45 protein-coding genes (1 of these 45 only partly in view) are annotated in these 47944 nt (G+C 57.3%); 24 read left to right on the top strand and 21 right to left on the bottom strand.

Features of this window, described 5'->3' with window-relative positions:
* The coding region (gene mltF / locus HZB23_08300) for a membrane-bound lytic murein transglycosylase MltF (GenBank protein MBI5844654.1) at positions 1-1339 on the top strand (1339 nt) is incomplete at its 5' end.
* 240 nt (positions 1340-1579) lie between these two features.
* On the opposite strand, the gene HZB23_08295 is transcribed toward mltF, so the two are convergent.
* From HZB23_08295 to HZB23_08275, 5 genes are all read right to left on the bottom strand, one after another.
* Positions 1580-2320 carry an amino acid ABC transporter ATP-binding protein gene (locus tag HZB23_08295; protein ID MBI5844653.1) on the bottom strand — a complete coding sequence of 247 codons (741 nt, stop codon included), beginning with the start codon at positions 2318-2320 and terminating at the stop codon, positions 1580-1582.
* Positions 2307-3095 (bottom strand): amino acid ABC transporter permease, encoded by a 789-nt coding sequence (locus HZB23_08290; protein ID MBI5844652.1) that lies wholly within the window; start codon positions 3093-3095, stop codon positions 2307-2309. The genes HZB23_08295 and HZB23_08290 overlap by 14 nt, the downstream gene beginning before the upstream one ends.
* Before the next feature lie 63 nt (positions 3096-3158).
* Positions 3159-3914, bottom strand: a complete 756-nt coding sequence (locus HZB23_08285) for a basic amino acid ABC transporter substrate-binding protein (protein ID MBI5844651.1) — start codon at positions 3912-3914, stop codon at positions 3159-3161.
* A 197-nt stretch (positions 3915-4111) separates the two neighbouring features.
* Complete coding sequence (locus tag HZB23_08280; protein ID MBI5844650.1) at positions 4112-5044, bottom strand: class I SAM-dependent methyltransferase; 933 nt, start codon at positions 5042-5044, stop codon at positions 4112-4114.
* Between the two features lie 116 nt (positions 5045-5160).
* Positions 5161-6843, bottom strand: coding sequence for an FAD-dependent oxidoreductase (locus tag HZB23_08275; protein ID MBI5844649.1), 1683 nt, complete (start codon positions 6841-6843; stop codon positions 5161-5163).
* 129 nt (positions 6844-6972) lie between these two features.
* Between HZB23_08275 and HZB23_08270 the strand changes: the two genes are divergently transcribed.
* From HZB23_08270 to HZB23_08205, 14 genes are all read left to right on the top strand, one after another.
* Positions 6973-8847, top strand: coding sequence for a phosphatidylserine/phosphatidylglycerophosphate/cardiolipin synthase family protein (locus HZB23_08270; GenBank protein ID MBI5844648.1), 1875 nt, complete (start codon positions 6973-6975; stop codon positions 8845-8847).
* 55 nt (positions 8848-8902) lie between these two features.
* Entirely contained in the window at positions 8903-9670 is a 768-nt protein-coding gene (locus tag HZB23_08265; protein ID MBI5844647.1) for an endonuclease/exonuclease/phosphatase family protein, read from the top strand.
* A 38-nt stretch (positions 9671-9708) separates the two neighbouring features.
* Positions 9709-10122: an archease gene (locus tag HZB23_08260; GenBank protein MBI5844646.1), complete on the top strand. Its 414-nt coding sequence runs from the start codon at positions 9709-9711 to the stop codon at positions 10120-10122.
* 24 nt (positions 10123-10146) lie between these two features.
* Positions 10147-11580, top strand: coding sequence for an RtcB family protein (locus HZB23_08255; GenBank protein ID MBI5844645.1), 1434 nt, complete (start codon positions 10147-10149; stop codon positions 11578-11580).
* 39 nt (positions 11581-11619) lie between these two features.
* Positions 11620-12969 (top strand): phosphomannomutase/phosphoglucomutase, encoded by a 1350-nt coding sequence (locus HZB23_08250; GenBank protein ID MBI5844644.1) that lies wholly within the window; start codon positions 11620-11622, stop codon positions 12967-12969.
* Between the two features lie 128 nt (positions 12970-13097).
* Positions 13098-13397 (top strand): hypothetical protein, encoded by a 300-nt coding sequence (locus HZB23_08245; protein ID MBI5844643.1) that lies wholly within the window; start codon positions 13098-13100, stop codon positions 13395-13397.
* Positions 13398-13518: 121 nt separating this feature from the next.
* Complete coding sequence (locus HZB23_08240) at positions 13519-14424, top strand: DMT family transporter (protein ID MBI5844642.1); 906 nt, start codon at positions 13519-13521, stop codon at positions 14422-14424.
* Between the two features lie 377 nt (positions 14425-14801).
* Positions 14802-16745, top strand: a complete 1944-nt coding sequence (locus HZB23_08235) for a DUF4388 domain-containing protein (GenBank protein ID MBI5844641.1) — start codon at positions 14802-14804, stop codon at positions 16743-16745.
* A 15-nt stretch (positions 16746-16760) separates the two neighbouring features.
* Entirely contained in the window at positions 16761-17474 is a 714-nt protein-coding gene (locus tag HZB23_08230; protein ID MBI5844640.1) for a TIGR02266 family protein, read from the top strand.
* Between the two features lie 434 nt (positions 17475-17908).
* Positions 17909-18790 (top strand): nucleotide exchange factor GrpE, encoded by an 882-nt coding sequence (gene grpE, locus HZB23_08225; protein ID MBI5844639.1) that lies wholly within the window; start codon positions 17909-17911, stop codon positions 18788-18790.
* A 27-nt stretch (positions 18791-18817) separates the two neighbouring features.
* A complete protein-coding gene (locus HZB23_08220; GenBank protein ID MBI5844638.1) occupies positions 18818-20473 on the top strand; it encodes an Hsp70 family protein in 1656 nt (551 codons plus the stop codon).
* A 359-nt stretch (positions 20474-20832) separates the two neighbouring features.
* Positions 20833-21717 (top strand): amidohydrolase family protein, encoded by an 885-nt coding sequence (locus HZB23_08215; protein ID MBI5844637.1) that lies wholly within the window; start codon positions 20833-20835, stop codon positions 21715-21717.
* Between the two features lie 127 nt (positions 21718-21844).
* Entirely contained in the window at positions 21845-23287 is a 1443-nt protein-coding gene (locus HZB23_08210) for a PLDc N-terminal domain-containing protein (protein MBI5844636.1), read from the top strand.
* A gap of 233 nt (positions 23288-23520) precedes the next feature.
* Positions 23521-24237: a metallophosphoesterase family protein gene (locus HZB23_08205; protein ID MBI5844635.1), complete on the top strand. Its 717-nt coding sequence runs from the start codon at positions 23521-23523 to the stop codon at positions 24235-24237.
* A gap of 109 nt (positions 24238-24346) precedes the next feature.
* On the opposite strand, the gene HZB23_08200 is transcribed toward HZB23_08205, so the two are convergent.
* Positions 24347-24871, bottom strand: a complete 525-nt coding sequence (locus HZB23_08200; protein MBI5844634.1) for a nitroreductase family protein — start codon at positions 24869-24871, stop codon at positions 24347-24349.
* Positions 24872-25011: 140 nt separating this feature from the next.
* On the opposite strand from HZB23_08200, the gene HZB23_08195 reads away from it, so the two are divergent.
* Positions 25012-25536 carry a hypothetical protein gene (locus HZB23_08195; GenBank protein ID MBI5844633.1) on the top strand — a complete coding sequence of 175 codons (525 nt, stop codon included), beginning with the start codon at positions 25012-25014 and terminating at the stop codon, positions 25534-25536.
* A gap of 22 nt (positions 25537-25558) precedes the next feature.
* Here HZB23_08195 and HZB23_08190 read toward each other — a convergent pair whose 3' ends face one another.
* The 3 genes from HZB23_08190 to HZB23_08180 are packed head-to-tail and all read right to left on the bottom strand — an operon-like array spanning position 25559 to position 28972.
* A complete protein-coding gene (locus tag HZB23_08190) occupies positions 25559-25903 on the bottom strand; it encodes an STAS domain-containing protein (GenBank protein MBI5844632.1) in 345 nt (114 codons plus the stop codon).
* 32 nt (positions 25904-25935) lie between these two features.
* On the bottom strand, positions 25936-28392 hold the full coding sequence (locus tag HZB23_08185) for a glycogen/starch/alpha-glucan phosphorylase (GenBank protein MBI5844631.1): 2457 nt from the start codon (positions 28390-28392) through the stop codon (positions 25936-25938).
* A 31-nt stretch (positions 28393-28423) separates the two neighbouring features.
* On the bottom strand, positions 28424-28972 hold the full coding sequence (locus HZB23_08180) for a gamma carbonic anhydrase family protein (GenBank protein MBI5844630.1): 549 nt from the start codon (positions 28970-28972) through the stop codon (positions 28424-28426).
* Between the two features lie 106 nt (positions 28973-29078).
* Here HZB23_08180 and dusB point away from each other — a divergent pair, with 106 nt between their 5' ends.
* Positions 29079-30071 (top strand): tRNA dihydrouridine synthase DusB, encoded by a 993-nt coding sequence (gene dusB / locus HZB23_08175; GenBank protein ID MBI5844629.1) that lies wholly within the window; start codon positions 29079-29081, stop codon positions 30069-30071.
* On the top strand, positions 30068-31042 hold the full coding sequence (locus HZB23_08170; protein MBI5844628.1) for a hypothetical protein: 975 nt from the start codon (positions 30068-30070) through the stop codon (positions 31040-31042). The genes dusB and HZB23_08170 overlap by 4 nt, the downstream gene beginning before the upstream one ends.
* Before the next feature lie 91 nt (positions 31043-31133).
* Here the strand turns inward: HZB23_08170 and HZB23_08165 are convergent, their stop codons facing one another.
* The 4 genes from HZB23_08165 to HZB23_08150 all read right to left on the bottom strand — a co-directional run bounded on the left by HZB23_08165 (position 31134) and on the right by HZB23_08150 (position 33854).
* Positions 31134-31775: an ABC transporter ATP-binding protein gene (locus HZB23_08165; protein ID MBI5844627.1), complete on the bottom strand. Its 642-nt coding sequence runs from the start codon at positions 31773-31775 to the stop codon at positions 31134-31136.
* 5 nt (positions 31776-31780) lie between these two features.
* Positions 31781-32506: an ABC transporter permease gene (locus HZB23_08160; GenBank protein ID MBI5844626.1), complete on the bottom strand. Its 726-nt coding sequence runs from the start codon at positions 32504-32506 to the stop codon at positions 31781-31783.
* A 14-nt stretch (positions 32507-32520) separates the two neighbouring features.
* Entirely contained in the window at positions 32521-33348 is an 828-nt protein-coding gene (locus HZB23_08155; protein ID MBI5844625.1) for a substrate-binding domain-containing protein, read from the bottom strand.
* A gap of 77 nt (positions 33349-33425) precedes the next feature.
* Positions 33426-33854: a LysR family transcriptional regulator gene (locus HZB23_08150; protein ID MBI5844624.1), complete on the bottom strand. Its 429-nt coding sequence runs from the start codon at positions 33852-33854 to the stop codon at positions 33426-33428.
* 419 nt (positions 33855-34273) lie between these two features.
* Between HZB23_08150 and HZB23_08145 the strand changes: the two genes are divergently transcribed.
* On the top strand, positions 34274-34468 hold the full coding sequence (locus tag HZB23_08145) for a hypothetical protein (protein MBI5844623.1): 195 nt from the start codon (positions 34274-34276) through the stop codon (positions 34466-34468).
* Between the two features lie 167 nt (positions 34469-34635).
* A complete protein-coding gene (locus HZB23_08140) occupies positions 34636-35370 on the top strand; it encodes a Smr/MutS family protein (GenBank protein ID MBI5844622.1) in 735 nt (244 codons plus the stop codon).
* A 14-nt stretch (positions 35371-35384) separates the two neighbouring features.
* On the opposite strand, the gene HZB23_08135 is transcribed toward HZB23_08140, so the two are convergent.
* Positions 35385-37235 carry a M48 family metalloprotease gene (locus tag HZB23_08135; protein MBI5844621.1) on the bottom strand — a complete coding sequence of 617 codons (1851 nt, stop codon included), beginning with the start codon at positions 37233-37235 and terminating at the stop codon, positions 35385-35387.
* A 434-nt stretch (positions 37236-37669) separates the two neighbouring features.
* Here HZB23_08135 and HZB23_08130 point away from each other — a divergent pair, with 434 nt between their 5' ends.
* The 4 genes from HZB23_08130 (at position 37670) to HZB23_08115 (ending at position 41537) form a co-directional block, all read left to right on the top strand.
* Positions 37670-38245 (top strand): flavodoxin family protein, encoded by a 576-nt coding sequence (locus tag HZB23_08130; GenBank protein MBI5844620.1) that lies wholly within the window; start codon positions 37670-37672, stop codon positions 38243-38245.
* Positions 38242-38922, top strand: coding sequence for an NAD(P)H-dependent oxidoreductase (locus HZB23_08125; GenBank protein ID MBI5844619.1), 681 nt, complete (start codon positions 38242-38244; stop codon positions 38920-38922). Before HZB23_08130 ends, HZB23_08125 begins: the two co-directional genes overlap by 4 nt.
* A gap of 36 nt (positions 38923-38958) precedes the next feature.
* Positions 38959-40146, top strand: a complete 1188-nt coding sequence (locus HZB23_08120) for a cyclic nucleotide-binding domain-containing protein (GenBank protein MBI5844618.1) — start codon at positions 38959-38961, stop codon at positions 40144-40146.
* 140 nt (positions 40147-40286) lie between these two features.
* Positions 40287-41537: a hypothetical protein gene (locus tag HZB23_08115; GenBank protein ID MBI5844617.1), complete on the top strand. Its 1251-nt coding sequence runs from the start codon at positions 40287-40289 to the stop codon at positions 41535-41537.
* Between the two features lie 173 nt (positions 41538-41710).
* Here HZB23_08115 and HZB23_08110 read toward each other — a convergent pair whose 3' ends face one another.
* The 7 genes from HZB23_08110 to HZB23_08080 form a co-directional block, all read right to left on the bottom strand.
* Positions 41711-42709, bottom strand: a complete 999-nt coding sequence (locus HZB23_08110) for a mitochondrial fission ELM1 family protein (protein ID MBI5844616.1) — start codon at positions 42707-42709, stop codon at positions 41711-41713.
* Between the two features lie 21 nt (positions 42710-42730).
* Complete coding sequence (gene lpxK, locus HZB23_08105) at positions 42731-43819, bottom strand: tetraacyldisaccharide 4'-kinase (protein MBI5844615.1); 1089 nt, start codon at positions 43817-43819, stop codon at positions 42731-42733.
* A 26-nt stretch (positions 43820-43845) separates the two neighbouring features.
* Positions 43846-45117, bottom strand: a complete 1272-nt coding sequence (locus tag HZB23_08100) for a 3-deoxy-D-manno-octulosonic acid transferase (GenBank protein ID MBI5844614.1) — start codon at positions 45115-45117, stop codon at positions 43846-43848.
* 91 nt (positions 45118-45208) lie between these two features.
* Positions 45209-45976: a tRNA pseudouridine(38-40) synthase TruA gene (gene truA, locus HZB23_08095; protein ID MBI5844613.1), complete on the bottom strand. Its 768-nt coding sequence runs from the start codon at positions 45974-45976 to the stop codon at positions 45209-45211.
* 225 nt (positions 45977-46201) lie between these two features.
* Positions 46202-46777, bottom strand: a complete 576-nt coding sequence (locus HZB23_08090) for a YqgE/AlgH family protein (GenBank protein ID MBI5844612.1) — start codon at positions 46775-46777, stop codon at positions 46202-46204.
* A 123-nt stretch (positions 46778-46900) separates the two neighbouring features.
* A complete protein-coding gene (locus tag HZB23_08085; protein ID MBI5844611.1) occupies positions 46901-47833 on the bottom strand; it encodes an acyltransferase family protein in 933 nt (310 codons plus the stop codon).
* Between the two features lie 45 nt (positions 47834-47878).
* Positions 47879-47944, bottom strand: the 3' portion of a protein-coding gene (locus HZB23_08080; protein MBI5844610.1) for a hypothetical protein. It continues 957 nt past the right edge of the window; 66 of the gene's 1023 nt are visible here — the last part of the coding sequence; its start codon lies beyond the right edge, outside the window; its stop codon occupies positions 47879-47881.

Here is a 47944-nt window from a genome sequence, read left to right as displayed (position 1 = left end):
TACACGCGAGTCGCCATCTACCTATCTTGAAAACTCGCGCGGGCCGACCGGGTTCGAGTATGACTTGGCCACGGCTTTCGCAAAATTTCTTGGTGTAAAGGCCGAATTCAAGGTTCTTGACACCGAAGAGGACGTTATCCGGGCAATGGAGGCGGGTGTCGGCCACATAGCTGCTGCCGGGCTTGCCCGCACGCCGGAAAGGGAGCGCAGGGTGCGCTTCGGGCCGGATTATTTCACCACGGAGCCCCAGGTCGTATGCAGGGCGGCTGGGCCTTCATGCAGAAGCGTCATAGGGCTTGTGAAACACAAGGTCGCAGTGGTGGAAGGCTCTTATCACGAGTACCTGCTGGAGGAATTCAGGGCGCATTATCCGAAGCTAACGTGGTTCACGGTTCCCGGCTCAAAGGCCGTGGACCTTCTAAGGATGGTCTCAGAGCGAAAGGCCGATTTCGCGGTTCTGGACTCCAACCTGGTCTCCATTGAACGCAGAACCTATCCGTCCGTGGTGGCGGCCTTTTCCCTGGCCCCGGAATATCCTCTCGCCTGGGCGGTCAGCAAGGGGCAGGACGATCTTCTGGCCAGGGTTTATCTTTTCATGGAGGAGAACAAGACCCGAAAGCTGATCCTTGGCCTGAAGGAGAAGTATTACGGGCACCCGAAGTCGCTTGGGCACAAGGATTCGTCGGCCTTTCACCAGAGGGTGAGAACACGTCTGCCCCAGTTGGAGTTGAAGTTTCAGAAGGCCGCGAGGGATCACGGAATCGCCTGGGAGGTGCTGGCCGCCGTGGCTTACCAGGAATCGCTATGGGACGAGGACGCCAGAAGCGCCCTGGGAGTCAAGGGCCTGATGATGATTACGGACAGGACCGCTGCGAGCCTGGGGATCACCGATCCGTATGATGCCGACCAGAGCATCAGGGGAGGAGCCCGCTATCTTGCCAGGCTCCTGCGTGAGGTGCCAAAGGGGGTGAAGGGCAACGAAAACCGCCTGCGCTACGCCCTGGTGGCCTACAACATCGGCCCCGGACATCTTGAGGACGCCCGGAAACTCGCCCGGCGCATGGGCAAGAACCCGAACAGCTGGCACGACATGAAGGACGTGCTGCCCCTCCTGTCCCTCAAGGCATATCACCGCAAACTTCCACTGGGCTACGCACGGGGGGCGGAATCCGTCCGCTACGTGGGCAAGGTTTTCAGTTACAAGGAAATACTGGAGCGCAAGGGCGCGCCAAGGCTTCCCAAGCTGAGGCTGAATCAGGCAAAGGCCGCAAAAAAAAGCCGCCGCCGACACCTTGCAACCCAACAGGAGGCGGCGGTCGAACTCCTTCCCACCTCCTGACTTCCCGCCAATATTCTCCCGCGCAACCGGCCTTCCTGCAAATGCCAATATTTTTTCAGCTCCCGATCGTCCCTAAAGACCGATCAAAAACGATGAAATGCAAGGCGTGCGAGCGAGTGGCGAGTGAGCGTACCCGCCCAAGAAATCGCAGAGTTCTTGGGCTAAATCAGGATGTTTGTACGTGACCGAGCCGCGAGGCGAAGCACAACGCAGCAGTTCGCGTTTTTGGACGGTCTTTTGTCAGAGGATTTGGGAGAGGAACTGCTTAAGCCTCGGATGATCCGGGTCCTTGAAAAAGCGGTCCGGCGGGGCTGACTCGATTATCCGGCCCTGTTCCATGAAAACCACCTGGTCGGCCACCTCGCGGGCGAAGCCCATCTCGTGGGTCACCACCACCATTGTCATGCCTTCCCGAGCAAGCCTTATCATGACCTCCAGGACCTCGCCGATCATTTCCGGGTCAAGGGCGCTCGTTGGCTCGTCGAAAAGCATTATCTTTGGATTCATGGCAAGGGCGCGGGCAATGGCCACTCTCTGCTGCTGTCCGCCCGAAAGCTGGGAAGGGTAATGATTGGCCTTTTCGGCGATTCCCACCTTTTCCAGAAGGCTCATGGCGTTTTTTTCCGCCTCCGCCTTGGGGGTCTTTCGGAGCTTCATGGGCGCCAGGGTCAGGTTGGCAAGCGCGGTCTTGTGGCGGAAGAGGTTGAAGCTCTGAAACACCATGCCCAGGTCCTGGCGCATCAAGTTGATGTTTACCGTTGGCGAGTAAATATCCCTGCCGAATACCTCTATGGTTCCGGCGTCTATGGTTTCCAGCCGATTTATGGAGCGCAAAAGGGTGCTCTTGCCGCTCCCGGACGGCCCGATTATGACCACCCTTTGGCCCGGATAAATGTCGAGGCTCACGTCGTTTAAGGCGTTCAAGGCTCCGTATCGCTTGTAAACGCTCTTGATGCTTATTATGGGCTTATCGCCGCTCATGCTGTCCAAGCCTTTCCTCCATGACGCCCACGATTTTGGAAAGAATGAGCGTAATCAGAAGATAAACCACCGCCACCAGGGTGTAGGTCTCGAAAACGTAAAAGCTGGTGGATGAAAATTCCCTGGCCCGGCGCAGAATGTCGGCGACCGCGATTATCGAGACAAGTGACGAGTCCTTGAGAAGCGCTATGAACTCGTTGCCCACGGGCGGCAGAATGGTGCGGAGCGCCTGGGGCAGGACCACGTAGATCATGGTTTCCGAGCGGTTCATGCCGAGCGACAGGCTCGCCTCGGTCTGGCCCTTGTCTATGGATTCGATTCCGGCCCTGAAGATTTCGCCCATGTACGCGCCGTAGCAGATGCTCATGGCGATGATGGCGGAGGGGAGCGGCGGGATTTTCACGAACTGGCCCAGGGCGTAATAGATGTAGAAAAGCTGGACAAGAAGAGGGATGCCCCGGATGACTTCCACGTAGGTGGAGGCGGCGAGCGCAATGACCCGGATTCTGGAAACCCGCCCAAGTCCCACGAAAAGCCCGATTATGAGGGCGCACAATATGGAGGCAAGGGTCACCTGGAAGGTGATCAAAACGCCGTCCGAAAGATACTTCAAGCCTTCCCAGTAGACTTCCGGGTTGAACGAGACAAGGCCGACCAGGGCGAAAAGCGCACCCACGAAGGCTATGCGCCATGCTGTGAAAAGGTCGCGGTCCTTGCGGGTGGGTATGGCTGCGCCATCGCCCACGTCAATTACGGTTTTTTGATTTTCTTTCATGGTTTTTTCGCAAAAAACCCGGCCCCAGGATGGTTCGGGGCCGGGTTTTTCATGCGGATTTCCTTACTTTTTTCCGCCCATCCATTTCTGCTGGAGCTTCTTGTCTATACCCTTTTTTTTAACCGCCGCGATGCCCTTGTTGACCAGGGCCAGGACCTCGGCGTTGTCCTTTTTCACCGCAATGCCGTAATATTCGGCGGTCTTGGACTGGATCACGAGGCCGATCACGAACTTGCCGGAGTATTTGGGGGTTCTTAAGGCGTACTGGCTGGCGACGACGTCGTCGCAGACAACAGCCGCGATGCGTCCGTTGTACAGGTCTTCAAAGGCGAGTCCCACATCGTCGTAGGTCTTGGATTTGACGCTCTTTTCCTCCTGCACCGCAAAGGTGCCGGTGGTGGATATCTGGCTTCCAACGTCTTTTCCAGCAAGGTCTTTCAGGGCCTTGATCTTTTTGCCCTTGGGCACCACAACGGCCTGCTTCACCTGGTAGTAGGGCTCGGAAAAAGCCATGGTCTTCTTGCGTTCCTCGGTGATGGAGACCGAGGAGCAAACTGCGTCGTACTGGCCGGCTTCCAGGCCGCCGAAGATGCCGTCCCATGCCGTGGCCTGGAATTTGGCGTCAAAGCCCGCTTCCTTGGCTGCAGCAGTCATGTAGTCAATGGAAAAGCCTGTGATCTGCTTTTTGGCGTCCATGAATTCCATGGGGGGCCAGGTGGCGTCGGTCGCAAAGGTGATGGTGCGTTTTTTGCCTGCGGCAAAGGCCGCTCCGCAGACCACTGCGACAATGAGAAGCGCCGCCAAAATCTTTTTTGCCATGTTCCGTCCTCCTTTTTTCATGCCCTTTTTATTGATGAACGCCGTTTGATCAAAGTTCCGTGACGCGTCTGCCCGCCTTTGCTTAAATCCGGTTTGGCGGCGGGCGAATATCCGGTTACATGTAGCATTATTGAATTTTGGTGTGCAACATCAAACTTGGCAGAATAACCCGGAAATCATTCTGATTTGGCTGCGTTTCATGCCGCTGGCCCGCACGGGGCGAGATCGTGGCGCACTATGAGGGCCGTGTGGGTCGGCGGAACCGAATGGATCGTCATGTTGGGCGAATCCGGGGCCGCCATGCGGGCGATGAGGGAAAGCTCGAAGTCGCTGTAGAGCTTGCGGGCCGAAATCAGGGCGTCGTGAACCATGTAGGCCCGAAGAGATAGGGACGTGAGCAGGGGCAGGCCCAGGAGCACCTGGATGCTTCGGAGCCCGTCGAAGCCGAAAAAGGCGTCGGCTCCCAAAAGGCGCGACTGGGCTATCATCATGGCTATCTGGCCGGGCGAAAAATGGTGGATGCTCTGGTTGATGAACATGAGATCGAATTCGCCCGGGGAAACGGCCTGCATGTCGAATGCGTTGACCTCCCGGAAGGAGACGGGAAGTTTCCGCCTGGCCGCGTTCCGGTTGCCCATTTCCACGTAGGCCGGTATGTAGTCGCTTCCCGTAAGGACCACCGGCAGGCCCTTTTTCTTGGCCAGCCGGGCCATCCCCAGGGTGAATTCGCCCGACCCGCAGGCGAGCTCCAGAAGCTCGACGGGCCGCCCTTTTTTTTCAGCAAGGTCCCTTATTAGGGGTTCAAGGAGCCAGAATATCCGGTGATAGGTAAAAAGCGAAAGGTTCAGCAGGTGGATGCCGGATACCATTTTCCATTTCTTGCTTGTGGGAAAATCCTCTTCATCCAGGTGTTCCAGCTCTTCTGTCCGCAAGGCCCGGTCAAAGGCGTCGGCCATGGATAGAAGGCGGCCCCGTTTTCGGGCTATAATCCTGCGCCGCTCCCTCACCCCCTTTATCCACCTGTCAGCCGTGGCGCAGAGTTCTTCCATGCTTTGCCACGATGGCGGAAAAGATTCCTCTGCGGCAAGTTCGCTGTGAGCGGTGAAGCCCGTCTCCCTCATTTGAAGCATGGAGTCCCCCCTTGATTTATGGGGGGGGCTCGGACAGCCGCCCCGCCCCGTGGCTGATTTCCTTCAAATTCCGGATTTGAAGCGTGACGCTTAAGTTATCGCTTTTGCAAGAGGCTTTAAGGAAGATCGTAAAACGGCTCATGGTGAATATAGGTGGTGAAGCCGCCGGTGACGTTTCTGGCGTCGTAGCCGTTTTCCCTAAGGAGCCTTACCGCGTAATGGGCGCGTTGTCCGATCTGGCAGTATACCCAGATTTGCCTGTCTTTGGGAAGCTCGGAAAAGGTTTTACGCAGGGTTTCAAGGGGAATGAGCAGTGCCCCGCCCGCATAACCCTGCCTGACCGTTTCGTCGGGGTCGCGCACGTCTATCAGTATGGTTTTCGGCGGAAGGGGATCGGTCCAGTGGACGATGGGCGAGTAGCCCCTTAGGGCGTTGGCCGCTATCATCCCCGCGATGTTCACGGGGTCCTTGGCCGATCCGAAGGGCGGCGCGTAACACAGCTCTGCGTCCTCAAGATCGTAAACCGTGCCGTTTTGGTCGATGTAGGAGGCTATGACGTCGATGCGCCGGGCGACCCCGCCGCCTCCAACCGCCTGGGCCCCGAGTATTTTTCCGTCCCCGATTCCGAAAATGAGCTTTAAGGCCATGCGTTCGGCGTTTGGGTAATAGGTGGAATGGTGGGGCGGATGGCAGGTTACCGTATCGTAGGGTATGGCCTTACCCTGGGCCGCGCACCGGGCAAGGGATTTTTCCGTGTGGCCGGTCATAGCCGCCGTCACCTCGAAAACACCGCACACCGCGCTTCCTATCACGCCGGCAAAGGGCTTTCTGTCGTTTACGTTAAGTATCACGTCCGCTGCGAGCCTGCCCTGGCGGTTGGCGGGACCCGCCATGGCCAGAAGCCTCGGAAGCCCGGTTATGCGGTCGTTCACCTCCACTGCGTCTCCAACGGCGTAGATGGAAGGATCGTTGGTGCGCATGAAGCCGTCCACCTTTATGCCGCCCGTCACTCCCACTTCGAGGCCGCAGCCCCTGGCCAGAGCGGTTTCCGGGCGTACTCCAACCGACATCAGGACCATGTCCGTCTCAATTTCATCTCCGTCGGACAGTTTGACCAAAAGCCCCGAAGGCCCCTGGCTTATGGAGGATACCCCGGTGCCGGTTCTAAGGTCGGCCTGGTACTTGGCCAAAACATCCTGGATGGGCGAGGACATTTCCGGGTCCAGGGCGGGAAGGGCGTGTTTTTCAAGCTCCACCACCGTTACCGCGATTTTCCTGTGAATGAGGTTTTCGGCCATTTCCATGCCGATGAAACCAGCCCCGGCCACAAGTGCCCTTTTGACGTGCTTGGCCTTTACCCACTCGCGGATGGCGCGTGTGTCCGGGATGTTGCGAAGGGTGAAGATTCCGGGAAGGTCCATTCCGGGAATGGGAGGCCTGAAAGGCGACGCGCCCGGTGCAAGCACCAGGACATCGTAGGATTCCCGGTATTCCTCGCCCGTCACGAGATTCTTCAGGGCCACCGTCTTGTTTTCCCGGTCGATGGAGACGGCCTCGCACCGGGTTCGGACCTCAATGGCGAAGCGGTTGCGGAAAAGCTCCGGCGTGGCCACCAGAAGGTCGTCCTCCTTGCGGATGACGTTTCCGACGTGGTATGGAAGACCGCAATTGGCGAAGGACACGAAGGGCCCTCGCTCGATCATTATTATTTCCGCCTTTTCCGAGTTGCGGCGGGCGCGAGCCGCGCATGACGCGCCTCCGGCCACTCCGCCCACAATGACGATTTTTTTTGAATCCATGCCCCTTGCGGCTCCTTTCAAAATGTTGCTTGTATTTCGGTCTTTTTTGAGGCTGTCGCCCTTTGGAGTAAAAACAATAATGGGATTTAAAATGCAAGAACATATCAATCAGATCAATCAGACGGAACAATGAAAAAATACCTCCTTTCCATTTCCCTCTTTTTGGTTTTTTCGGCAACAGGAGTCCTGGCCCAGCCCGGCGGCGGGCCTGCAAAGGATGCCTACGCCCTGTGTCCTTTGGTTGTGGTGAAAGACGAAAAAGCCACTCCGGCCAGTGTATCCAACGACGGAACGGCTTCGATCGGCATCCGGTGCACGGTTTTTTCAACCAGGCCCAACACCAGGATCACGGCCGTATGGGCGGATTTTTCTCATACCCTGATGGGCGGGATAACGACCCTTTCACCCGCCCCACGGGCCACCGTATCAGGCTCAGCCGAGGGCTCCTACGAGGCAGTGGCCGCCATTCCGCTTCTCGTTGACGCAGGTACTTACCGGATTCCCATTCTTGCCCGTGACTCCGCAGGAAACCTTGGCCAGGGCCGGGCCGTTTTCTCGGTCGCGTTCCGCAGAAATCCGGCCATGCCCGCCATCGGCACATCGGCCTTTATGAAAAAGATAGGCCGCTTCGCAAACGGCTCCTTCGTTGGGGGAAACCGGGTGGAGGTGCTGGACAGCGGCCCCAAGGCCCTGGAGCGCCGCCTGTCGATGGTTAGAAACGCCCGCAGGCAGATAAATCTGGAATGTTACACCTTCGATCAGGGCCTTGCGGACGGGAAGTTCATGGATCACCTGCTCGAAAGGGCCAGGGCCGGAGTGGAGGTCAACGTGGTCCTTAACGCCGACACCCAGGTTTCCACGTCGCCCCTGAGCACCTTGAGGCTTTCCACCCACGAGCTTCTTGGAAACCTCATAAGGGATGGGAAGGCCGCCGCCACAGATCCTCTTTTCAAGGGGCTTCTGTCTTCCATGCGGGCTGGGGAAATGCACGTGATAGTGCCGTCAGGCAGGGACATCGCCGCCAAAAAGCCCCCTTCCGGGGCCGAACGGGTTCCCGATCACTGGCTTTCCAGGTCAGCGATTTCTGCCGCCCGCGCCAAGCCCACGGCTTCGCTTTCCGAGCAGATACGAAGCCGGTACCAGGGTCCGGGCGGGCTTCCCGCCCTTCCTCTTCTCGATTATGCCGTTCACGAAAAAATCCTTCTGGCGGACGGGAAAAGCGCGCTGGTTGGCGGAAGGAACCTGGAAGACCGCTATTTCACGCGCTGGCTGGACTCCGACCTCTACCTGGAAGGCCCGGTTGTTGGCGAGATCGCAGGCGGGTTCGCCAAAACCTGGAATTACCTCCATCCCCCGGACGCCCCGCCTCACTCACCGGCCCGATTTGGGGCCCCGGCCACGGAAGAGGGCGGGCTCTCAGTGATGTTCGTTCAAAGCGCCCCCTGGAACAGGAACTACAGCGCCTTGAAGGCCCTGGTTTTCTCCATAGCGGCCTGCCGGAAGAGTTTCCTGGCCTACAGCCAGTACCTGGCGCTTTCTGACTGCCTTCTAAAGGACGCGATAATTGACGCGGCCCGGCGCGGGGTCAACGTGGAGATAATCACCAATTCCGCAGAAACCAGCCGCGAAACCAGCTTCGCCACGGGTTACTTCATTTCCCTGAACGCCATGGGCGACCTTATAAGGGCCGGTGTCAAAATTCACGAAATGAGACCCAACCCAAACCCGAAGGCCCCCCAGCCCTACATGCACCAGAAGGAGTTTCTGTTCGACTCCCAAATGGCTGCCATGGGCTCGTTCAACCTGTCCCTGCGAAGCTCCTACATAGAATCGGAAAATATCGCCTTCGTGTCAGACCCGGCCTTTGCGGCAAACAGGGAGGCTCTTTTCCGGTCCCGCGTGAAAAGCCTCACGAGACCTGTAACCAAATCGCGTTACGACGCCCTTTGCCAGGCCCACAAGACCAGGATGGAGGCGGCCCGGCTGGTCACTCTTCTGTTTTAGCGGTCGGTCGGTGGCGGCAGTTGGCGTAAATTAAGATTGGAAAAAGGAAGTCCTGATGAGGGTGTCTTTCCTGACATTGAACCTTAGATTCGGCTTGGCCAACGACGGCGAAAATTCCTGGGAAAATCGCAAGGCTGCGGTGGAAAGCCTTCTTGATGCCCACCGGCCTGACTTTCTGGCGGTTCAGGAGGCCAATGTTTTCCAGGCCGGGTTTCTGGCCGAGGTCCTGCCCGGTTACCTTGTGACCGGCGTGCGCCCGGATGCTCCCCGATTCTGGCAGAACAACGTCATTTACAGCGCCTCCGGCTGGAATCTTTCCTCGTTCCTGCATTTTTACCTGAGCGCCACGCCGGAAATTCCTTCGAGGTTCGCGGAAAGCCGCTGGCCAAGGCAGTGCACCATCGGGTGTTACGAGCGGGACGGGCGCGAAATGGTCATCGGCGACACTCATTTCGATTTCGCCGAATGCGTGCAGACAAGAAGCGCAGGCCTCATCATGGATAAGCTTTCCGGGTATTCCTGCCCCACAGTATTGATGGGAGATTTCAACGCCCGTCCCTTAAGCCCGTGTTACAGGGTTTTCACCGCCTCCGGCGAAAAATGCGACCGGCCCTTAACAGACGTGTTCGACCAGTCCGACCCCGATTTCAACTCGGGCACCCACCACGGCTTCACTGGTTCGGCGGACCCGGACAAGGGCCGAATAGACTGGATTTTCCAGCGGGGTTTTTCGGGAGTGGCAGAAAAGGCCATAATCCGGGACTCCTTCGAGGGCCGTTATCCTTCCGATCATTTTCCGGTGAAGGCGGTTCTTGAAATCTGAATAATCCTCAATTCAGCCAAAATACCGAAAGCATCACCATGCCCTTTGAGTTGATTTCCCACACGGCGGATTACGCGGCCAAAATCACCGCCGAAACCTGCGAAGGACTTTTCCTGGAGGCCGCCCGCGCTATGGTTTCGTTCATCACGGACCCGTCTCTTCTTTCGGGCGGCGAGTCCGTGAGAATCACGGCGGAAGGCGACGACAGGGCGGACCTTATGGTGAACTGGCTGAGGGAAATACTCGGTCTTTTCGTGGTTGACGGGCTTTTTGTGCATGATGTCGAAATTGAAAAGCTGTCCGATACGGCCATCAAGTCGTCCGCCCTGGCCGTTTCCTTTGACCCGAAGCTCCATCCGGTGTACAAGGAGATTAAGGCCGTAACCTATCATAACGCTTCCGCTGACCTTGTTGACGGACGGTGGGAGGCCCGGATAGTCTTTGACGTATAGGGATTTTTCACGAACATGGCCCATATGGAAACCGAAATTATTGACGACTGCCGCCTTCTGCTGCCCAAAAACGGCTACATGAGGGTTCCGGGCATCGTCTATACCAGCGCGGCCCTCCTGCCCCATCTGGAAGCCGACGAGGCCCTGGTCCAGGTGGCCAACGTGGCCACGCTGCCGGGCATCGTAAAAGCGTCTCTCGCCATGCCGGACATCCACTGGGGCTACGGATTCCCCATTGGTGGCGTGGCCGCCTTCGATGAGGAGGACGGCGTCATCTCCCCCGGCGGCGTGGGCTACGACATCAACTGCGGTGTGCGCCTTGCGGCCACCGGCCTTGTGATGGATGACATAAGGCCAAAGCTCGAAAAGCTCGCGGACGCACTTTTTGCGGCCATTCCGTCCGGGGTGGGCTCAACCGGCTTCGTGAAGCTCAACAAGGCCGACCAGAAAAAGGTTCTGATCCAGGGCAGCCGCTGGGCGGTGGAGCACGGCATGGGAAGCGCCTCCGATATCGAGCACACCGAAGAGGGCGGGGCAATGGCCGGGGCCGACCAGGAGGCCGTGAGCGACAGGGCCTTGAAGCGCGGCGTCGACCAGTTGGGAACCCTTGGCTCAGGCAATCATTTTCTGGAAATCGGGGTGGTGGACGAGATTTACGACGAGGCGACCGCCGAGGTTTTCGGCCTCAGCCAGGGCATGGTGACCGTGCTTCTTCATTCGGGCTCGCGCGGCCTTGGATATCAGGTCTGCGACGATTATCTTGGCTTGATGACCAAGAACGCGAAAAATCTTCCCTTCATGGTTCCCGACAGGCAGCTTGCTTGCGCGTTTTTTAAATCTGACGAAGGCCGGCGCTACTTCGGCGCAATGGCCGCCGCCGCCAACTATGCCTGGGCCAACAGGCAGATACTCATGCACCAGGCCCAGGAAACCCTCATGCGGACGCTTTCCATATCGCCCAGGAACCTTTCCATGCGCCTTGTCTATGACGTGTGCCATAATATCGCCAAAAGGGAGCGGCATACGGTGGACGGAAAGGAAAGGCGGCTCGTGGTTCACCGCAAGGGCGCAACCCGCGCCTTCGGGCCGGGCCGGGCCGACGTTCCGGCGGCCTATCGCAAGACCGGCCAGCCGGTACTGGTGCCCGGCGACATGGGCCGCTACTCCTATGTTCTGTCCGGCACCCAAAAGGCCATGGACGATACCTTCGGCTCCACCTGCCACGGCGCGGGAAGGCTCATGTCCCGCAACGCCGCCATAAAGGAAAGCCGGGGACGGGCCATTCACGAGGAACTGGCCGAAAAGGGCATAATCGTGCGCTGGACCGGACGCCTCACCCTTCACGAGGAGGTGAGCGAGGCGTACAAGGACGTAAGCGATGTTGTGGAGGTCGTTCACCGGGCCGGAATCAGCCATAAGGTGGCTCGGCTTAAGCCCGTCATAGTCGTTAAAGGCTGATTTTAATTTGACTGATTGAACACCCAAGGGAGGACGATCATGAATCCGCAGATTTTCCGCGAATACGACATAAGGGGACTTGTTGACAAGGACATCTCCGAAGCCGACGTCTACACCCTTGGGCGGGCCATAGGAACCTACCTTCTGCGCGAAGGAAACAGGACAGCCACCCTTGGCCGGGACTGCCGCCTCTCGTCGCCCTCCTTCGCCGGTCAGATCGCACAAGGCTTGCTTGATTCCGGCTGCGACGTGATCGATATAGGCGAGGTCGCAACCCCGGTCTTCTACTTTTCGGTGCATCACCTGAAGGTAGAGGGCGGGGTCATGGTGACAGCCAGCCACAACCCGCCCGAATACAACGGGTTCAAAATCTGCTGCGGCTTGGATACCCTCTACGGCCCCCAGATTCAGGAGGTGGGAAAAATCGCCGCCGGGGGCGTTTTCGTCAGCGGCAAGGGTAAATTGTCCAAGGCGGACGTGGTTCCCGCCTACAAAGAATATCTTTTGGGCAACATCAAAATTTCAAGGCCCCTTACGGTTGCCGTGGACGCCGGAAACGGCACTGCGGGCGTGGCGGCGGTTCCGATATTGAAGGGCCTTGGCATGATTGTTCACGACATTTTTTGCGAGCCGGACGGAAGGTTCCCCAACCACTCGCCGGACCCAACGGTTTTTAAAAACAACGTGCATTTGGCGGCCCTGGTGAAGGAAAAGGGCTGCGACATAGGCATAGGTTTTGACGGCGACGGCGACCGCATAGGGGTTCTGGACGAAAACGGCGAGATGATCTACGGCGACAAGCTCTTAATCCTCTTCGCCCGCGAAATCCTTTCCCGCAAACCCGGCGCGGTGGTGATCTCCGAGGTCAAGTGCTCCCAGACCATGTACGACGACATAGCAGCCCACGGCGGAAAGCCCATAATGTGGAAGACCGGGCACTCCCTCATCAAGAACAAGATGAAGGAGGAGCATGCCGAGCTTGCAGGGGAAATGAGCGGGCACGTGTTTTTCGCAGACCGCTACCTGGGCTACGACGACGCCACCTACGCGGCCTGCCGGATTCTCGAAATCGTCGCAGCCGGAACCAAAAAGGTCTCCGAGCTTCTGGCCGACGTTCCCAAGACCTATTCAACACCGGAACTTCGGGTCGAATGCCCGGACGAGATAAAATTTTCCGTGGTTGAAAAGGTGACGGCCTATTTCAAGGCCAGGGAAAAGGTTATAGACATCGACGGCGTACGAGTCCTTTACAAGGACGGATGGGGGCTGGTGCGCGCCTCCAACACCCAGCCCGTGCTGGTGCTGCGGTTCGAGGCCCTTTCCGAGGCCCGGCTTGCGGAAATCAGAAGCGAGGTGGAGGCGGTGGTCAAAAAGATGCGGGAGTCCTGATTCCGGCCTTGGGCGAAAGTCAAAAGCGCCCGTCTTGACTTTGACCGGCCATGTTGTGATATTATGATTATAGAGCAAATGCTCGGCATGTAGTCCCCCCACCCGGAACCCAAGGCGAGGAGATAATCATGGCGGATCAACCCACGGAGTCAAAGCTTACGGGTACAGTCGTTCCCACCGCCTTTGACGCTGACGACAACGTGACCGCCCTGGCCTTCGAGAGTGGCGGGCGCTCGTACAAGGTTTTACTCAAGGGCAGGGGAAACGATCTTTTGGAGCTTCTGAACGAGGAGCTTACGATAACCTGCATAATAGGCAAGGACAAGGAAGGGGCGCTGGCCGTGCTTGTAAAAAGCTACAAGATGGCAGGAACCGGCGGCCTCTCCGACGACGAGGATTTGGGGCTTGACCTCGGCCCGGAAGAGTGACTAAAAGTCGGTCGCTTGGCTTTATTTTTGATATCGGGTGAGCTTTTTCATAGTTTTTTGATGGCGAAAGGCGTTACGGTCGGGAAAACCCAAGCCGGTTTTCCCGACCGTTTTTTTTCTCATGAATAAAAACATATTAAGGGCAAATCTGCTACTTCTCGCCGCCGCCGTGGTGTGGGGCGCGACCTTCGTGGCCCAGCGCATGGCCATGGAGCACATGGGGCCGTATTCCTATTCCGGCGCGCGTTTCGCCCTGGGGGCCATGTGCCTAGCGCCTTTGGCCTTTTTCGGGCGCAAGAGAAAGGGCTTCGACCTGGTTCCGGGATGGACCCCAAGGCTCTACATCTGGGGACCGGTTGTGGCCGGGGTTCTCATGGCTGTTGGAATAAATCTCCAGCAGGTGGGCCTTGTCTACACCACTGCAGGGAAGGCCGGATTCATAACCGGGCTCTATGTGGTCATCGTGCCCTTTCTGACGCTGGTAAAAGGCCCCAGGACCGACGCCGGAACCTTTCTGGGAGCGCCTTTGGCCGCCTGGGGGCTTTTTTTGATGAGCGTGACGGAGGATTTCACCGTTGCCCCCGGCGACGGCTGGGTAATGGCCTGCGCCGTGGCCTGGGCCTTCCACGTCTTTTTCATGGGCTGGCTGTCCCCGCGCGTGGACTCCTTTGTTCTGGCCTTTATCCAGGCTTCGGTGTGCTCGGCCCTGTCTTTTGTCATGGCGCTTTTTTTCGAGGAGATAACCTTAAGCGGAATATGGGCTTCAGCCGGGCCTCTTCTTTTCGGCGGCATAGGCTCGGTGGCCATAGGTTTCACGTTCCAGGTGATGGGCCAGAAGGAGGCTCCTCCCGCCCACGCTGCTGTCATCATGGAGCTTGAGGCCGTTTTCGCGCTGATTGCCGGCTGGCTCTATCTTGATGAAAAACTTGGCTCGCGGGCCATGCTGGGCGCGGCGCTCATTTTTACAGGCATGCTCTTTTCCCAGTTGTGGCCCATTTATCGCCAATGGGCCTTAAAACGCCGGTGAGGCGCATCCAAGCGCTTTATTTATTGAAAAGTTTTTATTTTTTTTATAATATGTATCTTTGAGTGTAATCCCGGTAAGGCTGGCATGTTTAATGCCGCTCGCCGCCAAGTGCGGGCCGCGCCGGATTTCGGGCAGAACCCAAGCACCCTCAGGCAGCTCCGTTTGTCTTCCTGGTGGTTACGGAACTTCCTGAAACCGCCCTGAACCGCCCAGTTCCAGAAAAATTTCAGGACTCCGGGATTTTTTCACCGAGCCTTTCAGGAGTTCGGCAGGCCGTGTGGCTGTGTTTCGAACTCGTCAACATCGATGTCCATCTGGATATTGTTCTTTGGAGTGTGGCGAAGTTACAGCCCCACGCAGACCAAGGAATCAGAAGCATGCAACTGAAGGGAAGTTTCGAAGCATCATCCCTGCCCAGCCTCCTCCAGATGCTGGTCAACGACGCCAAGACCGGCGAGTTGCGCCTTACGGAGGGGCCTAAGGAAGTCACCATCTTCCTTAAGCAGGGAAACGCCATCTATGCCAAGGGCAACCAGATGGAGACCCGCCTTGGTTCCCTTCTTCGCAGCAAGGGTGTCATCACCGCCCAGCAACTCCAGGAATGCCTCGTAAAAGCCAGCGAAACCAAGCAGGCCGTGGGCAAGGTGCTGGTGGCAAGCGGCTACATCACCCAGGAAATCCTGAAAAAAGTCATTCACAAGCAGGCAGAGGACGTAATTTACAACCTGTTTTTGTGGGACAAGGGAGATTTCGAATATAACGATTTCGACAAGGCTCCGGACGGGATCATGGAAACCCGCCTGGAAATCATGGGCATAATTCTTGAGGCCACGCGTCGAATAGACGAGATGTCGGTGCTTAAAAAGCATATCGAAAACGAACAGGTTATTTTCAAGATCGGCGAAAAGTTCGGAGACAAGGAAAAACTGAAGTTCAACGCCATAGAATGGCGTTTTCTTTCGCTTATAGACGGAACCCGGACGGTGCGCCAGCTCATAAACGAGTCGGGGTACGAGGATTTCGCCGTTTACAAGGTCTTGCATTCGCTTTTGTCCTTCAAGCTCATCGAAAGGGTTGAAGACGACAAGGCCTCCTCCTCGCTTTCTAGCCTCGTTGGCCTTTACGCCGATATTTTGAGCGAGATCGTGAAGGGCCTTGAAATGGAGCTGGGTTCCTGGGCCTATATGCTTGAACCGCCTCCCAATGGCCCTGATCTGTCCGGTAAAACCGGCGAGCGCCACGATCTCCGCATGGAAAACGTAAGGCGCTGGATAAGGCTCTATATTGACCGCTTGAAACCTGTTGCCGCCGCCGGTGAAAAAAACCTTTTTTCCATGTATCACCCGGATATCCCGGTTGAAATTTTCACCCACGCGGTTCTTGAGGCCCTGAAGGACATTTCCGATCCTGCCAAAGCCCAGGATTTCCTGGCCGAAAGGCTCAACGGTTTCGTGGACAACCTTCTTTCAGGACTCCACGGCGCCATAGGCGTTCCAAGCGCCCAGGACCTTTTGAAGGAGGTCCTCCGCGCCCTGCGCTACATGGGCAGGTACCAGAAAAACCTTGCCGACAAGGCGGACCTGTTAAAAAATCTTGAGAACATGGTGAAGCAGCGTGACCGTGCCCTCTGGAATGAAAACGGAGGCAAGAAGGACGGCTCCAAGTTTCTGATGGTTAGCATTCTGCCCCCTGCCGTGCTTGAAGCCTCGCCCGTGGTTCTGCCCGCCGGGATAGTTGAAGAGGATCAGGATGACGATTCCGTCCTGGATACGGCCCCCGTGCAGATGGACCCGGACGAACTTCCCAATCTGGAGGCGGCGGAGGAGTTGCCTGATCTTGAGGATATCGAGGAGTTGCCCGACCTGGAAGACGCAGAGCTTTCGGTTGTCGGTGATATGGAAATTCTCGATGAAGGTGAATTGCCGGACCAGGCCGAAAGCGAAGGCCCGGATGAGCCTTCCCCAAGGCAGGGAAGGACGGCTCCTTCCGGAAGGGGCCTGCCCGACGACGACGACCCCATCGCCAAGGCCGCAGCGGAGCTTGAGCAGCTTGCCGACATGGACCTTCTTACCGAGGACGACGGCGTAATCTCCGCCGACGACCTTGAAGTCCTTCCTGATCTCGATGACGACTCCGTTTTCGACGGCGGAGACGATTTCGACTCGCTTCCCGACCTTGATTCCGACGGGGACTTTACCATCGAATCCGATTCCGAACGGAAGAGAAAGCCGCTGGTCGGCATTGAAGCGCCGGGCCTGGAGGAGGCCCTGGAACGGGAGGGCAAGAAACCGCCTGCCAAGGTCATTGCTAAAAAATTCTGACGGGGAGGTTTGGCTGTGAAATATAAATTGGCGGCTGAACAGACCTTTGAAGATGGCCAGATCATCTTCAACGAGGGAAGCGACGACGAACAGGTTTATGTTGTCATTTCCGGCGCGGTGAAAATTATAAAGGAAGTCAGGGGTGAAAACCTGGTGGTGGAGGTGATCCGCCAGGATGACGTTTTCGGTGAAATGGCCTTTGTTGCGCATATGGATCGTTCCGCCACGGCCAAGGCCGTGGGAAGGACCGTTGTAGGAATTCTCGACAAACAGGCATTGGAAGGGGAGCTTCTATCCCTATCCCCCATAATGCAAAAGATAATGAAAAGCCTCGTCACCCGCCTCAAAAAGGCAACGGACAATTCGTTGGGCGTGAGCCACCTCAGGCAAGAACCCAGGGTTTCCCGAAGCATAAACGTTTCCTTTCAGGACGGGCACAAATTTTTGGAAACCGCCTGCCGCGACGCAAGCTGCGGCGGTATGTTCATCAGAACCGACAGCCCGCTTGCCGAGGGGCAGGTCTTTTTTCTGGACCTTGCCATGTCCAGGGGTGAAACGCCCATGCGCATCAAGTGCCAGGTCGCCTGGGTGAGGGCCGAAACCGCCGACCCTGTAAAGCATCCCGTGGGCATGGGGGTCAGGTTCCTCAAGATGTCCGAAAAGGACCAGGAACGGCTCAAGGAAGAGCTTGAAAGGTTAGGTGAAACGCCGCAAGCAAAAATTGAGTGAGGCTTCCGAGTCAACGATACGGTTGCGCTGCTTTTGCCGGGTGAAACCGTGAGGCGCGAAGCGCCACTACGCTGCAACTTATGTTTTCAGTATAAATATCAGTTAAACTTAATAGCGGCGGTCAGCCATAATCTTTCTTGACAATTAGGCGGATTCGATGCAATTTTACGATATTATCCGTATAAAAATCAGGAAAACGCTATATTTCAGTCGGGCGCAATTCTTTTGCATCCATTAAAAAAGTTATGCATTAAAAAAGGATAATTCATAAAAGCGCGATCATGTTATAAGGTATGTGGTGTCAATGCGGCATGATGCCCGCTCGCTTTTCTGCCAAGCCGTACAGGCGTCCGAAAAGCCTTCAAGGCCTCTTTTACAGAATATAGGTCCTTTCCCCCAGTTTTGGGGCTGATTCATTAGGCACAAGGGACACAATGAACGAAGACAGAACAGAGCCGGTGGAAGAAGCGCCGTTTCCGCAAAACGGGCTCAATGAGGCCGGCGGCTCCCCTGTGTCGGGGGTAGGCGGCATCGACATAGAGCTTATTTCCATTTCGGACCTCGACGGCTCTCCTTCAACTGACTGCTCTCCTGAGCTTATGGACGTGATCGGCTGCGAGGTTGATGCAGTGTCAGGCGAGGACCAGAGGCCGGATGATTCGCCCCCGAAGGACTCGCCCGGAGAGGGTGAGCATACCCCTCGCTGGACGGGCGTAGCCACCGGGGCCGACGTGGTCACCCCCGATGACGTGCACAGGGACGAATCGAGGTTTTCCGGCGCCACAAATGCCGTGGCGGCTGACTCGGTGAATTTCCGGTTAAACGAGCTTTCCGTTCAGATGAACGACCTTTTGAGGCAGTTCGAGGAAAAGCTCAAGTACGACGCGCACAAGGAAAAGGTCATAGACGTCCTGCACAGCGAACTCCAGGAATACAAGACCGACCTCATCAAAAAGTACATCACGGGCCTTGTGATGGACCTGATAAAGGTTGTGGACGACGCAAGAAAGCTGGCCACCCACTTCAAAGGCAGGGAACTGGGGCCCGAAGATCAGCCCAGGCTCATAAAGGCCCTGGAAGACGTAGCCCAGGACATGGAAGACGTGTTCCAGGTGCAGGGCGTGATCCCCTTCATCGCTGATGACGGAAGGTTCGATCCGGCAAAGCAGCGCGTTGTCCGCAAGGTCGACACCAGCGAGGCTTCGCTGGACAAAACGGTTGCCGAAAGCCTCGCCCCCGGCTACGAGTGGGACGGCAAGGTTATTCGGCGTGAAATGGTTGCGGTTTACTCATATAATCCGGCACTCGGCGCTTAAGAACGAGGAATGGCCATGTCAAAGCAGATGAAGCGCATTTTCGGAATCGACCTCGGAACCACGTACTCTTCCATCGCCTACGTGGACGATTTCGGCAAGGCCGTGGTGGTGCCCAATGCGGAAAACCAGAACGTCACTCCCTCCGTGGTGTTTTTCGACGGACCCAATATCGTTGTGGGCGACGTGGCCAAGGAAAGCGCCAAGCTCTACCCCAACGACGTGGTGAGCTTCGTCAAGCGCTCCATGGGCGAACCGGACTTTCTATTCGAGCACGACGGCAAATCCTACCGGGCCGAGGAAATTTCCAGCTTCGTGTTGCGGAAGGTGGCCCAGGACGCAGAGACCCACCTTGGCGACAAGGTCACGGACGTGGTCATCACCTGCCCGGCCTACTTCGGCATCAACGAACGCGAAGCCACCAAGATCGCGGGCGAAATAGCCGGATTCAACGTGCGCCAGATAATCAACGAGCCCACGGCGGCGGCCATCGCATACGGCACCACCGAGTCCTCCGACGACAAGGTCGTCCTGGTTTACGACCTGGGCGGCGGAACCTTCGACATAACCATGATCCACATCCAGCCCGAAGCCATAGAGGTCATCTGCACGGGCGGCGATCACAACCTCGGCGGCAAGGACTGGGACGACCGCGTGGTGGCCACCCTGGTCGAGGAATTCCACCGCCAGACCGGATCCAAGGAAGACATCCTGGAAGACCCGGACACCTGCCAGGACCTCCAGCTTTCCGCCGAACGCTCCAAAAAAATTCTGTCCCAGCGGGAAAAAACCCCCATCTCCATCACCCACGGGGGCGAGCGGGTAAAGGTCGAGCTTTCCAGGGAAAAATTCGACGCCATCACCAACGACCTCATGGAGCGCACCATAAGCCTCACCCACGCCATGCTCGGCGAAGCCAAGAAAAAGGGCTACAGCAAGTTCGACGAATTCATCCTGGTGGGCGGCTCGGTCCGCATGCCCATGGTCATCTCCAGGATCAAGGAGGAATTCGGCATAGAACCCAAGATGTTCTCGCCCGAAGAGGCGGTCGCAAAGGGCGCGGCCATCTACGGCTGGAAACTTTCCATAAACGACAACCTCATCGAGCGGCTCCAGAAAAAAATTGGCAAAAAGGTCCAGATCAACAAAATGGAGGACTTCGCCAAGGTGGACGCCAAGCACGTGGAGGAAGTCGCCCGCGAGGTCGCGGCTGAAACCGGCTATACCCTCCCGGCGGTCAAAAGCTCCATGGTCAGGGTGCGCGACGTGGCCTCCAAGAGCTTCGGAGTCCTCGCAACCAACCCCAACAACGATGAAGTCGTGGTCAACTGCATCCTGCGCAACACGGCGGTTCCGGTGGAAGTCACCCAGGAATTCTACACAGCGGTGGAAAACCAGAAAACCGTCCTCATCCGCATCATGGAGTCGGAAACCAGCGAAGAATCCGTTCCGCCCGAACTCTCGCGGGAAATCGGCACAGCCATACTGCACCTGCCGCCCGGCCTTCCCGAAGACACCCCCGTCATCATCTCCTTCACCCTGAACAAGGAAGGCCGCCTCCACCTAACAGCCGTGGAATCCTCCGAACAGCGCAAGGTGGAAGTCGTCATCGAAACCCTTTCGGTTATCCAGGGCGAGGAGTTGAGAGAAGCAAAGGCGCGGGCACAGAATCTCGTCGTCCACTGACAGGGGGCGCACAGGCGCGAACTGCGGCGTCAGGCATCGTCGGGCGGCGCGTCGCGTACTTTTAGTACGCGTCCTTCCCGCCCTCCTCGCCTTCCTTGCATTTCATCGCCTGTGCACCCCCTGTCCGAGACTTTCGGGCAAGGGAGAAAAAAAGATAAGGCGGCGAACGGGGTGGACTGTTGCTTAGAGCAATGCCTTGAGATCATCTTTTTCAGTAGGTTGGGTGGTTCCTGGCCGAAGGCCGGGGTTCACCCAACAATTGCCCGCCAAACAGTGGCGATGTGGTGTGTGAAATGTTTGAATATACTGAATTCGTAATATGAATTTCATGGAGTTGAAGTTCTGGTTCAAGGGGTGGAATGTACGACTGCCACATGCATTTTGATGAGGAAACGGTCCCGGTGGAGGGCCTTCTTCGGGGAATGGACGAATCGGGCGTCGAAAAGGCGGCCTTGATCGCCCCCATGTGCCCGAACCTCAAAAAGACCCTGCTGTTCCGGGCGGCCTCGCCGGTTTTCAGGAGCCTTGTGAGGAAAAACCCCGGCGCTTCGGTTGCCCGTCTGATCTACAACAGCTGGGTCAAAGACGACGGCATGGCGGACGTCGGGGGCAAGCTCTACAGGATAAAACCCCAGCCCAACAACGATGTTGTCATGGCCGCAGTCAGGCGTTTTCCTGGCCGCTTTTCGGGCTGGATATTCGTGAATCCTAAAGGCCCTGCAAGTCCCCTGCATGAAATAGGGCGCTGCCTGAAAACAGCTGGGATGATAGGGGTAAAGGCCCATCCCTTCTGGCATGGCTATCCGGTTCACTTGCTCACGGACACCGCCACCTTCTGCGAAAAAGAAGGCCTGCCCATGCTGGTGCACCTGGGCGTGGGCGAAAACGGTGACTTCCGGCTCCTTCCAGACCGCTTTCCCAAGCTGCGCGTCATTTACGCCCACTGCGGCGTGCCGTACCAGGAGGAAATCCAGCAGTACGCCTTGAACAAGCCCAATGTTTTTTTCGATCTTTCCTGCTCCGCCTACGTGGACCTCAAAAGCGCGCTGTTTGCCCTTAACCAGCTTGGTGCCAAAAAATGCCTGTTCGGCTCGGACGGGCCGTATTTCCATAACGTTAAAGGCCGCTTCGATTACAAGCCCCTGGTTTCCATGATTCAAAGCCTCAATCTTTCTTCAAGGGACCATGAAGCCGTGTGCCGGGGCAATTTTTTGGAAATTATTGGGCCTCGCGGGAAACGTTAAGGCCCGCCCGGCATCCGCTTTTTCGACCCCCGTTTTCCTCAGACTCCATCTTGTGGACATAATGACGTCATAACGCTATAATGCCTTTTCGGGACAAACCGAAAATCTCCTTGCGTCCGTGGCGGCCATGACCTTTTCAGATATAATTTTTTCCGACCTGCACGAGCTTTTCGTCTATCACCTGCGTGAAGTGCTGGCCGTCCACTTTTTGCCTACCTTGGGATATCTCTTCGCGCTGCTTCTCATGTCGCGAATTCTAACCGAGCGTCGGTCCCACGGAAGCCTTCTCGCCTGGATCATGGCCATCGCCTTCATTCCCTACGTGGGGGTTCCGCTTTACCTCATGCTGGGCGGGCGCAAGCTGAATTCCATGGCCCAGTCCAAGCCCCTTCTGCCCAAGAAGACACCGGACCAATACGACGAGGACGACATCCGGCCTCTGCTGCCCCCCGGCTTTCACGGAAGCTTTCCCGTTACCAGAAACAATACCGTGGTCATGCTGCCTTCGGGCGAGCAGGCCTACGACGAGTGCATGGGTCTCATCGAAAGCGCCGTTAGTTCGATTTACGTGGCCACTTTCATCCTCAAAGATGACGACACGGGCCGCGCACTGGTGGACGCCATGGCCCGCAGGGCCGCAGCCGGGGTTCACGTGCGGCTTTTGCTGGACGCCTTCGGATCCATGGGGCTTTCATCCGCCTTTCTTTCACCCCTCACGGAGGCCGGGGGCGGAACGGCCTTTTTCATGCCCATGATGAGGCTGCCCTTCAGCCGTGGCCGGAGCAATTTGCGCAACCACAGAAAGATGCTTATTGTTGACAGGAAGGCTGCGGTGATGGGCGGCATGAACCTGGCCGAGGAATACATGGGGCCGTTCGGGTCGCGTGACAGGTGGCAGGATTTGTCGGTTAGGGTTGACGGCCCGGTTGCCGACCAGCTCTACGAAATTTTCCGTTCGGACTGGCTTTTCGCTTCGGGCGAGGAACTGGAACCCGCGAGGCCCGCCGAAAACGACCACGCCGGAGACGGAAAGGTCGGCCACCTTCAGATAATCGCCTCCGGGCCTGACGTGAAAGCCGATTCGCTGAGGGAGGCCATAATCAACGCCCTCTACGCAGCAGAAACCAGGGCCTGGATTGTGACTCCCTATTTCGTGCCTGACCAGACCCTGGCCGAAGCGCTTTGCATGGCGGCCCGAAGGGGGGTCAACGTGACCATGATGCTTCCCCGCAGGAGCAACCATCGCATAGCCGATCTTGCAAGGGAAATGTATCTTGAGCAGCTTGAGGAAAGCGGAGGGAACGTTCTTCTCTACCAGCCGGGGATGCTCCACGCCAAGGCCATGCTGGTGGATGACCGGGCTGCGCTTCTGGGCTCGGCCAACATGGACATGAGAAGCCTTCTGTATAATTATGAGGTGGGGCTTTCAATCCACGACCCGGAAGTGATAAAACAGGTTGATGCCTGGATGGGCTGGCTCACTTCCTATTGCCGCCCAAGGCAGGGTGAAAAAAGGAGAAGGGTGCGGTTTCTGCACGGGGTGGGCAGGCTTTTCGCGCCCTTGCTGTAAAAAAGCCTGTCTAAAAACGCGAATCGCTGTGTCAGGCGTCAAAGCCAATTCCGCCACGTACTTTCAGTACGCTTGCTCATTGGCTTCTCGCCTTCCTTGCGCTTCATCGCCCAAGTTCAAATTGATATCCAGGCTTCAAGCCTTTTTTGACAGGCTGGCAAGGTTTTGGGGCAGGCGGCCTGATCGGGCTTGGACCGCCTGGGGGCAACCTTTTTTGGGGGATAGGTCCTTAAATGATAAAAGGACTGGTGGTTTCCGATCTGCACATGTTCACCGGAAGAACCAGGGCCGAATACGTGCTGGGGGAAATTTACGGCGCGCTTCGGGACTGCGACCTTCTGGTGCTTAACGGCGACATTTTCGACTTCCGGTGGACGACCCTTTCCACCGTCAGCAACACCATCAAGGAAGCAGTGGCCTGGCTGGAGAACATCACCCTTCAGTATCCGAAACTTAGGGTACACTACGTCCAGGGAAACCACGACTGCAGCCACCGATTTTCGGCGGCGCTGGACACGCTCACCACGCGGGCTCCGGGCTTTTTCTGGCACCGCGACTGCCTGTTCATAGAAAACGCAGTATTTCTGCACGGGGACTGCGTTCACAGGAAGGTTGGCGCAAAGGGCCTGGAAGCCTACAGAAAACCCTGGAAAAACGTGCGCAAAAAGGGCAGGGCGGCCAACGCCTGCTACGGGATGCTGATGAAGTCGGGAATCGTGGAAGCTGCGCCTAAGCTCTATTTCAGGCCCGAACGCATGGCAAGGCGAATCCTCAGCTATCTGGACGGGCAGGACTCCAGGCCTGGAACCGGGGTCGAGCACGTTTTCGTGGGCCACACCCACATCCCTTTTCAGGATTTTTCCTACGACGGAAAGCTCTTCCACAACACCGGCTGCGCCCTTTTCCGCAACCGGTTCAACCTGTTACGCTTCGAGATGCAAGGCAACTGAGATTGCTTGAAGCCCGTGGTTTTTAACAGCCCGTTGAAAAAGGCTGAATATGAAGCCTGGATAAAAACGATGAATCACGACACAGCAATTCGCGTTTTTAGACAGGCTGTCAAGGCCACTCGCCCTGCCAGGCGTTCTTATGGATGCGCTCCCTGTTGAAGCGATCCTGCGCCTTGGGGTTCGAGGCTGGCCAGCCGACCGGAATGTAGGTGTGTGGCATGATGTTTTCAGGAAGGCCGAAAAGGCTTCTGAATCCGTCCATCCTGCTTTTTTCGGGATAAACCCCTGTCCACACCGCGCCAAGCCCAAGGCCCCGCGCGGCCAGAAGTATGTTTTGAGCCGCTGCGGCGCAGTCCAGAACCCAGTTTCCGGGAAATTTTTCAAGCAGAAGGTCCGCGCAAACCAGTATGCCCAGGGGTGCCCGCTTGGCCATGGGCGCGTTTGGATTGATGTACGGGATTTTTTCCAGAAGGCGCTTTTCGGTAACAACAACAAAATGCCAGGGCGCTTCGTTTCCCGCCGAAGGAGCCTCCATCGCCGCCGTCAGAAGTCTTTCGACCAGGTCCCCGCCAACCGGCTCGGATTTGAAAATACGCACGCTGCGCCTTGTGCTGATCGCCTCCAATACGTCCACGCGTAAAAATCCTTATAAGTGAGTCTGCTGCAATGAGTATTTGTTCTTGATTTTATCCGGCCTATCGGGTCATATCAGCCCAAAAACAACGGCCCCCTACCGGGCCGCCAAACCATACCCAAGGGATCGAATACCTGAACATGACAGAAAACGCCATCATAACCGTTTCCGACATAGCGTCCGCAGTTTCTCCCAAGGTGCTGCAAGACCCAGCGCTGACCATAGGCATGGGCGCTTTCACCGATCTGCGGGGCCTTGATCCCAGGCTTGTGATGGACAAGATAAGGCTCGGAGGGGGGCCGCCCAGGGGCTCATATCTTACCGAAGAGCCTGTAGCGGGCCTTCTTGCCAGGGCTGTGGCCGAGGTACTCGGCCAGGCCGGTTACAAGGTGAAAGAAAAGGACGCAGACTATACCCTTACCGGCAAGCTCGCAAATCTGAAATTCCACGTAACCATGGGCTTTGCCAGGGCTCTTTTGAGGGGTGAGATCACCGTGGATTTTTCCGTGCTGAAAAACGCGGATATAAGCCCGGTTGCATCTTTTTCCGTTACCGGGCACGGAAGAACGGGGTCGGGAGACGTGGTGGCGGATGTCTTCAAATCCGCAGTGGAGGACCTGGCCCGTCAACTGGCGGCCCATCCCCTTTTGGCCGGGCTTTTCTGACGCGCTGGAAATTCGGGCCGGGTCACGCAGTCGGCTTCAGTATGAAGCAGGCCTCTTCCTGGTCGGGCACGATTTTGAATATGCGGTCCAGGCGGGTGAGGGCCAGAACGCTCATCACCGCCTGCCGCACCCCGCAGATTACCAGTTCCCCCCCCTGTCCCATAATCTTCAGAACCGACACCATGGCCCCAAGGGCCGATGAGTCCATGAAGGAGACGTGGGAAAGGTCCAGGACTATTTTTTGGCGTCCGTTTTGAATCTCGTCCGCGATGGCGTTTCTAAAGTCTGCGGCCACGCTGGCATCCAGGCTCTTTTCCAGGATTTCCAGAATCAGCACGTTTCCGCTTTCGCTCTTTTCAATCCTCATGTCCGCCCCTTGAGTCTAAGCCCGATAAGCTCTTACGTTACCGGCGCTATGTTCCAGATATCTTCGGCATACTGCCGTATTGACCTGTCAGAGGAAAAGAACCCCATGCGGGATGTGTTCAAAATTCCCAGCTTTCCCCACAATAGCCTATCCTTGTAATCAGTTCCAGCTTTTTTCCTGGCGGCCATGTAGGATGCGAAATCGGCCAGATGGAAATACTTGTCCCTATCGCTTAGAAGATAGGGGCATATCCAGCTGAAAAGGCCCGGTTCGGATGGAGAGAAGCGCCCGTCGCGCACTGCGTCCAGGGTTCTGCGCAGGAGGGGGTCCGCGTGGTAGAGGGCCGTTGGCCGGTAGGAGCGGTCCGCCGAGATTTTCGCCACTTCCGGCGTGGTGAGGCCGAAGATGTAGACGTTTTCCAGGCCCACCTCCTCGCTGATTTCTATGTTCGCGCCGTCCAAGGTGCCTATGGTGAGGGCCCCGTTAAGGGCGAACTTCATGTTGCCGGTGCCGGACGCCTCGTAGCCTGCGGTGGATATCTGCTGGGAGAGGTCAGCCGCGCAGACCATCTTTTCGGCCAGGGTCACCCGGTAGTCCGGCAGAAAGGCCACCTTCAGAAGTCCCTTGGTGCGCTTGTCCCGGTTGATGACGTCCGCCACCGAGTGGATGAGCCTTATGATGTCCTTGGCGGTCTGGTAGCCGGGCGCGGCCTTTCCGGCGAAAATCGAGGTCTTGGGTGCGGGCGGCTCAACGCCGTCGTCCACCAGGAGTATGTATTCGGCCATGACCGCCAGCACGTTCAAAAGCTGGCGCTTGTATTCGTGGATGCGCTTGGCCTGCATGTCGAACATGGAGTCGGGATTGACGGTGACCATTGCGGTCTCGCTGATGATTTTTCCCAGGCGCTCTTTGTTGGCCCTTCTCACTTTGAGGTATTTTTCGCAGAAGGCCGGATCGTCCGCCATCGGCTCCAGTTTTTTCAGCCGGTCCAGATCGCCCAGAAACCCGTCTCCGAGGTTTTCGGCCAGAAGCCCGCAAAGGCCGGGGTTGGAGCGGCCAAGCCAGCGCCTTGGGGTGATGCCGTTTGTCACGTTGGTGAATTTTTCCGGCCACATCTCGAAAAAATCCGGAACCAGGCTTTCCTTCACAAGCTCGGAATGGAGACGCGACACCCCGTTTACGCGATGCGATCCCACAATGGAAAGGTTGGCCATGCGGACCATTTTTTCACCGTTTTCGGCAACGAGGCTCATGCGGTTCATGCGGTCCAGGTCGCCCGGCCAGATTTCCAGCACCCGGTCCAGGAACCTGCGGTTGATTTCGTAGATTATCTGAAGGTGCCTTGGAAGCACGTGCTCAAGAAGGCCCACAGACCATGTTTCCAGGGCTTCGGGCAAAAGGGTGTGGTTGGTATAGGCGACCGTTTTGGAGGTGATGTCCCAGGCCTCGTCCCATTCCAGCCAGTATTCGTCAACGAGCACCCGCATCAACTCGGCTATGGCCAGGGATGGGTGGGTGTCGTTAAGCTGTATGGCCACTTTGTGGGGAAAGGCCGTGAAGCCCTCGTGGTCCCTTAAGTATTCCCGCATGATGTCCCTTATGGCGCAGGCCACCAGGAAGTATTCCTGGGTGAGCCTAAGCTCCTTGCCAGCCGTGACAGTGTCGGCGGGATAAAGAATCTTGGAGATTTTTTCCGTGGCGATTTTCTGCTCCACAGCCATGAAGTAGTCGCCCTGGTTGAAAATCTTGATATCGAACTCGGTGGAGGGTCGGGCCACGTAGAGCCGCAAGTAATTCACGGTTTCGCCGCTCCAGCCCGGCACGGGGATGTCGTATGGAACCCCTATGACCACCTTCCAGCCCATCCACATGGGGTTGTACTGGCCCCAGCGGTCGGCTGCGTGCTCGATTGCGCCATACATGGGGACCATTACGGCCTGGTCGGCGCGCTCAATGTGCAGGGCGTCCGCGCCGTCCATCCATGAGTCCGGGCGCTCCCTTTGGCAGCCGTTGTGGATTTCCTGCTTGAAAAGCCCGTAATCGTAGTGGATGCCGTAGCCGAAACCGGGCATGGAAAGGGTGGCCAGGGAATCCAGGTAGCAGGCCGCAAGCCTTCCCAGGCCGCCGTTGCCCAGGGCCGAGTCTGACTCCTCCTCAAGCATGTCTTCCATGCTTACATTGAAGCGCCCTACAACCTCGGCGCAGGCCTCGATAAGGCCCAGGTTGTCGAGATTCTTGACAAGGCTCCTGCCGATGAGAAACTCCATGGAAAGATAATAGAGCCTCTTGGCGTCGGCCTTGCGGTAGCGGTCCGTGGTGGCGTGCAGGCGGTCCACGAGCCGGTCCCTCACCGAGTATGACACAGCCCTGTAGATGTCCCGGGCCGTGGCTTCGGAGCGCCTTTTGCCCAGGGAGTAGCGCAGATGTGTCAAAACGCTCCGATAAAGGTCTTCGGGGGTGTTTTTAAGGCCCGGCAGGTCTTGTTCCATGAGTCTTTCCTTCGTGGGCTTTTACGGGGCGTCAGGCAAAGGGGTATTTCAGCTTTAGAATTTCGGCCCTTCGGGAAAGCTCTTCGATGGGAAAGCTCTCGGCCCCCTCCCTGTACATGTGGGCCATTGCGATGTAGATGATGGCGCCCATGTAGTGAAGGCTCATGTCGGGGGTGCGGCCTTCCTTGATTGTGGCGGGGTTGCCCACCACGAAGCTGCCGTCGGGAATTACTGTTCCGGGCCTTACCAGGCTTCCGGCGGCAACAAGGCAGCGCTTGCCGATCTTCGCGCCGTCCAGGACCGTTGCGTTCATGCCCACGAGTGAGAAGTCCCCCACCGAGCAGCCGTGGAGAACCACCCCGTGGCCTATGGTGACAAGATCGCCCACTTCCACGGTGTCGCCCGGCTGGATGTGCATGGTGCAGCCGTCCTGGACTGAAGAGCCCCGGCCCACCACCACCCGGCCCATGTCGCCCCGAAGAGAGGCCCCGGGCCAGATGGAGGCGTCCTCGCCCACGGTGACGTCTCCGAAGATGAAGGCCCCAGGGGCCACGTAAGCGCTTTCGTGAATAATCGCCATGTTGCCGTTCTCCCGATTATGCTGTAATGAAACTGTCGAAAATTTATGTTCTTAAAACTACAGGCAAACGCATTAAAACGCAATCCCGCTTCATGAAAAATCGAAAATGGAACGCCTTGTGAAGATCGGTTCGGTCACTCTTTCAAATCCCCTGATCCTGGCCCCTATGGCCGGAATTTCCAACCTCGCCTTCCGCCTTGCGGCCAAAAGAATGGGCGCGGGTATGGTCTGCTCGGAAATGGTCTCGGCCAACGGCCTTGTGCGGCAATCGGCCCGCACCAATGTTTTGCTCCAAAGCGACGAATACGAGCGGCCGCTTTCGGTGCAGATTTTCGGCTCCGACCCCTACGTCATGGCCGAGGCGGCCCAACTGGTTTACGAGGCCGGGGCCGACATCGTGGACATCAACTTCGGCTGCTCGGTGAAAAAGGTCATCAAAATCGGCGCTGGCGCGGCTCTCATGCGGGACATGGACCGGAGCCGGGCGATTTTAAGGGCGGTTCGGGAGAAAATTCCGGTCCCGCTCACCATAAAGGTGCGCTCCGGTTGGGATTCAAGCGGGAGCGAGGCGGAATACCTGTGCAAAATGGCCGAAGACTGCGGGGTGGACGCTGTGGCGGTTCATCCGAGAACGGCCAAACAGGGCTTTTCCGGGAGGGCCGACCGGAAAATCATAACGCGGATAAAGGGGATGCTCAAAATTCCAGTGATCGGCAACGGCGACGTTTCAACGGGCCGGGACGCCTGGGCCATGATGGAGGAAACCGGCTGCGACGCAGTGATGATAGGCCGCGCCGCCGCGAAAAATCCGTGGATCTTCGCCCAGGCGCTGGACGTGATGGAGGGAAGGGAAGAGCGCACGGTGACAGCCTCCGAGCGCCTGGCCCTCATGTCCTTGTGCCCCGATGAAACCGCTCAGCTATTGGGTAGGAAAAGGGCCTGGCCCATGATGCGCAGCCAGCTTTCGGCCTTTTCCAAGGGCTTAAGCGGAGCCGGAAACTTCCGGGAGGCGGTGATGAGGGCAAAAACCCTGGAGGATGCGGAAGCCGCAGTAAGGGCCTACGTGGAATCGTGTTCAATATTGGCGGATATTCAATGAAAAAATTTACTTTGCAGTTGAACCCCGTAATTAATTTTCAACCTTATATTTTACAAGGACACTTGACTGCATTCAATGCCGGGCACAACGGTAGGCTTTACGCATTTGTAGCAAATAAACAGCATGGATACAGCAATACAGTAACATCAGGTGTCGTATCTATAATATCGGCAAACAAGGAAAATATGTACAACAAATTGCACGCACCTATTAGCTGGCGATTCGATTTTTATAATAGTGTTATTGCTGATGGGTTTAATATTCATAATGTGCAGCCACTTTCAGACAATGAATTGCTATTGGCGTGCGCCAGGTCTCACTTTAAAGGGCCTGATGACATAGAAAAAAATGGGCGCATATACGGCAGTGATATGGAACTGAAAAATGAGATATTATTGGGAGATGGAATTATGGATGTTCAGGTTACAAAAAGCGGTACAATATGGACCAGTTACACTGATGAAGGGGTTTTTGGAAATTTTGGCTGGAATCAACCAATAGGGGAGAGCGGCTTGGTTGCCTGGGACCGTTATGGAAAGAAGATTTTCGAATATTCACCAACTTCAGGTCTTGACGATATTATTGATTGTTATGCGCTGAACGTAAAATCTGATAACGACGTTTATTTTTTTTATTACACAGATTTTTTCTTAGTACACTTACGCGCCTTTAAGGTACATGCTTTCTGGGAGACGCCAGAGCCTGTTCATGGCTCCCATGCTTTTGCTGTTTCAAAAGGAATGGTGCTTTTCGCAGGGGGATATGATGAGCGAAACAAATTTTTTTTAACAAAGATGACTTCAAATTCAATGATTGAAATTTTAGCCGAATTACAACTGGCAGATATGCTTGAAGAGCAGATACAACCACAATTGATTTCAGCCAGGGGTAACGTCTTCTGGTTGTATAGCGGAAAAAATATCTATCATTTTACGGTGGAAGCGGTTCTGGAAAAGTACCAAAAAAGCTGATTTGAAAGCTTATTGAAAAATTTCAGGCTGTGCAATTTGTCACGAATTTTTCGAAAAAACTCAAGCGCTGAAGCAACGGAGTAGAGCATTTTCACAATTCCACGAACCGGTCGCAAAGGCCCTTCATCCATTCGTGGTCGTGGCCTGCTATTATTATGGAGGCGTTGAAGGATGAGCGGGCGGAGGCCACTGCGGATTTGACTGCTTTCGCGCTTTCGATGTCCAGGCTCGCGGTGGGCTCGTCAAGCAAAAGGGCGCAAGGTTTCAGAACCAGCCGGGCGGCCAGGGCCACGCGGCTTTTTTCCCCGCCGGAAAGCTCGAACCAGAGCCTGCGCGAAAATTTTTTCGGGTCAAGGCCGACGGAATCAAGGGCCATATGGACAGCCTCGGCGATCCCCTCCTTTTCCCCCCGGATTTTAAGCCCGTAAGCCACGTTGTTGTAAACCGAGCGCCGCAGAAGATAGGGTTCCTGTAAAAGAAGCCCCGCCTTTTTCCTGGCCGCCTCCGCTTCCTGTTTCCCTCCGGGATAAATCCGTTTTCCGTCGAAAAGGACCCTGCCCGTTGTGGGGGCGTTCAAAAAGGCCAGGATGCGCAAAAGGGTGCTCTTGCCGCTTCCATTTGGGCCGGTGACGCCGACGACCTCGCCGCAGCCGACTTTGAGGCTTTCAAGGGCCAGCACCGGGCGGCCATTGTAGGAGGCCGCGAGATTTTCGATGGAGTAGAGATCGTTCATGGCAGTCAGGACACGGACAGGGTTCTTGGGGAATTGATCTGACCCGCCCGCTGCCTGAAAAACGACAGGGCGAGGTTTACCCCGAAGCTCATCAGAAGCAGGATCAGCCCAAGGGCGATGCCGGTGGCGAACTCGCCCTTGCCGGTTTCAAGGCTTATGGCGGTGGTTATGGTGCGGGTCTGCCACTTTACGTTGCCGCCCACCATGAGGGATATGCCCACCTCGGTGGCCACCCGGCCATAGGCGTTGAAGCCCGCCACCATCACCGAGTGGCGGGCTTCGTGGAGACATCCTGCGGCCATCTGAAAACGGCGTGCGCCCAGGGTGAGCAGGGTTTCGCGCACGCGCCGGTCCTGGCTTTCCAGGGCCTGGGCCGTAAGGGAGGCCACTATAGGAATGGCAAGCATGGCCTGGCCGATGGCGATTCCCCTTAAACTGAAAAGAAGACCAAGCTCTCCAAGGGGCCCGCGCCGACAGATGAAGGCGTAGACCAATAGCCCTATCAGAACTGTGGGAAGGGCCATCAGGGTGTCCGAGCAGAGCCTGAGGCCTTTTCTGCCCGGAAACTCTGCGTAGCCCAGGATAAAGCCAAGGGGAATGCCCACGGCAAGGCTTATCCCCATTGAAAGGGCGGTCACCTTCACCGTGGCCAAGGCTGCGCTCCAGGTGGATTCATCCCCTGAAAAAAGCAGGGCGAAGGCCGTTAAAAGTCCTTCCCACAGGTAGTCCACGTTTGACCCCGATGCTATTTTCCGGCGTTGGGGAAGAAAAGCTGCTTGCCTTCCAGCGTGAATCCGGCAATGGCCTTCTGGGTCTTTTTGGAAACCCACCAGTCCAGAAAACGCTTGGCTTCCTTCACTTTTACGGCTGGGCACTTGGCCGGGTTGACCATGATGACGCTGTACTGGTTCAAAAGGGGAGAGTCGCCTTCCACGATGATGGCCAGGGGGGACTTGCCCTTTTCCTTTGAAAGGTACTTTATCCAGGTGGCCCGGTCGGTCAGGGTGTAGCCTCCCCGTTCGCCCGCCATCACTATGGTCTGCATCATGCCCTGTCCGGCTGCGAGATACCAGGATTCCTTGTCGGGAAGAGTAAGGCCCGCGCCCTTCCAGATCTCTTTTTCGGCCTTGTGGGTGCCGGATTCGTCTCCACGGCTCACGAACACCGATTTTTTGGCGGAAACGGCGGCCAGGGCGGCGGCAACGGTTTTGCCTTTTGCTCCGGCGGGATCGGCCACGGGCCCCACCAGCACGAAATCGTTATACATCACCTGCCTGCGGTCAAGGCCGTTGCCGTCTGCCACGTATTTTTTTTCAGCAGCCGGGGCATGGACCAGAAGCACGTCCACGTCGCAGTTCTTGCCGTGCTCTAGGGCCTTTCCCGTTCCGACGGCGGTATAGCGGAGGGTGATGCCGGTGTCCTTTTCGAACATCGGAACCAGGTAGTCCAGAAGCCCGCTGTCCTGGGTGCTGGTGGTGGTGGCCATCATGAGGGTTTCCCCTGCAAGGGCTAAAGAGCCAAGGCCAAGGACCAGGGCCGTCAAGAGGGTTAAAGCGGTGAGATTTCTTCGCATGGAAGCCTCCCTGAAAAAAGTTTGACACATGAGGGAGTCTTGTATACTTGCGCTTGAATTATGTCAAGATGAGCATATTAAATTTTGCCCGCCATCCAGGGGAAAAACTCGTCAGCGGTGTTTTTGGCGTATTCCAGAACCCGGTCCTGCCAGGAGGTGAAGGAAGCCAGAAGTTCACGGCCTCTTGGGGTCAGGCTGCAGCCCTTGCGGTTTCCGCCCGGAACGTCCACGATTTTCTCCCCCAGAACGCCCTCGGTCTTCTTGATTTTGCCCCAGGCCGCCCTGTAGCTCATGTTCATGGCCTCGGCGGCCTTTTTAATGGATCCCAGCTCGTCGACCTTGCCCAGAAGCTCCATGCGGCCCTTGCCCACCAGCACCCCATCGTCGGTTTCCAGCCACAGGCGAAGCCCCGCCCTGGCGCAGATTTTTTTCTCTGTCATGACGGCTCCAATCCTTTCAATTGATCTTTTTGATATTAGGGGCTGTTTCCAAAAAAACTTTTGCATTCGGTTGCGCCTTCATCCCCGCCAACTGTGTTGCGCTCCCTGCGAAATACGTTAAGTATTCCTCAGTCGCGCGCCTTGTTGGCGGGGCGAATTCACAACCTCGGTGCAACAAATTTTTTTAGGAAACAGCCCCTAAGCGGAGCATGGTTCTTTTCTTTTTTCAAGGAAAGTCCGATGCGGGAAGAAGCGCCCCGATCTTCCTCCTCCACTATTTTCCGTAAAGCGGAGAATGGAAATAAATTGCGCTCCCGGTAATATATCAAGATGTTGCGATTTTCAGGTCTGATTGCGTCAAAACTGTGTCACAATCCGTTGCAAAACCGGCGGCCATGTGGTATAGAAGTTAATCCGGCTTGTCGGCCAGGGGTCGCCCCCTTGTCGACGGGCCTTGCATGCGTAAAAAAGGAGCGGTTTCATAAATGGCTGACAAGCATCCCGAATGCCCTCTATACAACCCGGTGAATTGCAGGGAATATTACAATCCCAAGGTCTGCGCCGTGGTGCGCAAGGACAAGACCTGCCTGAAAAAGAGAAAGGCCGCAGGCTCCTCCCAGGGCCAGCCGGGCGAAAGCACCGGCGCTCCCATGATGGCGCTTGGCCGGGAGTCGTCCTGAACCGGGCCGCACAAGCACGGCCCATAAATGCATGATGAGACCTCCAGCTCCGTAAAAAAGCCGGATCATGCAAGGGCGCTCTCACGGGCTTATTCACATGGCCCAAAGGCATCGAGCATCCGGGCGGAATCCGTTCAAAAGCCTTCCACTTCCTTCGGGGTTTTTCCATGAAAACCAAAAAGCCCCAGGGTTTTCATACGCCCTTTGAAGCCCTGGGCGGACTTTTGAACGGGCCGGGAAAAAAGAAAAAGCCGAAATTCCCCCATATCCCCGCAGCACCCGAAAAACCGGCCCAACCTTTGGTCAAAGCCCCTGTCGAAGCCGTTTCATCGCCCGAAGACGACGCCTCGCTGTTTTCCCGCTACACCACAGATGTCAGCCCGCTTCATACCAAAAAGGAGCGTCTGCCCAGAGCGCCTGGCGCGATTTCCGAGCCGCCGGTTGCTGAAGACCCGGACGCCACGGCCCTTGGCCTTTTGAAGCAGCTCATAGAAGGCGGAAGCGGATTCGTTGTGTCCCACACCGGCGAATACATCGAGGGCACCGGCTACGGCATCCACCCGGACATGGCCAAGCGCCTTCACTCCGGAGAGTTTTCCATACAGGCCCACGTCGATCTGCACGGAATGATGGTTGACGAGGCCGAGGAAGCCCTGGACGAATTTCTCACAAGATCGCTGGCCCAGGGCCTGAGGGCCGTGCTGGTGGTTCATGGCCGGGGGCGTTCTTCCAGAAACGAGCCCCTTCTGAAAAACCGGGTTCTTTACAGGCTCACCAAGGGGGCCTGGCGCAAGTGGGTGATCGCCTTCGCCTCGGCCCGTTCCTGCGACGGCGGGGCAGGGGCCACCTACGTGCTTTTTCGTGACAGACCGGTCACCGGCAGGCAGAAGAAAAAAACCTGAACCTCCAGAGTTTTTCAAGCGCCTTTTCCCTGTGTGTCCCTAAAGCCCCCGGCCTTTTGAGCGGCTGCCTTAAATCTTTCCAGCTGGGCCTGGAAGTACTCGTTGTCGGGGTCGGACCCGTTGAGGGCCTCCTGCTCGGCCTTTATGGCCTCATCAAAAAAACCGTTCTGAAAAAGAGCCTCGGCCAGGGTGTCCAAGATGTGAGGCAAAGGTTCGGCCAGAGCCGCCCTTTTGGCCAGCGTGAGGGCAAGGCCCCTGTCGCACGCGACGGGATCGGGGCATGTGGCCAGCATCCAGGCAAGGTTGTTGGCGGCCCTTGCGTTGCCTTGATCCAGGGCCAGAACGCGCTCGTACTCCGATCGCGCCCCGGAGTAGTCACCCCTCGAAAAAAGAAAATCCGCGTAATCCAGCGAGGCGCTTCCCGTGAGCGGTTCGGGCAGGCTTTTCAATGACTCGAAAACGCCCGTGACGAGCTTTTCGTGTACGCCTTTGCCCATCTGCCCGGTGGCCAGGGCAAGACTTAAGGGGCCTGCCACGGCCAGGAACACCCCCGCCGCCACTATGCTTTTTTTCACCTTGTCGGCGTGGCGCGATATCCACCTGGAATCGTCCATGGCGAGCATCACGTAATCCATGCGTTCCTTTATCCCGAAATGATGCCAGCTTTTTGCGTCTATGGGCTTGCCGGAAAATCGCGCTATCTTTTCAAGGCAGGTGACTAGGTCGGTCGGATCGGCGGGGCTCTGGAAAATGTACAGGTCCGCCTCCCTCTCGAAATTCCGCATGAAATATCCGAACACGTACCGGAAGAAGAGGATGAAAAAAGCCGCCTGGGTGAAGGCCTGGAAGGCTCCCATGGAGGTGTCGGAAAAATATTTTGTGTAAAGCGCCGGAAAGCGCCCGAAAAAGATGAGGGCGGCCCAGCTTGAAAGGGTTTCCGCGCCAAAGGCCAGAAGCGAGAACCCGGCCACAGCCCCGAAATAGTACCACACGTGCCTGCGCTTGACGTGCCCTATCTCGTGGGCCATCACGGCGGCCAACTCCCCCGGAGTGGCTATGGCCAAAAGGGCCTCTGTGACCAGTATGTAACGGAACCGGCCCCATATGCCCATCACTGCGGCGGTGGGCATGTGGTTCAAAATGGGCCAGGTCACTATTCCGGCGTATTCGAGGCCCATGCGCTCGCAAAGCCCGTCCAGAAAGTCCTTCAAGGGGCTTTCCGGAAGAGGGCGGCTGCCCCATAATTTTATGACCAGAAAGGGCCCGAAAAGCGCCACTCCGAAAAAGGACAACATCAGAAAAACCGCCTGTCCCCACGGGCTTTGCCAGGCCAGTTGAAAGGGCCTCCAGGAAATCAGGCCCAAAAGGTCCGACACGCCCGAAAGCATGAACCACGGGGCGAAGGCCATCCAAGTCATTGGGAAAAGGCCCGGATTCCTGATGGAGAAAGGCCCCCTGGCCTCGGTGGTGCCCGATTCCTGGCAGGTGGCTGAAACCATGGCCGAATTCAGGTGGGCCATGAAGAAGAAAAAAAAGACCAGTGCCCCGAAAGTGGGAACCGGTTTGGTGAGAAGATCGAGATAATATCTTGCGTCGGTGGCGAAAAAATAAAACGAGAACAGGGCCAGAACCATTATTCCGTGGGTGGAAAGCGCCCTTTCCATGAAGGCCCCTCGTGAAATCACCGACAGGTCCGAGGAGCGGAGCACCAGGTGGCGGAAATGCAGGCGTCCCCCCACGGCGCAGGTGACGAATCCGGCCGTCAGCACCAGGATGGTGGAGCCTGCCCCGTGCCTGGGGATGTCGGCGGGGGCCGCAGTGTAGAGGATTATCCAGACTATCGCCAAAAAAAGTTGGAAGAACATAAATTAAGTTCCGGACCTCGCCATGATGTGATGGTCATTGGCCGCGCCGACTTGCAATCGGCCCTGCGGCAAGCTATCACATCCCGTGGGCCGGGCGCAATTTTAACGTGATGCGGCTATCCTTGTTGCCCCGTGGGTCATAATCTGCTAACACTGGTCATTCTGAGAAGCAATTGGAGATGAGTCCCCTAAAAGCCCTGCAGGGGCTGTCAAAGCGCCTAAATAATGTGTTATATTTCACATCGGCATCAGCATATGGGACTTTGGCGGGCAGGCGAGGCGAAGGCCCTCTGAGGCCGGTGTGGCCGGGGTCTGCGGGTTTGAACCCTGAAAATTCCGGATCGGGCACAGGTTGGGCCGGACCCTTGCCGTAAAATCATATTCCCCGGTTTCCACGCTGTCATGGAATCCGGGGAATCGGAAAGGCAGATAAAGTGAGAGCCGTTGTTCTGGATGGGGCGCTGTCGGGAGACCCGGCCTTCCGCAGGATTCGCTGCATAGTGGAAGGCGAGCTTTCCGGGCTGTCGTGGGAGATGACGCAGTTTTTGCTGGATGAATGCGACATCGCCCCATGCACCGGCTGCCGGTCCTGCTGGTGCGCCACTCCGGGACGGTGCGTCATTAAAGACGACGCCGAAAACATTTTAAGGGCCATCGTAAAAAGCGATCTTCTGGTTTTTCTTACCCCCGTGACCTTCGGCGGTTACAGCGCCATCCTCAAGAACTTCGTGGACAGGATGCCTCCTCTGGTGTCGCCGTTTTTCATGAAAAAGGGAGACGGCTTCATTCACAAGGGACGCTACCCAAGACCTCCCCGCATGGTGGGCATAGGAATGCTCGCTGCAATGGACATGGAATCCGTCAGGGTCTTTTCCTCCATCGTGGGCGTGAACGCCGCTAAGATGCAAGCCCCGGCCCATGCTTCGGTGGTGCTTTCCGGGCGCCACGGACAGGGGCTTTTGGCCGAAAACATAAGAAACGCCCTGGCCCGTGTGGAGGTCATGAGATGAAGGCCCAAAAATCGGCGGTTTTCCTCATCGGCTCCCCTCGCGGCCTGAAAAGCACGTCCGCAAGCCTTGCCGGTTATCTCGCAGCCCGGCTCGCCCGCCACGGCATGGAATCGGAGGCCCTTCTGGTCAACCGGTGCATGGAAAGCGACAAGGGCATGGACGCCCTGTTGAAGGCGGTTGACCGGAGCGATCTCATAGTCCTGACAGCTCCTGTTTACGCCGACTCCATACCCGGCCCGGCGGTGAAGGCCCTGGAAAGCATCGCAAGGCGCAGGGCCGCAGTGAGGGCCATAATGCCCAAGAGGTTTTGCGCCCTGGTGGCAAGCGGCCTTCCGGATGCCTCCGAGTGCGACACCGCCCTTGCCGTGTGCCGCATTTTCGCCCGCCAGTGCAACCTGGTGTGGGCGGGCGGACTTGCAACGGGAGCGGGAGAGCTTCTTTCGGGAAAGCCGCTAACAGTCAACAGGATACTTGCCAGAAACGCCATACGGGCCTTGAATCTTGCGGCAAAATCTCTCGCAGCCGGTGACGCCGTGCCCTACCGCGCCGCCTTGCTCATGGCCCGGCCCGTGCTGCCGCCTGCTCTTTACGTCTGGCTCGCCCATGTCGGCTTTTTCCGCGCCGCCCGCAGGCACGACGCAACATTTCACGTTAACGACCGGCCCTATTTGTTATAAGGAACCGGCGAACCGGACCTCATTTCGGGAATCGACATGGAACATCGAATGGTTCTTTCAGGCAGCCTGGACTTCATCAGCCTCGGCGAGATTCTTCAGCTTTTGAACTCCAACGCCTCAACGGGGCTTTTGCGCCTTAGAAACAAGTATGCAACTGATCCGGGAGTTTTTTATTTCCTTGGGGGAAACCCCATAAACGCGGAAGCCGCCGGAAAAAAGGGGCTGGAAGCGGCCTACGCCCTTTTCGGCTGGCTTGAGGGCGAATTTGATTTCACCGCCCAGGAGCCGGCCACCGAGACCCTCATCCAGACCGGAGTGATGGAGATAGTCTTAGACGGCCTTCGTATGCTGGATGACGGCCAGGTGGAAACGCTTGGCCCGAAGCTGGAGTGCAAGACCGACGCATCCGCCCCCTGTGACGAATACGGCGATATCCCGGTTGTAAAGCGCCCGGTTTCCAATTACGGCTACGTGGTGAACGAGGAGGAGATTCCCGACAACCAGATGATAGTGAAGGAAGGCGGATTCGGAAACTGGATTTCCGTTATCCTGGAGGGCTACGCCGACGTCGTGAGGGAAACCGCCAAAGGCCCCCTGCGCATAGTGAGGCTGGGGCCGGGAGCCCTGGTGGGCAACATTTCCTCGCTTCTTAGCCAGTCCAGCGTCCGCACGGCCTCCCTCATGGCGGTTGGCAACACCGTGCTGGGAGTGCTCGACCTTCCGAGAATTCACTCCGAGTTCGCGGTCCTGTCATACGAGCTCCGGCACCTTTGCATCAGTCTGGACACAAGGCTTCGGGAAACCACCGACAGAGTGGTTGACGCCTTTCTCGGCAAGGACGACAGCTCCTCCTTTCTTAAGGACATGAAGGTGATGTTCGCCGAAGGCGCAAACGAGGAAGGGCTTTTCAGGATAAACAGCGGAAGCGCCGTGGTGGCCAGAAAGACGGAAAAGGGCGTAAGGCCTCTTGTGCGTCTTGGGAAGGGCGATTTCCTCGGAGAGTTCCCCCTTGCGAAAATCGGCCACGAGGTGCGCCATGCCACGGTTTACGCCTCGCCCGACTGCCAGGTGGCGGGAATGGACGTTTTGTCTCTCACCCATGAATACGAGCTGGTGTCTCCCATGATAAAGCAGATCATCGATCACGTGGCCATGAGCATCTCCATAACCACGTCTTTGGCCTGTGATATAGCCAAGCTGGGCAGGCAGGTCACCTCACGGTGACGTAAGGGCTGCGGACGTTCCGCTTGCCCTGGCCTGTTTTTCTGATTATATTTTCAAATGGTCCCCAAGCCCATTTAAGCTCAAGCCGGGATCATGAGCTTAAACAGGTCGGCCCCGCGCCGATTCTCAAGGAGAACGTGTTGAATTTCAAGATAGAACACCCGTGCCCCCAGTGCCAGGCCCCCGTGATCCTGGATGAGACGGATCGGATGCTGATTTGTCCGGCCTGCAGGGTGCGCGTCCACATAACGTCAAGGGGGCCTTTCCGCTATTACATGGAAGCCCCTGAAGGCTCAGGCGATTTCCTATATCTTCCCTACTGGCGGCTGAAGGGAACGGTCTACAAGGCCGTGTCATCCTTCAAAATCGATCCCGTAAGCCTCGATTCGGCGCACGTCGGCTTAAAAGGCGCCTTTGCTTTAAAAGACCTGCCCAACAATACCAAGTCCCCGCAGCTCCGGTTTGCCGAAAGGGGCGTCGCCGGACGGTTCGTGCCTCCGGAGCTGGACCTGTTCCAGGTATTGGGGAAAATGGACAAGGCTGCAAGCGGCCTGAAGGAAACGGCATCAGGCCCTGAAACCTACGAAAACGCCTGGGTGGGCGAATCCGCCGGAGTGATTTTCGCACCCTACGCCCTTGACGGCGGAAACGTGGTGGACCTCATCAACAAAAAGCCCGTGGGGCCCGCGCCGGAACAGGCGGCCATCGATGCCCTGGCCGGGGCTGCAACGGACGAACTGCACTGGATGCCGCGTTTTCTGTCCTCCATGTGCCCCCAGTGCGGATTCGACTTGAAGGGCGACAAGACTGCGGAAGTCTTTCTCTGCAAAGTCTGCAACATGGGCTGGTATCCCAGGGGGGACGAATTCAGGCCGATTCTGGTGCGGACCATCCCAGGAAAGGGAAATGACCTCGTTTATCTGCCCTTCTGGTGCATTGGCTCCTCCATCAAGGGCGTCAAGCTCGATACCTACGCCGACCTGATCAGGGTGGCGAATCTCCCCAAGGCCATAAAGAAGGAGTGGGAAACCGACGATTTCTACTTCTGGATTCCCGCGTTTAAAATTCATCCCCATCTTTTTCTGCGGGTGGCCAAGCAGGTTACAATAACGCCGTTTCTGGGGGCCATGGAGGCCCGCGTGCCCGATTCGGGCAGCCTGCTTCCGGTCAACTTCCCGCTGGTTGAGGCCATGCAAAGCCTGAAATCGGTGCTTGCGACCTTCGGCACCCCCAAGCGGACCATTTTCTTGAAGCTCCCGGAGATTTCCATCACCCCCAAAAAGGGCATGCTGGTTTACGTTCCCTGTACGCCCAGGGGCGGAGAGTTGGTTCAGGAGGAGTTGGGGATAGCGGTCAGCAAGCAGGCGCTGATATACGGCAAAGACGTTTAGCCGGGGCTCGCAGAAGCGCGAACTGCTGTGTCAGGCATAGTTGAAAAGTCGGTCACGTACAAAAGCTTACGCTCCCTCCTTTTCAACTCCCCTTCCTTGCATTTCATCGCTTCTGCGAGCCCCGGATGCGGATGAAGGGTTAGCAGCGGAGCAACCGCCCATCGATAACTGCGTTATTTCAATCTGTCCGGGAAGAAGCGGCGGAGGATTTCGTCAGCCGAGCGTCCGGCCTCGTCCAGGCAGAAGGGGGTGGGCCGGTCGTCGGGGTTTTTCAGCCAGGCGTCAAAATCGATTATCATTCCCTTGTCCCGAAGCCTTTGAAGCCCGTACGGTATCTTTCCGTCGGGCTTTTTCCATTTCACCGGCATCACCCCAACCACGCATCCCGCCGTGAGCGCCTCGTAAATCATTGAAACAGAGTCGGCTGTAACCCACACGAAGGCGCTTTCGGCATAGCGTTCCTCCACCCAGCCGGGGGGGGTGTCCGCCGAACGGAAAAAGCTCAAATTGGAGTGAAGGCCGGTAAGCCTTTCAAGGGCGGGGAGCATGTCAGCCGGGGTTCTGGGGGATGAGGAGACCGTCCAGAAAACCTTTGGATGGTTTCGGGCAATGGCGGAAATTTGCGAAACGGTGGCCGCCGGGTCCCACTCGTGGGATTTCTCATCCACCCCGCCCACAAGTATCAGGCCCGTGTCCGTTCGATGGGGGCCGTCCTTGGGCGAAGGGTTGGGCGGGCCCAGGGTGAGAAACACGTTTTCCCGGGGCTTTGGCCTGTCGTGTTCTGGAACCAGGCACAGGTCGAAGAAGCCGGAAAGCAGTGGGTCGGGCGTCATGCAGGTTACAAGGCGTCCGCCGAGCCTCCTTTTAAAAAGGGTCATGGGAACGTGGGTGTGGCTTCCCGTGCCGAGAATGAGGTCGAACCGGGGCGGCACGGGCCGGTTGGCCTCAAAGTGGGGAACGGAAACCGGAAGGCCCGCGAGATGGCCGACAAGTTTCGCCCAGTCGGCCACAGAAGCGCCCAGGCTATAGTAGGGAAGCGAAAAATCGTGGACGACTATGGGCGTTCGTGCTGAAAGGGCTGTCAGGACCCCCGACGTCTGCTTTCTGTGTCCGGGCCGTGTGTCCCAGAAGGCCGCGACCTTCAGGGGCTCTGTTTTTTGGTCAGGGCTCACCAGGGTGTTTCCAGGAAGTGTTTATCTGTCTTCAAGGGTTTCCAGGCTCTTTTTCAGCCATTCAGCAAAAAGGGCTTCCCCGTAAAAGGAAAACTCAACGCAAAGGGCCAGTAGGGGAGGAAAGCCGCCCGGAATTTCCGCTATCCGCACGGCGTCCTTTTCGGTGGTGACGACAAGATCGGCCCCAAGTTTCCGGGCATCCGCGAAAAGGCCTTTAAGTTCATCCGCAGTGTAAGGGTGATGGTCGTCAAAGCCCCGCCTTAAAACGATTTTTCCGCCAAGTTCGGCGACGGTATCGAAAAAGCCGGCGTTGTCGGCTATTCCCGAAAAGGCGGCAACCCTTTTTCCTTTAAGGAAGGACAGGGGGAGCATGGGGCGGGTTTCGGACACCGGCCCGGGGGCATTGAGAAACTCGTGTTCAAGAAAACCCGTCGGACGGTGGCAGGCGCGGAAACAGGGACGCCCGGAAGGCCAGATTTCAGGGGCCGGTGAATAGGGAAGGGCGCGGGAGAGCACCAGGGCGTCGGCCCTCTCGATCTCACACGCCGGTTCCCGCAAGGGTCCGCGCGGCAGTGTGCGCCCGTTGCCGAAGGGCCTTTCCGCGTCGGCCAGCACGATATTGATGTCCCGGTAAAGGGTCAGGTGCTGAAATCCGTCATCAAGCAGAATAACGTCGCTTCCGAGCTTGTTGATGCAAAAGGCCCCGTTCGCCGCCCGATTCCGGCCCACGGCCACGGGCACCGATGGGAGGGCAAGGGCCATGAGGCAGGGCTCGTCTCCGGCCTCGCCGGGGGACAGCCTTACGAGATTCCCGTCGGAAACCAAGCCACCGCGCTTTTGAAGGGTTCCCCCGTAACCCCGGCTTAAGATGGCGGGATTTCGGCCCATGTCCTTCAAGAGCTTCGCCACGGCAATCGCAGCCGGAGTCTTGCCCGTTCCGCCCACGGTAAGGTTTCCTATGGAGATCACCGGGCGGGACAGGCGCGTGGGGCGGATGACTCCCCTTAGGTAGAGGCCCGCCTTGATGCTCGCGGCCTTCGCGTAAATCCGCGCCGCTCCGGTAATCGCCTTTTTGACGTTGTCGTCATCCTGGCTGTCGTCCCGGATCATCCGCTGGAAATTATCTTTTAGAAGCCTCATAAAAATCGGGATATGGCCTCCACCATCTTGTCCACCGCCCCCCGGTTGGCCAGAACAACGCTTTTTGCCCGCTCGCCGATTTCCTCAGCCTTTTCCCGGTCGCACAACAGGACCCTGATGGCGCTTTCCAGTTCGTTTTCATCAACAACCTGGATGGCGGCGCGTTCATCCACAAGAAGCTCGGCGATTTCGGCGAAGTCCTCCATGTGGGGGCCGAATACCACCGGTTTTCCGTGGGCCGCGCCTTCCAGCGGGTTGTGCCCGCCAAGGGGAATCATGCTTGCTCCCACAAAGGCCGCGTCGGCAAGGCCGTAGAGGGACGCCAGGGCCCCCATTGCGTCCACCACGATCACGTCGCTGCCGGGGCTGGGGCTTTGAACGATCTCGGAGAAAAGGGCCGTGGTCAGCCCGATCGATCTGAAAAGCTCCGCGGCCTTGCATGCCCTGCCAGGGTCCCTTGGGGCCGCTACCAGAACCAGGCCAGGAGAGCTTTCCCGCCACAGGGGAAAGAGCCGGGCGAGGATTTCCTCCTCCCCCTCGTGGGTGGAGCCGGCCACCAGAACAGGGGCGTCTTCAGGAATTCCGAGGCTTTGGCGACCCGTGGCCGGGGCTTCTTCGGGCCTTGAGTCGAATTTTATGTTTCCGGTCACAAGGACCTTTTCCCAGTCGCCCAGAAGGCTCTCGAACCGCTCCTTCTGCATTTCCGAAGCCGCGCACACCGCTGAGAAAAGCCCGAATACGGGACGGAAGAAAAACGAGAACCTCCGGTAACCCGAAAGGGAACGCTCGGAAAGCCTGGCGTTGACCAGAACCACCGGGACGGACCTTCTTTTGGCCTCGAACAGGAAATTGGGCCACAGGTCCGATTCCACTATTACCACAAGCGCCGGATCAACCCGGTTGAAGGCCTTTTTTACGGAGAAGAGAAGGTCGTACGGATAATAAAACACGTGGCGGACCCAGGGTTGGGTCTCTTCCTTCAAAATTTCGTAACCGGTGGCAGTGCTGGCCGAAACCACTACTCCGCGTTCGGGGTGTCTCCGGGCCAGGGCCCTGGCCAGGGGCGCGGCGGCCTTGGCCTCGCCCACCGAAAGCGCGTGGACCCATATGGGCCTTGTCGGCCCGTGATCGGGAAATTTCTGGAAACCCAGGCGGGGGGCGAAGGTCTTCCGCCGCTTTTCCACGAAAAGGGAAAGGACGTAGCCGACCGGAGCCAGGACGAGCGCCGCCAGAAACGACGCCAGGTTGTATATGATTTGCAGGGCCATTGATTTAATTCGATATGTTCTGCCGGTTGAAAAGGCCGGAAAGGAGCCGTTTATATAAGAGGCCACATCAAGCTCATTCATCTTACACGAGTCAATAAACCACTTCCACAAGAAAAAGACCCTGGGGCGGGGCGGCGGGTCCGGCCTTTTGGCGGTCGCGGGCGGCAAGAATTCCTGTGACATCATCGGGTGCGAGCTTGCCCCGGCCCGCTTCCACCAGGGTTCCCACGATGTTTCTCACCATGCACCTCAAAAAGCCGTCCGCGCTGATGGTGAAGGCGAGAAGGCCGTCAGTCGGCGCGAAAAAGCCCGGCACGCCTTCCGCATTTTCAAAGGACGATGAAAAGACGGTGCGCACGGTGCTGGCCCTGGGGCTTCCGGTGCTTTCAAAGGACTTGAAATCGAGGGTTCCGGCAAGTCTGGACGCGGCCCGGTTCATGGCGTCAAGGTCGAGGGGGCGCTTTATGTGCCAGGAGTGGTTTCGCAAAAGGGCTGAACGGAAGGGCCGGTTGAGTATGTAATAGGCGTAGGTCTTTTTTTTTGCGCTCTTGCGCGCGTGAAAGGCGGGGTCGGCCTCAAAACAGCCTTTAACCATGATGTCTTGGGGTAAAAGTCCGTTGAGGGCTTTTTGCAAGTCTTCCGGGCCAAGCCTCGTTTCGACGGAAAAATGGGCAACCTGGGCCAGGGCGTGGACGCCCGCGTCCGTCCGACCCGATCCGTGGACCCTGACTGCCTTGCCGGTCAGGATTTCAAGTGCGTCCTCCACCTTTTCCTGCACGGTGACGTCACCCGCCTGCAGCTGCCAGCCGTGGTATCCGGTTCCGTCGTATTCCAGTATGATTTTGAACCGTTTTTCCATGATTACGACAATTGCACCCAGTTCAGCCGGTGATTTGTTTTTTGAAGAGGTAATTGGAAAACTTCGCGCAGGCTGGATTGAGCCTCGCAGACTCGTAGGTTGGGCTGAGGAACGAAGCCCAACAAATTGATTTCTTTCCATATTTTTTGATCAGACCACTTGTTGGACTTCGTTCCTCAGCCCAACGAGGCTGACACTGGAGTCCACGTTTTGGTTCGCCATAAATCATGCATGGCCTGAATTTTCTGACAGCAGGCGCGGATCGATGCCCAGGGAGCGGGCCGCCCTGTCCCATCTGTCGGAAAGGGGCGCGGAAAAAAGGATGTCGTCGGAAGCGGGGCAGGTGAGCCAGGAGTTTTCGACTATTTCGCATTCCAACTGTCCGGGGCCCCAGCCCGCGCAGCCCAGCACCACCAGGAAGCGCCTTGGGCCGAATCCGCCTGCAATGGCTTCCAGTATGTCGGGGGAATTGGTCATGGCAATGGTGTCGGTCACCGGGATGGTGGCGTCCCAGGTAAAGGGCAGGCCGTGAAGCACGAAAACGTGGCCGGGATGCACCGGCCCGCCTATGTGGACGGGATGGTCAGCAGTTTCGGGCACAGCGGGAAGGCCCAGTTCCTTGAACACGTCCCTTAAGGTTCCGCCCGGAAGCGTGCGGTTTATGACGATTCCGAAAGCGCCTTCGTGATTGTGCACGCAGATGCAGGTGACCGTGGAGGAAAAATTGGGGTCGGAAAGATTGGGCATGGAGATGAGAAAATGCCCCTTAAGCGACGTCGTGCCTTCTTCCTGCTGGATCATGGGGCCTCCACTGTAACGGACAACTGCCTAACGCCTTCATCCTTTACAGTATCGGCCCCGGACCGGACTTGTCAAGCTGACAGAGGGCGCGTCATTGGGGGAGGATAACGCGCCCCTGCCATTTCAGCCGAAAACCGGAAAACGTCTTTGCCGGGCAAGATCGATGACGGCCTCCTGGATGCGGCTTTCCACTGTCCGATATATCTGATCCACATATTCTTCGTCGTCTTCCCGGCCCTGTTCCACCAATACGGGCTCTAGGATTTTCGTACGGATTTTCGAGGGAAGGGGAATGTGCATGGGCAGTACCTCCAGAAAAAGGCCGAAGGGCGCGCCCAGCACCAGGGGGCAGACCTCGCTGCGCATGAGCTTTTTCCCCCTGAGTATTTTTGCAAGGAACCTGCCTTCGGAGAGCACGAACACGGTGTCCGCCCCGCCGATGGTGGCCACGGGCACTATGGGAACCCCGCTCCTCATGGCTTGGCGAATGAAACCCTTGCGGCCCCCGAAAACCACCTTGTCGCGTTTTTTCCAAGAGCGCATGGCGTCGACTTCGCCGCCCGGCCAGACCACCACGTCGTGGCCCGCTTCCAGGCAGGCCGAAACGCTCTCTCGCGCGGCGGGAACCACGCCCACCTTGCGGAAGTACGAGCCCAGGCCGGGCAGGGCCATGAGGGCGTCGTGGGCGGTGCCGTGAAGAATGCGCTCCTGTCCGAATCTTTTCCAGAAGGCCGCGCACAGGGTCCAGGCGTCCATGGTGAGCCATGTCCCGGAATGGATTCCCACCAGGAGCGAAGGCGACTTCGGCAGGTTCTCCCATCCCGTTGTCTCCACCCGGAAATAGCGGTCCAGCAGAAAGTCCCACATGCCGTCCTGAAGGCGCATGAAGGCGGGGTCGGGACCTTTGGTGTTCCACCGGCTTTTCGCCCTTTTTCCGATGTAATGGCGGATGGCGTTTTCTTCGGGGGCTGCCGGGGTTTGATCCGGGATATCCCTTTCAGGAAAAAGGGGAACGACGTTTTCTGGAAACCGGTCGTGCAAAACGCTGTACTGCATGGAAGACCCCCGTTATTCGCTAATGGTTTGGGTGGAATTTAATGATCAGTGCCGGATAGCCCGGTTTTCGCCCGGAAGCCAGGGCACCCTCATGTAGGACTCGTCCGCAAG

It is taken from the genome of Deltaproteobacteria bacterium, from assembly GCA_016235345.1.
Lineage (GTDB): Bacteria > Desulfobacterota > Desulfobacteria > Desulfobacterales > Desulfatibacillaceae > JACRLG01.
This window is presented reverse-complemented; position numbering and strand designations above follow the sequence as displayed.

Excerpts from the sequence above, each read along its gene's own strand:
- HZB23_08135 (MBI5844621.1), bottom strand. The coding sequence starts at position 37,235 with ATGTTCTTCCAACTTTTTTTGGCGATAGTCTGGATAATCCTCTACACT.
- HZB23_08195 (MBI5844633.1), top strand. The coding sequence starts at position 25,012 with ATGACAGAAAACGCCATCATAACCGTTTCCGACATAGCGTCCGCAGTT.
- HZB23_08275 (MBI5844649.1), bottom strand. The coding sequence starts at position 6,843 with ATGGATTCAAAAAAAATCGTCATTGTGGGCGGAGTGGCCGGAGGCGCG.
- HZB23_08140 (MBI5844622.1), top strand. The coding sequence starts at position 34,636 with ATGAAAACCAAAAAGCCCCAGGGTTTTCATACGCCCTTTGAAGCCCTG.
- HZB23_08265 (MBI5844647.1), top strand. The coding sequence starts at position 8,903 with ATGAGGGTGTCTTTCCTGACATTGAACCTTAGATTCGGCTTGGCCAAC.
- HZB23_08205 (MBI5844635.1), top strand. The coding sequence starts at position 23,521 with ATGATAAAAGGACTGGTGGTTTCCGATCTGCACATGTTCACCGGAAGA.
- HZB23_08180 (MBI5844630.1), bottom strand. The coding sequence starts at position 28,972 with ATGGCGATTATTCACGAAAGCGCTTACGTGGCCCCTGGGGCCTTCATC.
- lpxK (MBI5844615.1), bottom strand. The coding sequence starts at position 43,819 with ATGATCCGGGACGACAGCCAGGATGACGACAACGTCAAAAAGGCGATT.
- HZB23_08145 (MBI5844623.1), top strand. The coding sequence starts at position 34,274 with ATGGCTGACAAGCATCCCGAATGCCCTCTATACAACCCGGTGAATTGC.
- HZB23_08240 (MBI5844642.1), top strand. The coding sequence starts at position 13,519 with ATGAATAAAAACATATTAAGGGCAAATCTGCTACTTCTCGCCGCCGCC.
- HZB23_08185 (MBI5844631.1), bottom strand. The coding sequence starts at position 28,392 with ATGGAACAAGACCTGCCGGGCCTTAAAAACACCCCCGAAGACCTTTAT.
- HZB23_08090 (MBI5844612.1), bottom strand. The coding sequence starts at position 46,777 with ATGATCCAGCAGGAAGAAGGCACGACGTCGCTTAAGGGGCATTTTCTC.
- HZB23_08285 (MBI5844651.1), bottom strand. The coding sequence starts at position 3,914 with ATGGCAAAAAAGATTTTGGCGGCGCTTCTCATTGTCGCAGTGGTCTGC.
- HZB23_08190 (MBI5844632.1), bottom strand. The coding sequence starts at position 25,903 with ATGAGGATTGAAAAGAGCGAAAGCGGAAACGTGCTGATTCTGGAAATC.
- HZB23_08290 (MBI5844652.1), bottom strand. The coding sequence starts at position 3,095 with ATGAAAGAAAATCAAAAAACCGTAATTGACGTGGGCGATGGCGCAGCC.
- HZB23_08120 (MBI5844618.1), top strand. The coding sequence starts at position 38,959 with ATGGAACATCGAATGGTTCTTTCAGGCAGCCTGGACTTCATCAGCCTC.
- HZB23_08165 (MBI5844627.1), bottom strand. The coding sequence starts at position 31,775 with ATGAACGATCTCTACTCCATCGAAAATCTCGCGGCCTCCTACAATGGC.
- HZB23_08255 (MBI5844645.1), top strand. The coding sequence starts at position 10,147 with ATGGAAACCGAAATTATTGACGACTGCCGCCTTCTGCTGCCCAAAAAC.
- truA (MBI5844613.1), bottom strand. The coding sequence starts at position 45,976 with ATGGAAAAACGGTTCAAAATCATACTGGAATACGACGGAACCGGATAC.
- HZB23_08235 (MBI5844641.1), top strand. The coding sequence starts at position 14,802 with ATGCAACTGAAGGGAAGTTTCGAAGCATCATCCCTGCCCAGCCTCCTC.
- HZB23_08245 (MBI5844643.1), top strand. The coding sequence starts at position 13,098 with ATGGCGGATCAACCCACGGAGTCAAAGCTTACGGGTACAGTCGTTCCC.
- HZB23_08220 (MBI5844638.1), top strand. The coding sequence starts at position 18,818 with ATGAAGCGCATTTTCGGAATCGACCTCGGAACCACGTACTCTTCCATC.
- HZB23_08260 (MBI5844646.1), top strand. The coding sequence starts at position 9,709 with ATGCCCTTTGAGTTGATTTCCCACACGGCGGATTACGCGGCCAAAATC.
- HZB23_08085 (MBI5844611.1), bottom strand. The coding sequence starts at position 47,833 with ATGCAGTACAGCGTTTTGCACGACCGGTTTCCAGAAAACGTCGTTCCC.
- HZB23_08125 (MBI5844619.1), top strand. The coding sequence starts at position 38,242 with ATGAAGGCCCAAAAATCGGCGGTTTTCCTCATCGGCTCCCCTCGCGGC.
- dusB (MBI5844629.1), top strand. The coding sequence starts at position 29,079 with ATGGAACGCCTTGTGAAGATCGGTTCGGTCACTCTTTCAAATCCCCTG.
- HZB23_08250 (MBI5844644.1), top strand. The coding sequence starts at position 11,620 with ATGAATCCGCAGATTTTCCGCGAATACGACATAAGGGGACTTGTTGAC.
- HZB23_08155 (MBI5844625.1), bottom strand. The coding sequence starts at position 33,348 with ATGCGAAGAAATCTCACCGCTTTAACCCTCTTGACGGCCCTGGTCCTT.
- grpE (MBI5844639.1), top strand. The coding sequence starts at position 17,909 with ATGAACGAAGACAGAACAGAGCCGGTGGAAGAAGCGCCGTTTCCGCAA.
- HZB23_08215 (MBI5844637.1), top strand. The coding sequence starts at position 20,833 with ATGTACGACTGCCACATGCATTTTGATGAGGAAACGGTCCCGGTGGAG.
- HZB23_08270 (MBI5844648.1), top strand. The coding sequence starts at position 6,973 with ATGAAAAAATACCTCCTTTCCATTTCCCTCTTTTTGGTTTTTTCGGCA.
- HZB23_08170 (MBI5844628.1), top strand. The coding sequence starts at position 30,068 with ATGAAAAAATTTACTTTGCAGTTGAACCCCGTAATTAATTTTCAACCT.
- HZB23_08280 (MBI5844650.1), bottom strand. The coding sequence starts at position 5,044 with ATGCTTCAAATGAGGGAGACGGGCTTCACCGCTCACAGCGAACTTGCC.
- HZB23_08295 (MBI5844653.1), bottom strand. The coding sequence starts at position 2,320 with ATGAGCGGCGATAAGCCCATAATAAGCATCAAGAGCGTTTACAAGCGA.
- HZB23_08210 (MBI5844636.1), top strand. The coding sequence starts at position 21,845 with ATGACCTTTTCAGATATAATTTTTTCCGACCTGCACGAGCTTTTCGTC.
- HZB23_08100 (MBI5844614.1), bottom strand. The coding sequence starts at position 45,117 with ATGGCCCTGCAAATCATATACAACCTGGCGTCGTTTCTGGCGGCGCTC.
- HZB23_08150 (MBI5844624.1), bottom strand. The coding sequence starts at position 33,854 with ATGCAAAAGTTTTTTTGGAAACAGCCCCTAATATCAAAAAGATCAATT.